59 protein-coding genes and 1 pseudogene (2 of these 60 running past the window's edge) are annotated in these 57,671 nt (G+C 46.6%); 36 read left to right on the forward strand and 24 right to left on the reverse strand.

What is annotated here, in order from left to right:
- The 3 genes from rhlB to H5647_RS06465 form a co-directional block, all read left to right on the forward strand.
- Positions 1-668: the 3' portion of an ATP-dependent RNA helicase RhlB gene (rhlB, locus tag H5647_RS06455; protein WP_082086970.1), read on the forward strand. 553 nt of this gene lie to the left of the window's left edge; 668 of the gene's 1,221 nt are visible here — the last part of the coding sequence; its start codon lies beyond the left edge, outside the window; its stop codon occupies positions 666-668.
- Between the two features lie 94 nt (positions 669-762).
- Positions 763-2,019 (forward strand): diguanylate cyclase, encoded by a 1,257-nt coding sequence (locus tag H5647_RS06460; RefSeq protein WP_045857244.1) that lies wholly within the window; start codon positions 763-765, stop codon positions 2,017-2,019.
- Positions 2,020-2,119: 100 nt separating this feature from the next.
- A complete protein-coding gene (locus tag H5647_RS06465) occupies positions 2,120-3,472 on the forward strand; it encodes a glycosyl hydrolase family 8 (protein ID WP_236074801.1) in 1,353 nt (450 codons plus the stop codon).
- Positions 3,473-3,533: 61 nt separating this feature from the next.
- Here H5647_RS06465 and cysZ read toward each other — a convergent pair whose 3' ends face one another.
- From cysZ to gatC, 5 genes are all read right to left on the reverse strand, one after another.
- Positions 3,534-4,307, reverse strand: coding sequence for a sulfate transporter CysZ (gene cysZ / locus H5647_RS06470; RefSeq protein ID WP_045857247.1), 774 nt, complete (start codon positions 4,305-4,307; stop codon positions 3,534-3,536).
- Positions 4,307-4,606 (reverse strand): PA4642 family protein, encoded by a 300-nt coding sequence (locus tag H5647_RS06475; RefSeq protein ID WP_045857249.1) that lies wholly within the window; start codon positions 4,604-4,606, stop codon positions 4,307-4,309. The genes cysZ and H5647_RS06475 overlap by 1 nt, the downstream gene beginning before the upstream one ends.
- Before the next feature lie 202 nt (positions 4,607-4,808).
- Positions 4,809-6,257, reverse strand: a complete 1,449-nt coding sequence (gatB, locus tag H5647_RS06480) for an Asp-tRNA(Asn)/Glu-tRNA(Gln) amidotransferase subunit GatB (protein ID WP_045857251.1) — start codon at positions 6,255-6,257, stop codon at positions 4,809-4,811.
- A gap of 12 nt (positions 6,258-6,269) precedes the next feature.
- Positions 6,270-7,724, reverse strand: a complete 1,455-nt coding sequence (gene gatA, locus H5647_RS06485; protein ID WP_045857254.1) for an Asp-tRNA(Asn)/Glu-tRNA(Gln) amidotransferase subunit GatA — start codon at positions 7,722-7,724, stop codon at positions 6,270-6,272.
- Positions 7,725-7,799: 75 nt separating this feature from the next.
- Positions 7,800-8,081: an Asp-tRNA(Asn)/Glu-tRNA(Gln) amidotransferase subunit GatC gene (gene gatC, locus H5647_RS06490; protein WP_045857256.1), complete on the reverse strand. Its 282-nt coding sequence runs from the start codon at positions 8,079-8,081 to the stop codon at positions 7,800-7,802.
- A gap of 233 nt (positions 8,082-8,314) precedes the next feature.
- Between gatC and H5647_RS06495 the strand changes: the two genes are divergently transcribed.
- From H5647_RS06495 to H5647_RS06575, 17 genes are all read left to right on the forward strand, one after another.
- The gene (locus H5647_RS06495; protein WP_045857257.1) at positions 8,315-9,346 is read left to right on the forward strand and encodes a rod shape-determining protein; all 1,032 of its coding nucleotides are present in this window, start codon (positions 8,315-8,317) and stop codon (positions 9,344-9,346) included.
- Between the two features lie 148 nt (positions 9,347-9,494).
- Positions 9,495-10,325 (forward strand): rod shape-determining protein MreC, encoded by an 831-nt coding sequence (gene mreC / locus H5647_RS06500; protein ID WP_408034023.1) that lies wholly within the window; start codon positions 9,495-9,497, stop codon positions 10,323-10,325.
- A complete protein-coding gene (gene mreD, locus H5647_RS06505) occupies positions 10,325-10,813 on the forward strand; it encodes a rod shape-determining protein MreD (protein WP_045857261.1) in 489 nt (162 codons plus the stop codon). The genes mreC and mreD overlap by 1 nt, the downstream gene beginning before the upstream one ends.
- Before the next feature lie 89 nt (positions 10,814-10,902).
- Positions 10,903-11,526, forward strand: coding sequence for a Maf family protein (locus H5647_RS06510; RefSeq protein WP_045861151.1), 624 nt, complete (start codon positions 10,903-10,905; stop codon positions 11,524-11,526).
- Between the two features lie 8 nt (positions 11,527-11,534).
- Positions 11,535-13,016 (forward strand): ribonuclease G, encoded by a 1,482-nt coding sequence (gene rng, locus H5647_RS06515; protein WP_045857263.1) that lies wholly within the window; start codon positions 11,535-11,537, stop codon positions 13,014-13,016.
- A 28-nt stretch (positions 13,017-13,044) separates the two neighbouring features.
- Positions 13,045-17,280 carry a YhdP family phospholipid transporter gene (locus H5647_RS06520; protein WP_052691906.1) on the forward strand — a complete coding sequence of 1,412 codons (4,236 nt, stop codon included), beginning with the start codon at positions 13,045-13,047 and terminating at the stop codon, positions 17,278-17,280.
- 8 nt (positions 17,281-17,288) lie between these two features.
- Positions 17,289-18,203, forward strand: coding sequence for a carbon-nitrogen hydrolase family protein (locus H5647_RS06525; protein WP_082086972.1), 915 nt, complete (start codon positions 17,289-17,291; stop codon positions 18,201-18,203).
- Positions 18,204-18,828: 625 nt separating this feature from the next.
- On the forward strand, positions 18,829-19,152 hold the full coding sequence (locus tag H5647_RS06530) for a hypothetical protein (protein WP_045856755.1): 324 nt from the start codon (positions 18,829-18,831) through the stop codon (positions 19,150-19,152).
- A 143-nt stretch (positions 19,153-19,295) separates the two neighbouring features.
- Complete coding sequence (locus tag H5647_RS06535) at positions 19,296-19,640, forward strand: hypothetical protein (RefSeq protein ID WP_045857265.1); 345 nt, start codon at positions 19,296-19,298, stop codon at positions 19,638-19,640.
- 96 nt (positions 19,641-19,736) lie between these two features.
- The gene (locus tag H5647_RS06540; RefSeq protein ID WP_162926303.1) at positions 19,737-20,126 is read left to right on the forward strand and encodes a hypothetical protein; all 390 of its coding nucleotides are present in this window, start codon (positions 19,737-19,739) and stop codon (positions 20,124-20,126) included.
- A gap of 129 nt (positions 20,127-20,255) precedes the next feature.
- Complete coding sequence (locus tag H5647_RS06545) at positions 20,256-20,678, forward strand: hypothetical protein (RefSeq protein ID WP_045857268.1); 423 nt, start codon at positions 20,256-20,258, stop codon at positions 20,676-20,678.
- A 484-nt stretch (positions 20,679-21,162) separates the two neighbouring features.
- Positions 21,163-21,405 (forward strand): hypothetical protein, encoded by a 243-nt coding sequence (locus H5647_RS06550; RefSeq protein WP_045857270.1) that lies wholly within the window; start codon positions 21,163-21,165, stop codon positions 21,403-21,405.
- Between the two features lie 141 nt (positions 21,406-21,546).
- The gene (locus H5647_RS06555; RefSeq protein WP_162926304.1) at positions 21,547-22,059 is read left to right on the forward strand and encodes a YcxB family protein; all 513 of its coding nucleotides are present in this window, start codon (positions 21,547-21,549) and stop codon (positions 22,057-22,059) included.
- Positions 22,060-22,112: 53 nt separating this feature from the next.
- Positions 22,113-22,556 carry a hypothetical protein gene (locus H5647_RS06560; protein ID WP_045858663.1) on the forward strand — a complete coding sequence of 148 codons (444 nt, stop codon included), beginning with the start codon at positions 22,113-22,115 and terminating at the stop codon, positions 22,554-22,556.
- A 93-nt stretch (positions 22,557-22,649) separates the two neighbouring features.
- Positions 22,650-23,183: a hypothetical protein gene (locus H5647_RS06565; protein ID WP_045857277.1), complete on the forward strand. Its 534-nt coding sequence runs from the start codon at positions 22,650-22,652 to the stop codon at positions 23,181-23,183.
- Between the two features lie 127 nt (positions 23,184-23,310).
- A complete protein-coding gene (locus H5647_RS06570; RefSeq protein ID WP_162926306.1) occupies positions 23,311-23,598 on the forward strand; it encodes a hypothetical protein in 288 nt (95 codons plus the stop codon).
- Between the two features lie 215 nt (positions 23,599-23,813).
- Positions 23,814-24,326, forward strand: a complete 513-nt coding sequence (locus tag H5647_RS06575) for a hypothetical protein (RefSeq protein WP_052691907.1) — start codon at positions 23,814-23,816, stop codon at positions 24,324-24,326.
- A gap of 361 nt (positions 24,327-24,687) precedes the next feature.
- Here the strand turns inward: H5647_RS06575 and H5647_RS06580 are convergent, their stop codons facing one another.
- A complete protein-coding gene (locus H5647_RS06580; RefSeq protein WP_045857281.1) occupies positions 24,688-25,656 on the reverse strand; it encodes a transposase in 969 nt (322 codons plus the stop codon).
- Between the two features lie 351 nt (positions 25,657-26,007).
- Between H5647_RS06580 and H5647_RS06585 the strand changes: the two genes are divergently transcribed.
- The 3 genes from H5647_RS06585 to H5647_RS06595 all read left to right on the forward strand — a co-directional run bounded on the left by H5647_RS06585 (position 26,008) and on the right by H5647_RS06595 (position 27,476).
- On the forward strand, positions 26,008-26,361 hold the full coding sequence (locus H5647_RS06585) for a hypothetical protein (RefSeq protein WP_162926308.1): 354 nt from the start codon (positions 26,008-26,010) through the stop codon (positions 26,359-26,361).
- A gap of 81 nt (positions 26,362-26,442) precedes the next feature.
- A complete protein-coding gene (locus tag H5647_RS06590; RefSeq protein WP_045857285.1) occupies positions 26,443-26,799 on the forward strand; it encodes a tlde1 domain-containing protein in 357 nt (118 codons plus the stop codon).
- Positions 26,787-27,476 (forward strand): hypothetical protein, encoded by a 690-nt coding sequence (locus tag H5647_RS06595; RefSeq protein WP_162926309.1) that lies wholly within the window; start codon positions 26,787-26,789, stop codon positions 27,474-27,476. Before H5647_RS06590 ends, H5647_RS06595 begins: the two co-directional genes overlap by 13 nt.
- 50 nt (positions 27,477-27,526) lie before the next feature.
- On the opposite strand, the gene H5647_RS06600 is transcribed toward H5647_RS06595, so the two are convergent.
- Positions 27,527-27,895, reverse strand: coding sequence for a helix-turn-helix domain-containing protein (locus tag H5647_RS06600; RefSeq protein WP_052691908.1), 369 nt, complete (start codon positions 27,893-27,895; stop codon positions 27,527-27,529).
- 114 nt (positions 27,896-28,009) lie between these two features.
- Between H5647_RS06600 and H5647_RS06605 the strand changes: the two genes are divergently transcribed.
- Complete coding sequence (locus H5647_RS06605) at positions 28,010-28,216, forward strand: CHC2 zinc finger domain-containing protein (RefSeq protein WP_045857289.1); 207 nt, start codon at positions 28,010-28,012, stop codon at positions 28,214-28,216.
- Between the two features lie 166 nt (positions 28,217-28,382).
- Here H5647_RS06605 and H5647_RS06610 read toward each other — a convergent pair whose 3' ends face one another.
- On the reverse strand, positions 28,383-29,351 hold the full coding sequence (locus H5647_RS06610) for a transposase (RefSeq protein ID WP_045857281.1): 969 nt from the start codon (positions 29,349-29,351) through the stop codon (positions 28,383-28,385).
- A 170-nt stretch (positions 29,352-29,521) separates the two neighbouring features.
- Between H5647_RS06610 and H5647_RS06615 the strand changes: the two genes are divergently transcribed.
- Positions 29,522-29,944, forward strand: a complete 423-nt coding sequence (locus H5647_RS06615) for a lipocalin family protein (RefSeq protein WP_045857291.1) — start codon at positions 29,522-29,524, stop codon at positions 29,942-29,944.
- A gap of 202 nt (positions 29,945-30,146) precedes the next feature.
- Here the strand turns inward: H5647_RS06615 and yjgA are convergent, their stop codons facing one another.
- The 12 genes from yjgA to H5647_RS06675 all read right to left on the reverse strand — a co-directional run bounded on the left by yjgA (position 30,147) and on the right by H5647_RS06675 (position 40,370).
- Positions 30,147-30,653 carry a ribosome biogenesis factor YjgA gene (yjgA, locus tag H5647_RS06620; RefSeq protein ID WP_045857293.1) on the reverse strand — a complete coding sequence of 169 codons (507 nt, stop codon included), beginning with the start codon at positions 30,651-30,653 and terminating at the stop codon, positions 30,147-30,149.
- A 44-nt stretch (positions 30,654-30,697) separates the two neighbouring features.
- Positions 30,698-32,062, reverse strand: a complete 1,365-nt coding sequence (gene mgtE, locus H5647_RS06625; protein WP_045857295.1) for a magnesium transporter — start codon at positions 32,060-32,062, stop codon at positions 30,698-30,700.
- A gap of 105 nt (positions 32,063-32,167) precedes the next feature.
- A complete protein-coding gene (locus tag H5647_RS06630) occupies positions 32,168-32,437 on the reverse strand; it encodes an HPr family phosphocarrier protein (protein WP_045857296.1) in 270 nt (89 codons plus the stop codon).
- Positions 32,438-32,503: 66 nt separating this feature from the next.
- Positions 32,504-33,376 (reverse strand): RNase adapter RapZ, encoded by an 873-nt coding sequence (rapZ, locus tag H5647_RS06635; RefSeq protein WP_045857298.1) that lies wholly within the window; start codon positions 33,374-33,376, stop codon positions 32,504-32,506.
- A 92-nt stretch (positions 33,377-33,468) separates the two neighbouring features.
- Positions 33,469-33,921, reverse strand: coding sequence for a PTS sugar transporter subunit IIA (locus H5647_RS06640; protein WP_045857301.1), 453 nt, complete (start codon positions 33,919-33,921; stop codon positions 33,469-33,471).
- A gap of 183 nt (positions 33,922-34,104) precedes the next feature.
- Entirely contained in the window at positions 34,105-35,637 is a 1,533-nt protein-coding gene (locus tag H5647_RS06645; RefSeq protein ID WP_045857303.1) for an RNA polymerase factor sigma-54, read from the reverse strand.
- Positions 35,638-35,847: 210 nt separating this feature from the next.
- Positions 35,848-36,573 (reverse strand): LPS export ABC transporter ATP-binding protein, encoded by a 726-nt coding sequence (lptB, locus tag H5647_RS06650; protein WP_045857305.1) that lies wholly within the window; start codon positions 36,571-36,573, stop codon positions 35,848-35,850.
- Between the two features lie 19 nt (positions 36,574-36,592).
- Entirely contained in the window at positions 36,593-37,162 is a 570-nt protein-coding gene (gene lptA / locus H5647_RS06655; protein WP_052691909.1) for a lipopolysaccharide transport periplasmic protein LptA, read from the reverse strand.
- Positions 37,159-37,815, reverse strand: coding sequence for an LPS export ABC transporter periplasmic protein LptC (lptC, locus tag H5647_RS06660; protein ID WP_236074802.1), 657 nt, complete (start codon positions 37,813-37,815; stop codon positions 37,159-37,161). Before lptC ends, lptA begins: the two co-directional genes overlap by 4 nt.
- 6 nt (positions 37,816-37,821) lie before the next feature.
- A complete protein-coding gene (locus H5647_RS06665; protein WP_045857307.1) occupies positions 37,822-38,370 on the reverse strand; it encodes a KdsC family phosphatase in 549 nt (182 codons plus the stop codon).
- Between the two features lie 12 nt (positions 38,371-38,382).
- Positions 38,383-39,351 carry a KpsF/GutQ family sugar-phosphate isomerase gene (locus H5647_RS06670; RefSeq protein WP_045857309.1) on the reverse strand — a complete coding sequence of 323 codons (969 nt, stop codon included), beginning with the start codon at positions 39,349-39,351 and terminating at the stop codon, positions 38,383-38,385.
- Positions 39,352-39,371: 20 nt separating this feature from the next.
- Complete coding sequence (locus H5647_RS06675) at positions 39,372-40,370, reverse strand: calcium/sodium antiporter (protein ID WP_045857311.1); 999 nt, start codon at positions 40,368-40,370, stop codon at positions 39,372-39,374.
- Positions 40,371-40,656: 286 nt separating this feature from the next.
- On the opposite strand from H5647_RS06675, the gene H5647_RS06680 reads away from it, so the two are divergent.
- The 7 genes from H5647_RS06680 (at position 40,657) to H5647_RS06710 (ending at position 46,371) form a co-directional block, all read left to right on the forward strand.
- Positions 40,657-41,322, forward strand: coding sequence for an MlaC/ttg2D family ABC transporter substrate-binding protein (locus H5647_RS06680; protein ID WP_052691910.1), 666 nt, complete (start codon positions 40,657-40,659; stop codon positions 41,320-41,322).
- A 144-nt stretch (positions 41,323-41,466) separates the two neighbouring features.
- On the forward strand, positions 41,467-41,709 hold the full coding sequence (locus tag H5647_RS06685) for a BolA family protein (protein ID WP_045861159.1): 243 nt from the start codon (positions 41,467-41,469) through the stop codon (positions 41,707-41,709).
- 49 nt (positions 41,710-41,758) lie between these two features.
- Complete coding sequence (gene murA / locus H5647_RS06690) at positions 41,759-43,021, forward strand: UDP-N-acetylglucosamine 1-carboxyvinyltransferase (protein WP_045857313.1); 1,263 nt, start codon at positions 41,759-41,761, stop codon at positions 43,019-43,021.
- Between the two features lie 69 nt (positions 43,022-43,090).
- Complete coding sequence (hisG, locus tag H5647_RS06695) at positions 43,091-43,732, forward strand: ATP phosphoribosyltransferase (protein ID WP_045857314.1); 642 nt, start codon at positions 43,091-43,093, stop codon at positions 43,730-43,732.
- A gap of 26 nt (positions 43,733-43,758) precedes the next feature.
- Positions 43,759-45,057, forward strand: a complete 1,299-nt coding sequence (hisD, locus tag H5647_RS06700) for a histidinol dehydrogenase (protein ID WP_045857316.1) — start codon at positions 43,759-43,761, stop codon at positions 45,055-45,057.
- A 79-nt stretch (positions 45,058-45,136) separates the two neighbouring features.
- Positions 45,137-45,661 (forward strand): disulfide bond formation protein B, encoded by a 525-nt coding sequence (locus H5647_RS06705; RefSeq protein WP_045857318.1) that lies wholly within the window; start codon positions 45,137-45,139, stop codon positions 45,659-45,661.
- Complete coding sequence (locus H5647_RS06710) at positions 45,661-46,371, forward strand: DNA alkylation repair protein (RefSeq protein WP_045857320.1); 711 nt, start codon at positions 45,661-45,663, stop codon at positions 46,369-46,371. Before H5647_RS06705 ends, H5647_RS06710 begins: the two co-directional genes overlap by 1 nt.
- On the opposite strand, the gene H5647_RS06715 is transcribed toward H5647_RS06710, so the two are convergent.
- A complete protein-coding gene (locus tag H5647_RS06715) occupies positions 46,368-48,719 on the reverse strand; it encodes a carbohydrate binding family 9 domain-containing protein (RefSeq protein WP_045857322.1) in 2,352 nt (783 codons plus the stop codon). The genes H5647_RS06710 and H5647_RS06715 overlap by 4 nt on opposite strands.
- Before the next feature lie 128 nt (positions 48,720-48,847).
- Positions 48,848-49,789 carry a DMT family transporter gene (locus H5647_RS06720; protein WP_236074804.1) on the reverse strand — a complete coding sequence of 314 codons (942 nt, stop codon included), beginning with the start codon at positions 49,787-49,789 and terminating at the stop codon, positions 48,848-48,850.
- Between the two features lie 347 nt (positions 49,790-50,136).
- Here H5647_RS06720 and H5647_RS06725 point away from each other — a divergent pair.
- The 4 genes and pseudogenes from H5647_RS06725 to H5647_RS06740 all read left to right on the forward strand — a co-directional run.
- Positions 50,137-50,751 (forward strand): annotated as a pseudogene (locus H5647_RS06725) (fumarate reductase cytochrome b subunit); the annotation flags it as partial.
- 147 nt (positions 50,752-50,898) lie between these two features.
- Entirely contained in the window at positions 50,899-52,905 is a 2,007-nt protein-coding gene (locus H5647_RS06730; RefSeq protein WP_045857324.1) for a fumarate reductase flavoprotein subunit, read from the forward strand.
- Positions 52,906-52,917: 12 nt separating this feature from the next.
- Positions 52,918-53,682 carry a fumarate reductase iron-sulfur subunit gene (locus tag H5647_RS06735; RefSeq protein WP_045857326.1) on the forward strand — a complete coding sequence of 255 codons (765 nt, stop codon included), beginning with the start codon at positions 52,918-52,920 and terminating at the stop codon, positions 53,680-53,682.
- A 389-nt stretch (positions 53,683-54,071) separates the two neighbouring features.
- The gene (locus tag H5647_RS06740) at positions 54,072-54,914 is read left to right on the forward strand and encodes a type 2 periplasmic-binding domain-containing protein (RefSeq protein ID WP_052691911.1); all 843 of its coding nucleotides are present in this window, start codon (positions 54,072-54,074) and stop codon (positions 54,912-54,914) included.
- Positions 54,915-55,471: 557 nt separating this feature from the next.
- On the opposite strand, the gene H5647_RS06745 is transcribed toward H5647_RS06740, so the two are convergent.
- Positions 55,472-56,413, reverse strand: coding sequence for a hypothetical protein (locus H5647_RS06745; protein WP_045857328.1), 942 nt, complete (start codon positions 56,411-56,413; stop codon positions 55,472-55,474).
- 575 nt (positions 56,414-56,988) lie between these two features.
- Positions 56,989-57,671, reverse strand: the 3' portion of a protein-coding gene (locus H5647_RS06750) for a S1C family serine protease (RefSeq protein WP_045857329.1). It continues 481 nt past the right edge of the window; only the last 683 of its 1,164 coding nucleotides appear in the window; the start codon falls outside the window, past its right edge — the gene reads right to left on this strand; it ends in the stop codon at positions 56,989-56,991.

Genomic DNA, 57,671 nt, shown 5'->3' on the forward strand with positions numbered 1-57,671 from the left:
GCATGCTGGATATGGGTTTTATCCCGCAGGTGAAGCGTATCGTCCGCATGGCACCCGAAAAAACACACCGTCAAACTCTCTTGTTCTCGGCAACCTTCTCTAACGATGTTTTGCGATTGGCCGAACAATGGATGTTTGAGCGAACAACGGTTGAAATTGAACCCGATTCTGTGGCCACCGATACGGTTGAACAGATTGTGTATATGGTGGCGAGCGAAGAAAAATTACCCTTGTTGACCAATCTAATTGCACAGCCAGACGTGCAAAATTTGATGATATTTGCGAACAGACGCGATCAATGCCGTGTATTGCATGAGCGTTTGCGTAATAAAGGCTTTAAAGTGGGTTTGCTATCCGGTGATATTCCGCAGGGCAAGCGAGTAAGAACTCTGGAAGAGTTCAAAAACGGCCGTTTACAGGCGCTCGTTGCAACCGATGTAGCGGGTCGAGGTATTCATATTGACGGCGTAAGTCATGTGGTTAACTACACCTTGCCAGATGAGCCTGAAGACTACGTACACCGTATTGGCCGAACGGGTCGCGCTGGTAACTCTGGAAAATCGATCAGTTTTGCCTGTGAAGACGATTCTTTCCGGTTACCGGCCATTGAAGAGCTTATAGGGCGAAAGCTGAAGTGCGTGCTCCCTCCTGAAGAGTTGCTCGACTAACGCTTATTCGTCGTTCGATACAGGTTTCATTGGCTACACTTTGGAGGTGTTTACCGTCACTAGCGGTAGGAGCCTCTATGTTGGTTGAAAGCTTATGAAAACCATTCTCGTCGTTGAAGATAGCGCTATTGTTATGAAGGTGCTGCGTCACGTGCTTGCACGTAGTGCCCAAATTAATCCCATCTACGCCAAAACGTTCGCTGAAGCTAAACAAATAGTCGCTCGCGGCGACCATGTTTTTTTTGCCGCACTCGTTGACCTAACCCTTCCAGATGCACCCGACGGCGAAGTGGTCGATTATACGCTTGGCCTCAAATTGCCCACTATCGTACTTACCGGCAGCTTCGATAATCAGCGCAGGGAAAAGCTGTTAGCGAAAGGTATCGTTGATTACGTAACGAAAGAAGGCCGTTTTTCCTATCAATACGCGTTGGGCGTACTGCATAGGCTGATAAAAAATCAGCAAGTGAAGGTGCTCGTAGTCGAAGATTCCTCCACTCAGCGGAAATTCATCAGCACTCTCCTGAAACTGCACCTATATGACGTTATTGATGCCGACGATGGTGTAAATGCCATCAAGGCCTTGCTCGCCAACCCAGATATTAAGATATTAATTACCGATTACAATATGCCACGGATGGATGGGTTTGAACTCGTTAAAACCATTCGTGGCAAATATGAAAAAACGGATTTGGTTATTATAGGCTTGTCCTCCGACGAAGATGGCTCGTTGTCGGCTCGCTTTATTAAAAACGGCGCAAACGATTTTTTGCGCAAGCCTTTTAATCATGAAGAGTTTTTCTGCCGCATTAATCATAATGTTGAATTTATTGAGTTGATAGAGCAAGTACGCGACGCGGCAAATCGAGATGACCTAACGGGTTGTTATAATCGAAAATATTTTTTTGAGCAGGGCTCGAGTATTCGCGATAGATCGGCCCAAAATGAGTCGCCATTATCAGTAGCGGTAATCGATTTGGATAATTTTAAATCGATAAACGACCGTTACGGCCACGAAATTGGTAACTTTGTTATACAGCGCGTAGCGGATAGCTTAAGCACCTCATTTGACCGTTTTTTGCTCGCGCGTGCGGGAGGGCAGGAATTCTTCGCGTTATTACCCGGCTTGAACAATGAAAAAGCGGTCGCTTTTGTGGATAGAATTCGCGAGATTGTCGCGTCTAGCCCTCAGCGCCTAGGAGCCGAAGAGGCCAGTATTACCTTTAGCGCTGGTGTTAGCAGTCTTCTTGGCGACAGTATTGATGATATGCTATTTAGTGCAGGCGCCTGCTTGCACCGAGCAAAAGATACCGGTGGCGATATTGTCATCGGCGATGATGACAGCGAATAACCGACGTTACTCCGCGAATTACCTTTCCCCGAGTGTCCGCTCACGGTGCCCTTTTGTAGGGCCAACCCTTATCGCGATCGAAACGAAGTAGAAGGTACCCATGAATTATCAACGAATGAATAATGGCATTCGCCACGCACTGACGACGCTCGTCATTATTGTAATCGCTGGCGTTTTACTTGGCTGCGAAGCGCAGACTTCCGAGCAACATTCTGCTGTATTAACGCCACCAGAAAGCCTCGAACAGGGTAGTGCGCTTACTGGGCAATACCGCAATCTATTTATTGAGGCTGGCTATACACAAGACGACGTGCAAGCGCGCCTGCAGGCAACGTTTGACCAGCTTTTTTACGGCGACCCCCAAAATGAGAGGGTTTATTATACGGCGGGTAACAATAGTGATGGCGCATTGGCGTACATACTGGATGTAAACAGCGAAGATGTGCGTTCAGAAGGGATGTCTTACGGCATGATGATCGCGTTACAGCTGAATAAAAAAGCCGAATTTGATGCGATCTGGAACTGGTCCATGACGCACATGTATCAGTCGAACCCCAAGCACCCTGCGTTTGGGTATTTTGCGTGGTCCGTGAAGCCGGATGGCCAAGCCCTTGACGAAATGCCTGCACCAGATGGCGAAGAGTATTTTATTACCGCGCTATATTTTGCCGCACAACGCTGGGGTAATGGCGAGGGGCTTTATCATTACAGCCAGTGGGCCAATCAAATATTGACAGATATTCGCCATAGGCAAACGATTACCGGCATGACGAACCGTGGGGAAATGACAGCAGGAAACCTGTTTGATGAAACGGCCTCAATGGTGCGTTTTACGCCGGACATTGTGAATGCAGCCCATACGGATGCGTCCTACCATCTTCCTGCCTTTTATGAGGTGTGGGCTCGCGTTGGCCCCGAGAGTGACCGACCGTTTTGGGCGAATGCTGCACAGGTAAGCCGACACTATTTTGTATTGGCTGCTCATCCGCGCACGGCTTTAACACCAGACTACGGCAATTTTGATGGCTCAGCGTGGGCTGCACCATGGCGAAGCGATTCTCAAGATTTTCGTTACGATGCGTGGCGCACGGCAATGAACTGGTCAATGGATTGGGCGTGGTGGTCGGCGGATAGCCGTCAGCCTGCGCTTAGCGATCGATTACAGGCGTTTTTTGAATCGGAAGGAATGGACACCTACGAAAGCCTCTATACGCTCGACGGCAAAAAGTTAGGGGGTGGCCAGACAACGGCACTGGTGGCAATGAACGCTACTGCGGGGCTAGCGGCTACAGTGTCGGAGAGAAAGCTCAAATTTGTGGAAGCTTTGTGGGAGCGCGACGTTCCAACGGGCCGTTATCGTTATTACGATGGCATGCTCTACATGATGGCGCTATTACATTGCAGTGGTGAATACAAAGCGTGGTTGCCACCCACTGCAGTGGAACCCCTGTAAATGTCGCTGCGTGGGTGAGCCATATGAATGGCGTTAAACCGAGGTTATGCACGGGGTGACGCTATTCGCAGGCCTGATCGTTAAGTTCATTCAGCCAAAAAATGGTGCCTCCAGTAACGGCAGCGGGCATCGCAAAAATATTCACTAACGGGATAAGGCTGCAGGCGGTGATCATGCCACCAAAACCGAAGCTGCTATACATCGAATCGCTTAAACGGTTTCGTACACGCGTAAACGAGCAGCGATGGTTGTCGGCGGGGTAGTCCGCATACTGAATAGTCATACACCAAGCGCTCCATGCAAGGCCTATTAGTGGAGCGAGTAGACCACCGAACGGTATTACCAGGCCAATTAATAGCATGATGAGCATTACGAGAATGCCGCGAATAATAAAATAGAGCAGCTTTTTGATTTCGCGTTTAAAGACTCTTGGAATCATGGTGGCGAGCGATTCGGGTTCTGGTTTTTCGCCTGTTAGCAGGTGCTCTGCTTTTTCGGCCAGTAGCCCGTAAAAGGGAGCCGCAATAATGTTGGTGATAATATTAAAGCTATAGGCGTAAATGATAAGAATAAGTACAACGAGAATAATGCCGAGTAATTTCAGTAGAAAGTCGACGGCGGGGCGCAGCCAGTCTGCTACATCGAAGTACATGCCGTTGGTAAACATATCCAGGTAGGATATGAGTGCGCTGGTTAAAAATATAAAGAGAAAAATATTGACCAGCAGCGGCACTAAAATATAAGCACGCAGCTGGGGGTGCCAGAGCAGGCGCACACCCTGAAAGAAGTAATGTGCACCGGTGAGTAGATTGTTTTTAGGTAAGGGTGCAATCATTAAAACTTGGCGCCAGCAGATTCTAAGGCTTTAATATAAGCATCGCTCAAGCGGTGGTCACTTGCTATTTGTAGCAGTGTTTTTCCTTCAGGGTTTTTAGCGTTAATGTTGCGGCCGTCCTCAATAAAAAAGGTTAAAAAGGTCGCAAAGTTATCGGCTTTCATGCCGCGGTAGGCTCGCTCAAGCGCTGTAAAATCGGTATCAATACCTTCATAGCTTTCTACGTGTAAAAAACTGCGTACGCGGTCGTCGTCAAATACTTCGCCCAATACTTTTTGTTTGTCTTTTTTTAATGACATTGTCTTTCCTGCTCAATAAGGTTCTATTAATATTTCGATCGTCTAGCGCTTACTGCGTTGAGTAAGGTTAGATACACAGTGCCATGATTGGCGTTCTATACTCTTTGCGTAACCGATTGGCACGGTTGAATGTTAGGCCTTATTTTGACGTTAACGATTCAATCGTACCAGCCGGCTAATCGGCTCACACTGTGTCAGCCGATTAGCTATTGTCTAGTTTTTGTTTCAAAATTGTATTTAACTGCTGCGGATTTGCTTGCCCCTTGGAGACCTTCATTATTTGTCCCACAAAAAAGCCGAGCATTTTGGGGCGTTTAGCCTCATCGGCCTTGCGGTAGTTGTCTACTTGCGCCGCATTACTGGCTATAACATCGTCAACCATTTTTTCCAGCGCGCCAGTATCAGACACTTGCTTTAAGCCTTTTGCGTCAATAATAGTGTCGGCGTCACCTTCACCGTTCCACATGGCGTCAAAGACTTGTTTGGCAATTTTGTTGGAAATGGTTTGATCTTTAATCCGCGTAATTAGGCCGCCTAAGTGTTCACCCGAGACCTTGCAGGCCGTAATGGGTATATCGTCGGCATTTAAACGTGCGGACACTTCGCCCATTGTCCAGTTTGCTGCCAGCTTTGCATCGCCACAGGCATTGGTTGCCGCTTCAAAGAACGCTGAAATATTGGCGTCGCCGCTCAAACTGCCAGCGTCGTAACCGGAAAGACCAAAAGTGGCTTCGTAACGCTTTTGGCGCGCATCGGGCAACTCGGGCAGCGTGGCGCGAATGGCTTCGATATAGTCGTCATCGATAATAACGGGTAATAAGTCAGGGCAAGGGAAGTAACGATAATCGTTGGCTTCTTCTTTCGAGCGCATGCCGCGGGCAGTATGCGTATCACCATCATAAAGACGGGTTTCTTGGGTTATGGTGCCACCGTCTTCGAGTACTTCTATCTGACGCTCGACTTCTTGGTGGATACAGCGTTCCATAAACCGGTAAGAGTTGAGGTTTTTGGTTTCTGTGCGCGTTCCTAGCGTTTTTTGCCCCTTGGGGCGTACCGAAATATTGACATCGAAACGCATGGAGCCCTGGCTCATTTCACCATCACAAATACCCAAAGAAGTGACGATTGAATGCAGTTTTCTCGCAAAAGCCACGGCCTCTTCTGAGTTACACATGTCGGGCTCCGTAACCACTTCGATAAGCGGTGTACCGGCGCGGTTTAAGTCGATACCGCTCATACCATGAAAATCTTCATGTAAAGATTTACCGGCATCTTCTTCTAAGTGTGCGTGATGAATGCGTACACGTTTTTCTCTTCCGCCCTCAAGCTGTAAATCCATGTGGCCGGGCCCCACAATAGGTTCGTCCAACTGCGTGGTTTGATAGCCTTTAGGTAAGTCGGGGTAAAAGTAGTTTTTGCGTTCGAATACGGAACGCTTACCTATTTCGGCGTTCACGGCCAGGCCAAACATAGTGGCGTAGCGAAACGCTTGCTCGTTTGGTGTTGGTAGAGTGCCGGGCATGGCCAAGTCGATTGCGCATGCTTGCGTGTTGGGCTCAGCACCGAAGGCGATGCTGGAACCAGAAAATATTTTGCTGTTGGTGGCCAGTTGTACGTGTACCTCCAACCCTATAACCGTTTCCCATTCCATATTGATTACTCCTTACGTGATGGAAGCCGGAGCAGCGGTGTGGAAGTCCGTTGCTTGCTGGTATTGATGCGCGAGGTTTAATAACTTGCCTTCGGCAAAATAATTGCCGATTAGCTGCAAGCCTACGGGCTTGTTATCGACGAGACCGCACGGAATGGACATGCCCGGAAGCCCGGCAAGATTGGTCGCAATGGTGTAGATGTCTTCTAGGTACATCGCAACGGGGTCGTCACCCTTTTCGCCGAATTCGAACGCAGGAGACGGTGAAGTTGGCCCCATAATGACATCGACCTCCTTAAACGCGTTAACAAAATCTTGTTTGATCAAGCGACGAACTTGTTGGGCTTTACCGTAATAAGCATCGTAATAGCCGGCCGACAAACAGTAGGCGCCCACTAAAATACGACGCTTAACTTCATCTCCAAAGCCTTCTCCGCGTGAGCGTGTGTAGAGGTCTTCTAAGTTTTTTGGGTTATCACAGCGATGGCCGTAACGTACACCATCGAAGCGCGATAAATTCGCGGAACATTCGGCAGGAGCAATAACGTAATACGCCGGTACCGCTAAATGTGAATGAGGTAACGAGATTGATTTGATTGTGGCGCCGGCCTTTTCATACTCTTTAATGGCCGCTTCTACGGCTGATTGTGTGCCGGGGTTTAGGCCTTCGCCGAAATATTCTTGGGGTACACCAATGGTAACGCCTTCTAGCGAGTCGTTGAGGGTTGCGGTGTAATCACTTAAGGGCTCATCGACACAGGTGGAATCTTTGCTGTCGAAGCTGGCCATTACATTGAGCATTATGGCTGCGTCTTCAGCCGTACGTGTCATGACGCCGGCTTGATCCAAACTCGAAGCAAAGGCAATCATGCCCCAGCGAGAGACACGCCCGTAGGTGGGTTTAATACCCGTAATGCCGCACAACGCCGCGGGCTGGCGAATAGAGCCGCCTGTATCGGTTGCGGTAGCGGCAGGCGCCATGCGTGCGGCCACTGCAGCGGCGGAACCACCCGACGAGCCGCCGGGTACACAGCTCGTGTTCCACGGGTTTTTCACTGGCCCAAAATAGCTGGTCTCATTGGATGAGCCCATTGCGAACTCATCCATATTGGTTTTGCCTAGCATCACGGCACCGGCGTCTAGATAGTTTTGGACGACGGTAGCATTGTAGGGCGGTACAAAATTATCGAGCATCTTCGAGCCGCAGGTTGTTTTAACGCCGTCGGTGCAGAAAATGTCTTTGTGGGCGAAAGGCACACCGCATAATGGATGGGCGTCACCTTCGGCCAGTCGAAGATCGGCGGCTTTAGCGCTAGCGATAGCCTGCGCTTCTGTCACGGTTATAAAGCTGTTATAGGCCGTATCGAGCGATTTGATACGCTCCAGATAGTGACGGGTAATGTCTTCACTCGAAAATGTTTTCGCGCGTAAACCGCGAATGATTTCGGCAATGGTCAGGTTATGCATTACGTGATCCTGATATGAGTCCTGGTAAAGGAATGTGGGGCTGCAAGTGGTGTATTGGTTATAGCGCTGTTGCGTTTATTCGATGACTTTGGGCACAAGATAAAGGCCGTTTTCAGTCGCGGGCGCAATGGCTTGAAACTGTCCTCGCTGATTCGGCTCGGTGACCTTATCGGCACGTAACCGTTGGGTGGCATCTAAAGGGTGGGCCATAGGCGTGGTGCCGTCTGTATCTGCCGCTTGTAATTGATCAACTAGCGCAAGTACTTCCGTAATGCTTTTGGCTGTTTCTTCAATAGTTTCTTCGCTTATTTTTAAGCGGGCCAAGTTGGCCAATTTTTCAATTTCTGAAGGGTTCACGCTAAGCTCCTGAAAGCGTTGGGGAGGTAATTACACTAAACGCGTAACGTTACCATATTTGCGCCTTGCCCAAAATCCCCGGCGTTGATAGAGTGCCCACAATCTAAGGATTTGTCGGTTGTTGTGTGCATTTTTAGGGCTGTTAGCCGACGACAATCCAATCGGATGAAAAAAACAGAATTTTCTAGCCAGCGTAAATTCACTCTGGCCGAAAAAACAAGGTTTTAAAAAATATGTTTAAGCGTTTACGCGGTCTTTTTTCCAACGATTTATCTATTGATTTAGGTACAGCAAACACTCTTATTTATGTTCGTGAACGCGGTATTGTGCTCGACGAGCCTTCCGTTGTTGCCATTCGTAATCAAAACGGGCAGAAATCGGTTGAGGCGGTGGGCATGGCAGCCAAGCGTATGCTTGGTCGCACACCGGGTAACATTACGGCTATTCGCCCCTTAAAAGACGGCGTAATCGCAGATTTTCAGGTAACGGAAAAAATGTTGCAGCACTTCATCAAAAAAGTGCACGAGAATAGCTGGTTTCAGCCAAGCCCTCGTGTATTGGTTTGCGTACCGTGTTTGTCTACCGAGGTGGAGAAACGGGCTATCCGTGAATCGGTGCTGGGCGCAGGTGCACGTGAAGTACGATTGATTGAAGAGCCTATGGCTGCGGCCATAGGCGCGGGTTTGAGCGTATCTGAAGCGACAGGTTCCATGGTGGTGGATATTGGTGGTGGTACGACTGAAATCGCTATTATTTCGCTTAACGGTGTCGTGTTGTCTGACTCTGTACGTGTTGGCGGTGATCGTTTCGACGAAGCGATTGTTAATTTCGTACGCCGTAAATACGGTAGTGTTATTGGCGACGCGACGGCCGAACGCATTAAGAAAGAAATTGGCTGTGCTTATGCGGGCAGTGAAGTATTGGAAATCGATGTGCGTGGCCGCAATCTTGCTGAAGGCGTACCCAAGAGTTTCACCCTCAATAGCGATGAAGTGTTGGAGGCGTTACAAGAGCCGCTTTCGGGGATCGTCCAGTCGGTTAAAAGTGCTCTGGAGCAATCGCCGCCTGAGCTAGCGTCGGATATTGCCGAAAGTGGCTTGGTGTTAACCGGTGGTGGCGCTTTGTTGCGCGATCTCGATCGATTGTTGAGTGAGGAAACCGGTTTGCCGGTTGTGGTCGCAGAAGACCCATTGACCTGTGTTGCCCGTGGTGGTGGCCGTGCAATGGAACTAATGGATCAAGACTCCGTCGATTTAGTCTATTAAGGCGCGCACCTGTAGGATGACGTAATATGAGCAAACGTTACGTTTCTCTCTAGCGCGCAATTCATATCAGCTCCGCTTTAGCGGTGCCGATATGAAATTAAACCATTAACGGCGCAACAACTATACAACGGAGCCCGCCATCAAACCGCTGTTTCGCCAAGGTCCCTCTCTCTCTGTTCGTGTCGTGGTGCTAATCATCGCGTCTCTCGGGCTCGCTTATACCTACCTTTATACCGATTGGTTTGAATCGATTGAAAACCACGCTACGGATTTTTCCGCGCCCTTGTATTGGGTGTCAGATTTGCCCGCTCGCGCGAGTGACTGGGCCGATAATCGTGTAATGTCGCGCGGGCGTCTCCAGCAGGAAAATGATGCTTTACGTACGGAGCTACTGGTTCATAAACGTAAACTTCAGCAAATGGCGTCGTTATCCGCCGAAAACACGCGACTTCGTCAACTGCTGAATTCGGCTGATATGCTTGAAGATCGGGTGATTATCGCCGAGCTTATTGGCGTTGCACCCGACCCCACCATCCACAAAGTGATTATTAATAAGGGCCGTAACGACGGCGTGTATGTCGGTCAGGCTATGGTTGATGCTTCAGGGCTAATGGGGCAGGTTGTGAGTGTGGGAATGGGCAGCAGCCATGTATTACTCATTACCGACACCACGCATGCTTTACCTGTTCAGATTAATCGCAATGGTGTTCGGTTAGTGGCCGAAGGTATCGGGAGCTTGTATCAACTAGCGATACGGCACGTGTCAAATACGGTGGATATTCAAGCCGGCGACCTATTGGTCAGCTCCGGCCTAGGGCAGCGTTTTCCTATTGGTTACCCAGTTGCCGAAGTTGTCGAAGTACGCTTTGATCCTGGTAAGCCTTTTGCGCAAGTTATTGCACGGCCTATGGCCGAAATGAATAAGAGCCGGCATGTGTTACTGGTGTTTGACCAGCCGCCTTCGGAAGTGGTGCCTTAGTGGTTGTAGAGCGCGGGCGCCCGGTTGTATTGATTGTTATTAGCCTTTTGTGTGGGCTGCTTATTGCCGTATTCCCGCTCTCCCAAGAAGCGGCTTACCTCCGTCCCGAAATCGTGTGCATGTTGGTCGTTTATTGGGTGATGCACTCACCGCAGCATATTGGGATGCTCTTCGCCTGGAGCGCCGGTCTTGTTCAAGATGTTGTCGAGGTCACGGTTTGGGGAGCGCATGCGCTGGCCCTCACTGTCCTGGCTTACATTTGTTTACTGTCTTACCAGCGAATCCGTAATTATTCAGTTTGGCATCAGTCGCTGTGGATTTTTGTATTGGTCGGTACACACCAAGTCGTTGTGAACTGGATACAAGGCCTTGCAGGTTACCGTTCTCCGGCACAATTATTGATATTGCCCACCGTTATGAGTGCGCTGTGCTGGCCTTTACTTGTTTTTGTGATTCAGCGAATTCGCCAGCGTTATCGACTTGCTTGAGTGGTAAACTTCCCGCCTTACTTTTTTTATCCGTAACCATTCACTCGGTGAATTAAAACCTACTATTAACAAAAGCGAAGGGGTTGTTGTTGAATTCTCAAGACCGTGTTGTACCACATCTTATCCTTGCCTCTCGTTCTCCTCGGCGGCGCGAACTGTTAGAGCAAATTGGCGTCCAATATCAATGCATAGTAGCCGATGTACCCGAGACGCGTGAGCCGGACGAAAACCCAACGGATTACGTTCATAGGCTTGCCGAAACAAAAGCCCTTGCAGGCTATAAAGTTCACGGCGAAATGAAACCGAGCTGCAGGGTGCCGGTTCTTGGTGCAGATACTATTGTCGTTTGTGCGGGCGCAGTACTCGAAAAACCCAATAACAAGGCCGAGGCTGTGGCCATGTTAATGGCCATAAGTGAAACATCCCATGAAGTGATGACTGCTGTATCGGTATGCTTGGGTGATACTATAGAAACGGTCATTAATACCACGCGGGTATATTGTCGTAACATCACCCTCCGTGAGGCGCAGGCTTATTGGCAAACAGGTGAACCCGCCGATAAAGCCGGTGGGTATGGCATTCAAGGTCTAGCCGCTATTTTTATAGAGCGAATAGACGGTAGCTATTCAGGTGTGATGGGGCTGCCATTGTTCGAAACGGCCGCGTTACTTAATCGGTTTAATGTGCCTATAGGGCAAGCAACGAATCAATAGATGACCGTATGAGTGAAGAAATCCTAGTCAATTTTGGCCCTACTGAAACCCGCGCAGCGCTTGTTGAAAATGGTGTTCTGCAAGAGGTGTTCGTAGAGCGCGCGCGCACAAAAGGGTTTGTTGGTAATATTTATAAGGGCAAAGTCGTGCGTGTATTGCCCGGTATGCAGGCCGCCTTCGTCGATATAGGTCAGGCTAAGGCGGGGTTTATTCACGTATCGGATATTCCCGCGTTAAATGAAAACGGCATTGAAGAGCGTGGCAACGCCGAGGCTGATATACGCGATCATTTACGTGAAGGCCAAGATTTACTGGTGCAAGTAGCCAAAGATCCTATTAGCACCAAAGGCGCTCGCTTAACGTCACAGCTTTCCGTCTCAGCGCGTTATTTAGTGTACATGCCGAACAGTGATCACATTGGCGTTTCTAACCGTATTGAAGATGAAACTGAGCGCGAGCGGCTAAAAGGTTTAGTCGGAAAGTTAGCGGAGGAATACTCCGATCAATATCCCGGTGGTGGTTTTATTATTAGAACCGTTGCAGAGGGTGCATCTGAGGAGGATCTCCGAGCCGATATCCCGTTTATTTTTCGTCTTTGGCATGATCTGGCCGACCGAATTAAAAATGCCGCCGCACCGGATATTATCTACGAAGATCTTCCGCTCTATATGCGCACTATTCGCGACCTCATGCGCTCCAATATAGAAAAAATACGCATTGATTCACGCGAATCCTTCGCCAAGATGGAGAAATTTGCGGAGCATTATGCGCCTGAAATAGGCGGCAGAATTGAGCATTACCCTGGTGAACGGCCGCTGTTTGATTTATACGGCGTAGAAGAAGAAATTCAGCGGGCCCTCGATAACAGGGTTGTTCTGAAGTCTGGCGGTTATTTGATCGTTGAGCAAACAGAAGCCATGAGTACAATAGACGTGAACACTGGCGCGTTTGTAGGCCATCGGAATTTAGAAGAAACCATATTTAAGACGAATTTAGAAGCGGCTGCGGCTATAGCGCGGCAGTTACGGCTACGCAACTTAGGCGGTATTATTATTATCGATTTTATCGATATGAAAGATGTTGAACATCAGCGCCAAGTCTTGCGCACACTCGAAAAAGCGTTAGAAAAGGACCGAGCAAAAACCAGTATCACCGGCGTGTCGGAATTGGGTTTAGTTGAAATGACGCGCAAGCGAACACGGGAATCCTTAGGGCAAGTGTTGTGTGAGGCCTGTCCTATTTGTAACGGACGAGGGTCGTTAAAATCCGCTGAAACCGTGTGCTATGAGATTTTTCGGGAAATTTTACGCGAAGCGCGCACCTACGATAATGAACGTTTCTTAGTGCTAGTGTCGCAAGCGGTGATTGATCGCTTGCTCGATGAAGACTCGGATAACGTGGCCGATTTAGAAGCGTTTATTGGAAGGCCTATAAAATTCCAAGTGGAATCGCTTTATAACCAAGAACAGTACGACATTATTCTAGTGTAATAATGGCTGGGCGAGACAAACTACAGCAATGATCAGCCAAAGAACCACTCAGCGTATCGCGCGACGAATATGGGGAACATTGTTCACCCTAGTGATAGCGCTTGCCGTTTTTGTGCAGCTTGGCCGCGAAGCCTTCCCACTGCTTAATGACTACCGCGATGACATTACGGCGCATCTAGGTAAGCGTTTGGGTGTGAATATACAGGTTGGAAAGCTAGCCGCCGCATGGACAGGGTTGCGGCCCGAAATTGAACTGTACGATGTTGTTGTAACCAGCGAACAACACGAACCCATTTTTAAAATTGCGCAGGCAACCGTGCAACTTAGCCTAGTCGATTCCCTTCTCCAATTTAATTTACGCTGGCGACAATTGGCGTTTCATCAGCTTGAAACAACATTATTACAAGATAATCTTGGCCAATGGCAGATTAAAAATGCGCCGGTGCGTAAACGCACCGAAACGCAATTTACAATAGACGACCCTCTGGATATTTTTCTGTTTGGTCGTCGTGTTGAAATGGACGGTGTTACGTTTAACTTGGAATTTCGTACGGGCCATTCATCGGCCCTTAGTATTCCTTCCATTACACTCGAAAATGATCGTAATTTTCACCGTGCGAGTGTCTCCGCTAGTGTCCTAGGTGCGGAAGGGGAAGAGCGACAACATTTGACCTTAATCATGGAAGGAACAGGCGACCCTAGGGACCCTGAAAACTTTGATTCTTCGGGTTATCTAGCGCTTCACCAATTCCCAATGGAAAAAGTAGTGGCGGCTTTTGCAGGAGGCCACTGGCAAGCACAAGACAAACATGACTGGGCAGAAGGTCACCGCCTCGATTTAGAATTGTGGTATCGCGGTACAAGCCAAAAAGGCATGACCTTTCGCGGTAAAATACGCTCCGATGGTTTGCCGCTGGAGGTGCCCGACAGTGTTGTATTGCCTGAGCAGCTATCGGCGGATGTCACGGGGCATTGGCATGCACGTGAAGGCTGGGAAATGGTATTGCAGCAGTTTGCCTTGCAGTGGCCGGACTTCAGTTCTCCGCCTATGAATATTCAAGTAAGTGGTGGCGTTGACCAAAAGGTGTCGTTAGGTATCGATCACCTTGAGGTAGAGCCTTGGCATCAATTGGCTCAGCAAGTGGGTTACGTTCAGGGGAAAGCGCATAAAGTTTTGTCGGCTTTGCAGCCAGCGGGCACGCTTAACAATCTTGCGATAACCATGCTACCGGCCGAGGAAGGTTACTTTCGGCTCAATGCCGCGCTGGAAAACGTTAGCTTGAAAAGTTATCGCGGTTCACCAGTAGTAGAGAATCTCGATGGGTTTGTTTCGGCAAGTGCATTCGACGGCACAGTGGATATTCGCAGCCAAAATGGCTTTAGTATTGGTTTTCCGCGTATCTATGCTAAGCCGCAGAGTTTTGAGCGTGCGAAGGCGCGTGTTGGATGGACAATTGATCGAGAAACCAAAACGGCCTACGTGCATTCGGGCGTGATCGAATTAGTAGACGGCGATCAGGTTGCCAACGGTTTATTGCATTTGATTTTGCCGACCGTTCGCGATGGTCGCGAGCCTCACATGACGTTAGCGGTAGGCATGGATAAAGGACCGCTTAGCCTCCACAAAAAATTTGTCCCTAAGGTGTTGCCGTCCAGTTTACGTCGTTGGTTAAACGCCAGTATTGGTGAAGGCTCAATGACCAACCTGGGTTTTATCTATCACGGTTCTATCGCGAAAAAACCGAAAATAAAGGCTTCTATCCAACTTAGGGCTGACATCCATAAAGCACAGTTAACCTTTGACCCCCATTGGCCAACGCTCAATGAAGCTGACGGGCTGTTAACACTACATAACGGCCAATTAGATGTGCGTCTTAATCACGCGACCATACAGAATAATCGCGTTGACGATGCCGTTGTTCTAATGCGGCCCAACCCCGATGATGAGGGCATGATGCTTTCTATTACCGGAAAACTTTCTGGGCGCACAGCCGATGCCATGGCGTTACTACACAATAGCCCCGTGCGTAACGTATTAGGTGAAACCTTAGGCTCATGGACATACGGCGGCAATATTAAAGCCGGTATCGACCTTAGTATTCCACTAAAAGCCGGTGCTAAGGGGCTTCGCCAACGTGTAAATGTTGATTTTGAACGCGCTAGTATCAACCTGCAGGGCATCGACCTTGCCATAGATTCCGTAGGAGGGCGTCTGGTTTATCGTTCAGACGAAGGCCTTGTTGCGGATAAACTTAGTGGACGAATCTGGGGGCAGCCTTTTAATGCTTCGATAAAAAGCCCAGCAGTGAAATCACTGATCGATGGGAGCCCAACGGTAGAGGTTGTAAGGGATACGGAAATTCATTTTTCTGGCCCTGTCGCGATGTCGGCGTTGCGTCAATGGACGCATCGACCAGAACTTGGCTTTATGAAGGGAACGACCTCCATCGAGGGGGTTATAATCTTACCGGCAAAAGATACCACGGAACACTTTCTACAGATTGAAGCAAAATCTGCGCTAAGCGGTGTTGAATTCCGCCTACCGACACCCTTTAATAAATCGGTACTAGAAACTAAACCTTTCTCTTTTAATTTAAAATTATACGATGGCTATCAGCGTTACCAATTCGATTACGCGGAAATAGCGCGCTTACGTTTACAGTCGGGCGATGGCATTGAGAGCAGTGGGCAACTTAGTCTTGAAGCAGCAGAAAAACCCTTACAGCCTGGTTTTTTTGATGTTAATGGTAAAATGGACTTACTGGATTTAGAAGTATGGGATGAAGTGTATGATCGCTACTTATCCTATGGTAAGGAAATGTTCGAAAAAAATGGAATCGATGAAAATGATGCTAACTTGCCGATTCGCTTAGATCTAGCCGTTGGTGCTGTGAGTATGGGGCAAGCGAGTATCAACGATATGCACATTAACGGCCTTGGCAATACAGAGCAGTGGGCCTTACGTATTCAAAGCGAGATGACATCAGGCAACGTGATTGTGAAAGGTCAAGATGATCAGAAGCACCTTTCACTTGATCTAGATTATTTGAAATTTGATTTTCCAGAGCATTCCGCAAGCCTTTCGGTTGAGTCCGATGGCGCAGGCACAACGCCGGAAATAACGGCTGAAGAAGCCTGGTCGTTGGCAACCGTTGATCTTAGCAAAATCACGTTTCCGGTTAATTTTTCGGTTAAAGATCTTCGTTTTTCAAATGAGCCTTATGGGCGTTGGGCGTTCGACCTTAAACCCCTTGCCGATGGAATATCGTTAACAAATATCCAAGCTCTTATACGCGGCGTGGCGATTGGTGACGTTATACAAACAAAAAAACCAACGCCGAAAACGGCAAGTCAAACCAATCGAAATGTACGTGCCGGGACTAATGTCACACGCGTAAACGCTCCAAAATTAAGCCGCCGCCAGACTTTTATCCAATCGGTTAATACTGCGCCGCATGCGGAATTTATTTGGCGTCAATCTGGCGGTGTTAACCATAGCTATTTTAATGGCACTTTAATGGCGAGCAATGTGGGCACCGTCTTGGAGGCTTGGGGTGTTGAAAAAATATTAGAAAGCCGACAAAGCATCGTAAGTGCAGAGGTTGCATGGCAAGGCGCACCTGATGAAATCAACTTGGATATTGTCAGCGGCGAAGTTATTTTCGATTTAGAAGACGGTTCGTTTATTCGGGGTAGTAATGAAAGTGACAACGGGCTGTTACGGCTCATTGCATTATTTAATTTTGATACACTTGCAAGACGGCTAAAATTAGATTTTAGTGATCTCGCCAAAGAAGGTTTCGGCTTTGAATCAGTTCATGGCGAATTCGATTTTGAAAATGGGTGGATCTATATCAATGAACCAATGGTCGTCGATTCCACCTCGTCAAAACTGCAAGTGGCAGGTACATTAGATGTCATCAACGAAAAAATCGATGCAGAGCTTGTCGCAACTTTACCGGTCGCGGGCGATATTACAATAGCCGCAGCGTTGGTAGCGGGGTTACCGGCTGCGGTTGGTGTCTTCCTGATCAGTAAAATGTTTGAAGAGCAAGTGGATAAAGCCTCCAGTTTAAGTTACGAAATTTCCGGTGAGTGGGAAGACCCGAAGTTAAAGTTTAGGCAAATATTTGACGACACGGCCGCAACCGCCAAGGGACGAAAAGTGAAGTCGCTAGAGCGAGAAAGGTCAAGAGGGCCAAATGATCGTCCGCCTGCTGCAGACAATTACAGCACGCCAGAGCCCACACCATTGCCGGAATAGTATTCACTATGAATAATGCCTCGAGTTTACGGGTTGCGGCTATACAAATGGTGAGCCATGTCCCTCAGTCAGAGGTGAAGTTGCCGCACGCAATAGCGCATAATATTAATACCGTGTCTCGGCTCGTTGCAGAGGCGGCTACTGCTGGAACACAGTTAATAATCTTACCCGAAAATTGCCTTACGTTTGGTTGTAAAAAAATATTTACGTTAGAAGAGCAGGCGCACTGGCTGAATACTATGAGTGTGCTCGCAGCGCGTAATAATCTTTGGTTAATAGCGGGTAGCCTGCCGTTACATTCTTTTGAATATACTGAGGGCGATAGTGTTGCGGCTATTCAATGGCGGCAGCCACAGAAAAACGAAAAGCCCTTTGCTGCCAGTGTTGTTTTTAATGGTGCAGGAAAGCTCGTAGGCGTATATCGAAAAATGCATTTATTCGATGTAAATGTACAGGATAAAACCGGTACTTATCGTGAATCGGATTCCTTTCAGCCCGGTATGCAACCGGAAGTGATCGCAACGCCATGGGGTATTATGGGCCTTGCCGTTTGTTACGACTTACGCTTTCCTGAATATTTTCGGCGGCTGCGCGAGCTTGGAGCCGAATTTATCGTGGTGCCCTCAGCATTTACCTATAGCACTGGCGCGGCGCATTGGGAGATATTGATTCGAGCCAGAGCCATAGAAACGCAGTGTTTTGTCATAGGTGTAAATCAAGGCGGTACACATGACGAGAAACGGCAGACATGGGGGGATTCTATGATAGTAGACCCGTGGGGCGTTGTCGTAACGCGAGCAGGTAAAGTATTGCCGGTAGACGACTCTCAGCTAGGCGAATGTATTGTAATAGCCGATATTAGGGTGAACGATGTACAGAGCATAAGGGAGCGTATGCCATTATTGGACCATCGGCGAATATAATGAGCGTGCGCTCTTCATTGGTAGCGCATACTTTAATCCGCGCAGCTAAATTAATTAAGAGAGTTAATAAAAAAACGTTAGTGGCGAGCCCTCAACATAACTAACAGTATGATCGGTAGACACGCCTAATCCCGTTTCCCCACAATGCCTTTTAAAGATACATAACGGTATCCCCTCTTACTACTACTCAGGAATTGCCTTCCACCGTTTTACCTAGCCTCCAGCCTGAGCATGCAGCGACGACACTAAAACGTTTCTAATAAATGTGCAGGGTAAATCTCTCGGGGTTAATTGACAGGTAGAGTATGGAAAGCTTCCTGTGGAAAAATAATCGGACACCCATGTTAACGCCGAGTTAAAACTAAGACGCCTAATAAAAGAACATAACGGGCAATGGGGTCGCAGTCAAAAAGTGTGGTATTTACCACATAAGGTGGTGCGTAAACTTGGTTTAGAGCGCAAAGTGGTATTAGACTTAAACGCGCCCTCAATTCACGAACTTTGACGTCGTACTGACATATATCCACGCTGTATAAATACTATTGCTATATGCCTAGATTTAGGTATATAAGTATAAGTGTTGTGGAAATGCGTCTTAACGACGTTGAATAAACTGTTAAGTGGCATGAGCATCGAAGAGATTAAAACTGAAAATATAAATGCTATCGTGGAAGTTGGCCTTCATGAATCTTGCATGAGAGATCGTGACGGCTACTATTCTGGTGTTCGGCCAAATCATTGGATGCCTGGACGTGACTATTGCTTTATGGGTCAGCTGGACTTCATTAATACTGATCTTTTAAAACCAGGAGATACTTGCAGAGCAAATGGAAGATTTATAATTGCATCACAGGATGTTCCCGAATTTAAGCCTGGTTATTGTTGGCATATTTGTGAGGCAAACAAAATAATGGGCTATGGTAGGGTCGTTGAAATCACAGGCACTTAACAAAGCAAATCAGCATCAGTCGCTGCGCTCCTTGGACAGCCTTGCCGTCGCTTTTTTTATGCATGGCTTCGCCATTTTCGCACAAAAAAATCAACAACAAGTCTGCCGCTGTTTGCGGCGTTATGAGGCTACAAGGAGTTAGAGTGAAATATATTATATTATTTTTTATATTGTTTTCATTGCCTGCTCTTTCAGATGAAATTTGCAAGAGTATTGATTCTAAAATAGAGCCAGATTTTCGTTGGCAGGAATCCGATTTCACTAAAGTGGCATCACAAAAAGCCATAGCCGAGTTGTCTGAAGCAATTGAAAAGAACGAAATTATGGCCACCTTTCAACTACCAAATAACCTGTCTCTAATCGAAGGCTATATCTTAAAGCAAGAAGCTATTCGCGCATTGAGTGGAGATGCTGTACATGAAGGTTTGGTTGAGTACTATGTTACTAATTTTTGTGAGTTCCTAGCTCGCACTCCGATATATGATTAAGCTCATAACAAGGCCATTAAAAATCGCGCTTTCAGCGCTGGACTCGCAACAAGTTGCTCGCCTTTTATGGCGGCGTTAGAATTCTAGGGAGAGTTCGTGAAATATTTCGTGTTTTTTTTATTTTCTATTTCAGTAAGTGCTTTTTCTTGTGAAATGGAAATTTCTATTGAGACTGAATGGCAGTATGGGAAAAAGCCTACCGCTTCAGATGTAGGTTACCTCCTGATTAAGGCACCTATCAAATACAATGGTTGGAGCCTTGGAGGGTTACAGCTTAATAAAGGCGATATCAGGCTTCCCATAAAAGAGTATTTATCTGAAAAAGAATTTCCCGGTTTAGCGGTTTATGACATTGCTGTTACAACTGCTTTTATTGAGGGGGCCAAATTCTCTGTGCACTACACTCCAGATCCTGTCGTAGATGAAAAAGGTGTGGTTTCAGGAATGCTTTGTTTGCATGTTCAGGATGTAACGATTGAATTCTAACAAACCAATTAACGCCCGCCAGCAAGCTGGCTGGACCTCCACTGCGTGGCTTGCTTATGTGCTTTAATAGCACAACGCAATCCACTCCGTTCCGGCCCGTTATTGGGGCGTTAGCTGTAAGGCATAGAAATGAAGAGTATCGCTATATTATTTGTATTGTTATTTTCATGCTCGTCTTTAGCTGAAGATTTACGGGTTTGCCCAAAGCAGGAGCCATTCCCTGCACACTCGGAAAAGCCTGAACTCTCCGAAGATGATTATGAGTACGAGAAGCATATTTATGAGCTTAAGTATGACGAAATTAATGATATCTCATATAAAAAATACCAAGCAGCATTTGAGTATCTAGAAAATGACTTGCCTAGACAATTAAAGGTTTATGGTGATTTCACTAATTCATCTGAGTTGTCAGGAAACTTCCGTTACCATACTTCAGCGATTAATGCCTATACGCTTAGGAAGCGAGCACTTGTGGAATTCTACCAATACGGTAAGGGTGAAAAGATCAATGAATTTTGTAAGTATCTATCAACACTGGAGTATCACCCATAAATACAGCTAACAAGGCGTGCCAGCTGACATTTTGGTCGGCGCTTCGTTTTGTGTATGGCTACGCCATTTTACACAAAACTACACACCAACCAAAATGCAGCTGCACTTGGCGTTACAGGCTGTTTCAATTTAATTTGTAATGGTTTTAAAAACTCTGCCACTAGCAGAGAAATAGCATCAAGGAATGTGCTGGGTTTCTATCCCTTCAGTTCGTTCCGGTGCCACTAAATAATAAGCAGTATCGGCAGCCAAACCCGTTCAATGTAAGCTGCCAATAAGTGAGTGCAAGGAATCTTCAAATTCGGTATTCTTGCCCTTTGATAATTAACCAACGGCTTCGCATAGTGCTTCGTAGCAGGTAATCATGCAGCTGTTGTAACAAGTAAATCAATTTGACCTACGTAAACTGTCGTCTTTTTTGCGGGGCAAAAAAACCGCCAATTTACTGCGGCAAATTATTTAGGCGTTATGTGGAATATGTCGTATGAAGGAAAAATATCTTGTTTATCATGATTACGGAAAAGGATCGGTTTGGTTCTACTTATATTCAGGGTCGATAGAGGATATAGAAAAAATATACCCCGAGTTAAAGCTTGCAAAGGAAGAGCCTATTTGGTTTACCGATGAAATTAGAAAAAACTTAGAGGAAAAACTAACTTGTGATATTGACGACAGTTCCCATGAGATGTTGCAAGCATTACTAAAAGACCGTGTTATAAATGGGTAATGAACTTTCAAAATCACATAACAAGTTTGTCCATTTGACGTTTTGGTCTACGCTCCGTTTTGGGGTGGCTATGCCACTTTACCCCAAAACTCCACTACAACCAAAAAGCAAATGACAAAGGCGTTACATTTCGGAATGCGCATGGAACTAGAGATTGAATATGAGCTGTCTGACTGGAAGGATTTTCAATCCTTTTTGGAAACAGCGATTTGTAAAGAGTCTAAACAGTGGTGGGAAAGCATGTGGATCAACCTAATCATCTGGTTTGTGGTTGCCTTTGTGTTCTTCGCCTTTTTTCAAAGTAATGTAGATTTTAGCTGGCCTACTGCCGGAATTGTATCTTTTGGATTGTTACTCTGTTTTGCATTAATGCTATTAAGTGGAGTAAAGGCTAAGCGCGCTTGTCAGCCTAGTGAGGGTGGTGCGTTCTTGAGTAAGCACAAATTTGTAATTAGTGATGATGGGATCATAACTATTGGATCTGCTTATGAAGCGAATCATAAATGGAGTATGGTCAGGCGCGTTGAAAATACGGAAAAGGCAATTTACCTCTTCATAGATAGTATAAATGCTCTAGTTTTTCCCTTGTCAAAAATCTCTAATCCAGAGGGCTTAATGGCATTAATAAATAAAAATGTAACAAAGCAATCTTAGGGACAACCTACGCGTTGCTTCGGTTGCCCCAAATTGCGGCGTTACAAGGCAAAATGAATCGAGCATCGTTGTATCCAATCAGTGGGTTTTTAATAGCCCCGCCTATAGGTGCACTAATATGGGTTGTGCTATATGGCGGTATTGGTGAAATTTTTGGTGGGATATCTGCTTGGGCAGTTATTGTAAGTTGGGTTATTTCCGCAATTGTTGGTATACCTATATATTTACTTCTTAAAGCTAAAGGTTGTATTAACTTTCGTTCTTTAACTTTAGGCGGTGCATTAATTTCAGCCGCTCCTTGGCTACTATTTAGTTTTCCGGGCGGCACGACTCGTAGTGTTGTGGGGCAAACAATAATCATTGAAAATGGCAGCTACACTACAGCAGGCCTTTTGTACCAATTAAAGTTTCTGCTGGGTTTTGGCTTTTGTGGTGCAGTTTCAGGCTTAGTCTTTTGGCTCATAGTACGGCAGCTTGTAACAAGGCCATCAAATTGACGGCTTTTCCGTCGCTTTTTTTGTGGCTTAACGCTACGCTGCCACAAAACAATCAACTACAAAGCCGCAATTTATGGCGGCGTTAGGTTCAACATGAATAAAATCGTACTAATTTTTCTTGTTCTCTCTGTCTGTTCTTATGCAGACGAACCACCAGATTGGGAAGAGTTTATTGTTCAGTCTGAAAATAAGAAATGGAGTGCGGTAGTTCTCCGGCAAGGAGAGTCAAAAGAACCGTGGGAAGATAATTGGGTTCTAAACGTATACGAAGGCTTTTACGTCTCAAGCCCTGCTCCGAATATACTTCCTACTTGGTCTAGCTCGTATAATCCAAGTGGGTATTCTGGAGGGTATCTGTCAAACGATGGTTCTGCTTTTTCATATGTGGAATTTTGGTACTACCCGAACCATCCGGTGGTGCAGATTTATAGGCAAGAATGTAACATTCAAAAGAATGGTTCGTACTTTAAAGTTGGGAGTAAGCTACAGCAAACTGCATCTCATCAGCTTTGGTTAAAAGAAGGTGGTAATGTAAAGTACTATACCACCGAGGGAAAATTGTTTTTACAGCTTGAAACTGTGAAGGGGTTACGTAGAGTAAAGGCAGTTTGCAATGAAAAAACCTAACAAATTTGTCAACAGGACATTTTTTGCTACGCTCCGTTTTGCGGTGGCTTCGCCACTTTACCGCAAAACTACACTACACAAAAAATGCCCGTTACAAAAGCGTTAGAAATCACAGGATTGTATGAATATGGAAAATTCAAATCAGACAGATTTAACTAGGCCGCCTTGGTCTGGGCAGTCTGTAAAAAAGTGGATTAGAGTCTTGGCTTGGGTGTGGGTAGTTCTATTAGTGCTGTTTACTCCGTTAGCATTCTGGCTTGCGATTCAAGATGGTATTGTTAAAGAGAATATTCCAGGTGTGCTGGCTGCGATTGCTGGTGAGTTATACATGACAGTTCTATTTGCCCATGTCGCATTCAGGGGGCGTGCACCCGTTGGCTGGTTTCCTTGGGATCGCTCAAGTATCAAGGGGTAATAAACTAGCGCTTGGTATGTGGTTAAATGCCCTTGTGTTTACTTATGAGAATAATAGGGCCCCATTCTAACAAGGCAAACCAGTATCAGTCGCTGCGCTCCTTGGACAGACTTGCCGTCGCTTTCTTTGTGCATGGCTTCGCCATTTGCGCACAAAAAAATCAACAACAAGTCTGCCGCTGTTTGCGGCGTTAGAAGCTCAAGTTAATTCGACCTATGATGAATGTTAAAGTTAGTTCCCCCCAAAAGATTGATAGCCATCTTAGAGATATTATTAAGTATCTCGAACTAGATGAGAGTAAGGCCGTTTGGATGGAGGTAAATAAATCCAATTCATTTGTTCCAGAACCTACTTTCTGTCATCTTAATGTCATGGTGAAAATGGGATATGAGATGGGGATTCCGCAGTTTGGATGGATGCTCGCACAGGATAAGAGTATGAATTTCTCTGAAGCCCAATTTCATTGCGTGTGGAAGTCTCCCGAAGGAGATCTTCAAGATATAACACCAAGATTAGACAATGAAAAAAGGGTGCTTTTTATCCCTGATGATAAAAGAGCAATTGGTTTGTGTTACTACGAAAATAAGCCTGCTATAAATACATTTGATAATGTTAGAGTGTTGGGTAATCAATATCTAACTGATCTTCGGAGAATTAAAATTGTTCCAGAAACAGATATGTTTGAAAAATATGGTATCGAATTCTTCTGGAAAGCTTCTAACAAATAAAGCCAGCAGGACGCCGCAAGCGGCGCCTCTGCTTTAGGCGTTAGCACTCAATACATACAGTCTGGATGCTTATGAAAAAGTTATATGTTCGGCCTGACCGAAAGTATGTATGCAACTATATCTATAATGATGAGATAGCTTATTCATCCGAACCGTATTTCGATGCTGATAAATAAAGAGGACACCCGCTCTTAAAAAAGTTATTTTTTTAGTGATGCTAAATAATTTATTTTTCCGGTTTAATTATGATCGGAGTTAAAAAATGCTGTTTGGCGGGGAAGTCTTCGTAATCTCCAGTTTTCAGGCGTAGAGCGCCCTAAACCGTCCATTTGATTGTTTTGGGAGGGGTTACTTAAGAGCGTTAAGCGATATTTCGTTCATTTCTTTGGTAATAAAACCGACTATAAAAAATCGCTTCGAATTTTTCGGTGTTTTCCAGCCATTCGTCAGGGTCTATTGCTAAGCGTTGTAGAATCGGCAATATTGTATTGGGGATAGCCCCGCGTTTATCTTGGCGTTGAATTCTGCCAGTGGTGTCTACCAAGGTCAGGTAATCATTATGGCCGAACAGTATGCCGTCTTGGCCGCCTTGCTTAATGTTCCCTTCAAACACGGCGAGTGCCTTTATAGGAAAGCGTTGCAGGTAATAAGGGTTAAGGTCGGGATTATTCACTAGAGCGCGTTCACGATTAAAGGTGGGTTTAATTCGTTCTTTAATACTTGTATGTTTGGAACCTTCGGGAGTTTTTGCCATTTGTGCTCGAATGGGATTTAAATCCACATAGGCCATAGCGGTGAGTAAGGCTTCTTCGGTGAGTAAAGGCTGTGATTTATACCTTCCTTCCCAGAATCGCCCCGTACAGCTTTCTTCTGTATTGGCCTGTCGTGCAATCACCTGATTCAGTTGCTGCATAAATTCGCTAATGCTGGCTAAGCGAAGCCGCCAATCGTCGACAATTTCACTCAGCACCTTCATTTCAGCTTTTTCCATTAGCTCACCTTTTTGGTATTTCTGAACTAAAAAGGGGCCTTTGTGTAGGCATAGCCAGCGCTGGATAACGTCGTCAAAGCTCCAGCGCTTTGTGGGTTCTGGGTCAATTTTCACAACGATGTGGTAATGGTTACTCATTACGGCGTAGCTGCAGATGTCGATTGAAAAGAGGGTGGCGAGTAGTCGAATACGGTCTTCAATCCATTGGCGGCGATGCTCAAAGCATTGGCCGGTACGGTCGTCGGTTCCGCATAAAAAGGTGCGCCGTACGCAGCGTGACATGATGTGGTAGTAGGGTGTGTCGGAAATCGATATTTGTTGGGCGCGAGGTGTTGTCATAAGGAAATCCGTTTCTGTATGAATATACAGTCCCAATGCTAGCCTTGGTTGGTTATGATGTCAATTGAAAAGTGGGTGTCCTTGGATGTACGAGTGCAGGTAATTGGCGAACTCCTGCGTGAAGCTGGTAAATATTCTCTATGTAGCTCCATGAATTCTTGTGATTTAATGCAGTACTATAATCGAGGTGAGCAACCTCCTCCTCTATGGCCTCCGACTTTGCCTGACGTCATTATCCCGAACCCATCAGTAAAAACAGATTCAATAATCTTTAAGGACTGAGTTATGTTCCGCTTTTTTCAATTGTTATTTTGTTTGCTTTTTTCGGTGTCATGTTTTTCGGAAAGTTTATTGAAAGAGGACCTCGTAGGTTCTTGGATTCCCTCCGGTGAAATGCCAAGGCAAGAAGGAGTACGGAATTATGAACTAGTAGTAAATGAAGATATGAGTGCTAGTTACATTTCGACGGATGCATATAAAGGAAAGGATAAATTCCGTTTGAATTGCAAATACAAACCTAGCACATCGCAGGATTCAATCTTTATTTACTATTGTTACTTAAAAGAGCTGCATCTAATAACCTTGGCTTTAGGGGGCTGGCAGTCGGAATCTGGAGAGCTTCTCTTTGGTTATGAGTACTGGTTAGGTTCTCCAAGGCCAGGACAGATTCATGGTGGTTTACCAGTTAGTTTGTCAAAAAAGTAGTTTGCACAAAAGACGCAGGAGCAGCTAGAAAATGGCTATGCACGGGTTTTAGCTACAACCGAGAATATTGAAGATGGGTTGGTGTGGAATACTGAATTTGGGCGTTGGGAGCACTATAGGGATGGAGAGCTTTTTCAGTCAGGTAAGGGGTATTCTGGGGGCGGAAACGGGGAAAATGCTTTTGCGTATAACAACCCGAGAGCAGATGTTTTAAAAGATATCGGGCCCGCTCCTGCCGGTACATACATTGCTGAAAGGCGCACTTCCGACGGTTGGATTCGCTTATGGCCTGCACCCGATAACCAGATGTATGGGCGAGATGATATTTTTATACATGGAGATGCTGGTTTCTTCGGTGATGCTTCACGGGGATGTTTGATTATTCAGCAAAGTCAGAGGAAGTATATACGTACTGGAACCATGGTGTGGATAAAATGATTTTGAAATGTAAGGGTTTTGTAAAATTACTTGCGCTTTCAATTAGTTTAGTTGTTTGTTTTCCGGGTTTTGGCGACGAGCAAGACTTAAACTATCTGGGTGTGATATTGAATAAAGAATTACGGCTTTTCCCTAAGAATATTGGTGGTGTTGATGTTTCGGATTTTCTAATAGATGGAATGACCGGGAAGTTATGTCTTGTAGATGAAGGGAAGGTCGTCGTTTTTTTGATTGACGGTAACCCCGAAAAGAAAACTTATTCTGTTAGAGGAGTAAAAAACCTTCCAAAAACTGACAATGTCGTTGATTGTTTTGTTAGTGCTGAGGAGTTGCATAGCATCGAAGGCATTTCTTTTGGGGAAAGGGTCAACTCTGTTGTTAGCAGGTTTATGGGAGCTGGTTTCGTTCTATCAAAGAAATCTGATGAGAGAACTATTTACCTGTATAAAACAATAGCAGGCCAAGCAAGCTGCCATTATTTTAACGATCCGTTTGAGGGCGAATATTCGGTGTATGGTGAACCGAAAAGCCTAGTATCTTATGTGCTTAAAAGTGACTCGGAGAGTAAAGTTGTAGCGGTGGAGATGTACGCATCTCGCGATATAGAGCCCATGTCAGGAACATGCCCAGAAAAGAATGACGAAAAGAATATAAAAGGGACATCCACAAATTATTAAGCCTTGACTATTTTTCTCAAAGCCCAGCCCGAAAGCTGGGCTTTTTGGTTTTAGCGAGCAAGGCTCTTAACCATTTGTTTGGTTTGGTGCTTCACCAACATTCCTTCGATCATTTCCCGGATAACGTGTTTCTCGTCAGAGTCGAGCCGGTTAACCCCTTCGAGTAGCAGGGTTAGGCTGTCATCGGGTTTGCGTTCATCTACTTCAAAAATTAGCTCGTCAGAAGTAACACTAAGCGCAATAGCGATCTTTTTAATGACATCGAGAGTGGGTTGGGATGTACCACTTTCATAGCGATAAACTTGGGTTTTGGTGATCTCAATCAGATCGGCCAACGCCTCTTGAGTAAGTCCTCGTTGCTTGCGCAAAGCAATCAATCGATCAGAGAACGGCATAGTTCTGAAAACCTTATATGTCATATTCAACATGCCGAGTGTACCTCCCGTATAAATTTAAGCTTGCTTGAGTATACATATATGTATAGCATAAAGAAAGTTTATGTGTATTGACAGGTTTTTGGGGGAGGCAAGCAAATGGCACGATTCTCAGACGAGGTAATCAACCGGATTAAAAGCGAGGTCTCGCTGATCCGCTTGGTGGAAACCAGTGGCGTGGCGCTGAAACCCCACGGCAAAGACAAGATAGGCCGTTGCCCCTTCCACGATGATAAAACCCCGTCGTTAGTCGTTAGCCCAGAATCCAACCTGTGGAACCAAAATAAAGAGGACACCCGCTCTTAAAAAAGTTATTTTTTTAGTGATGCTAAATAATTTATTTTTCCGGTTTAGTTATGATCGGAGTTAAAAAATGCTGTTTGGCGGGGAAGTCTTCGTAATCTCCAGTTTTCAGGCGTAGAGCGCCCTAAACCGTCCATTTGATTGTTTTGGGAGGGGTTACTTAAGAGCGTTAAGCGATATTTCGTTCATTTCTTTGGTAATAAAACCGACTATAAAAAATCGCTTCGAATTTTTCGGTGTTTTCCAGCCATTCGTCAGGGTCTATTGCTAAGCGTTGTAGAATCGGCAATATTGTATTGGGGATAGCCCCGCGTTTATCTTGGCGTTGAATTCTGCCAGTGGTGTCTACCAAGGTCAGGTAATCATTATGGCCGAACAGTATGCCGTCTTGGCCGCCTTGCTTAATGTTCCCTTCAAACACGGCGAGTGCCTTTATAGGAAAGCGTTGCAGGTAGTAAGGGTTAAGGTCGGGATTATTCACTAGAGCGCGTTCACGATTAAAGGTGGGTTTAATTCGTTCTTTAATACTTGTATGTTTGGAACCTTCGGGAGTTTTTGCCATCTGTGCTCGAATGGGATTTAAATCCACATAGGCCATAGCGGTGAGTAAGGCTTCTTCGGTGAGTAAAGGCTGTGATTTATACCTTCCTTCCCAGAATCGCCCCGTACAGCTTTCTTCTGTATTGGCCTGTCGTGCAATCACCTGATTCAGTTGCTGCATAAATTCGCTAATGCTGGCTAAGCGAAGCCGCCAATCGTCGACAATTTCACTCAGCACCTTCATTTCAGCTTTTTCCATTAGCTCACCTTTTTGGTATTTCTGAACTAAAAAGGGGCCTTTGTGTAGGCATAGCCAGCGCTGGATAACGTCGTCAAAGCTCCAGCGCTTTGTGGGTTCTGGGTCAATTTTCACAACGATGTGGTAATGGTTACTCATTACGGCGTAGCTGCAGATGTCGATTGAAAAGAGGGTGGCGAGTAGTCGAATACGGTCTTCAATCCATTGGCGGCGATGCTCAAAGCATTGGCCGGTACGGTCGTCGGTTCCGCATAAAAAGGTGCGCCGTACGCAGCGTGACATGATGTGGTAGTAGGGTGTGTCGGAAATCGATATTTGTTGGGCGCGAGGTGTTGTCATAAGGAAATCCGTTTCTGTATGAATATACAGTCCCAATGCTAGCCTTGGTTGGTTATGATGTCAATTGAAAAGTGGGTGTCCTTGGATGTACTTAAATTTATGGCGAAAAGACTGCCATAAATCAATCAGCTCCAAAACTGCCTCTAAGCGGGGCGTTAGGCGTAAATTTTATGAAATTATTATCCGTTATATTTTTGGCAATCTTTGTTAGTACACACGCTTCGGCAGAAGAAAAGTTGGATTGTGAAAACTTAGTCGGCACTTGGGTTGGTAGTAGTTTTGAGTACAACATAGAATCCCAGAAAACGTTTCAATCCACTTTTAATAAAGATGGAACATTTGAAATGGTATTTAACTTTGCCAATGGAGTTTCAGATGAATCACAGAAGGAGTCTGGGTTGTGGGAATGTGATGGGAGATATGTTGTAGTGCATACACTGATCGTTTCTGAAAGTGAAGTTGAATATGTAGATTTGTATGAATATTTAGAGTTAACATCGTCTTATCGTAAATACAGAGCTGTTCTGGCTAATTGTGACGATGTTGTTGGGGATTGTAATGGGAAACTGTATGAGTCAGTGAAAATTCATTAGCCTAACCAAACAAATAATCGGACAGCCACGTTAAGAGAAAAACAATCAGTTTAGTCGTGGTTTTTATTAAACTCACTAAATAATCGGACACCCATGTTAGGAAAAATATAATCAATTCAGTGCGCTAGGTTTGTGTCGGTTTTTTCAGTCTCGCTTTAACGGTCGCTAAAGCGAGAGGTTGTGGACCGCTGGCGAGATATGGCTAGTCAAAACATTCGCGAATAAATTTAAACAGTTTTCTAGCGCTGGCAGGCGGTTTGTTTAGAGAGGTTTCTTTTTGGCTGGCGCGAATTAGCTGCCGTAATTGTTGTCGGTCACACTCTGGGAATTGCTGGATAAATTCAGGTAGGGCATTGTTGTCTTTTAGTAACAGATCGCGCCACTGTTCCATTTGATGATGCTGGCGTACGTTTTGATGTTGGCCGTCCATTAGGTTTTCGTACGCCGTTTGAATGGCGTCGCCATCTTCCTTGCGCATGAGTTTACCTATAAATTTTAGATGACGTTTACGACCACTATTTTGAGTGATGTGAGGCGCTTCTTCTATGGAGCTGCGCAGCGTGTCGCTCATTGGAATTTTCGCTTGTTGGGCAGGCGTAAGTTCAGTGAGTTTTACACCAAGGTCATGCAGGGCTTGCATGTCTCTTTTTACGGCGCTTTTACTTTTCTCAAAGTCTTCGTCTGGATACTCGTCGTGTTTTTCGGTCATGTTAGTTCACAGTGGGGTTTGTAATAGGTGTTGTAAGCAGGGCATTAGCCATAGAAATAGGTTGCTAGGCCCAAAAATGAGAAAAATCCAACCACGTCGGTGACGGTCGTGAGTGTTACTCCGCCCGCTAATGCAGGATCAATGTTCATGGATTTTAGTGCTGCCGGTAAGAGTGCACCTGCCAGTGCGGCAGTAATTAAATTTATGATCATGGCAGAGCCCAATATGAGTGCGATAGTCATATCGTTAAACCACCAAGCTGCGAGTGCGGCCATTACTGTAGCCCAGAGTAGGCCATTGATAAGGCCTACGCGCACCTCTCGAGACAGTAGCCATCCTAAGTTGCTTGAGCCAATGTGGCCTAACGCCATACCGCGAATCACGACAGTTAGGGTTTGAGAGCCGGCAACGCCGCCCATGCTGGCGACTATCGGCATTAAGATAGCGAGCGCCACTACTTTTTCGATGGTTGCGTCGAATAAACTTATGACAGTGGAGGCGAGTATGGCGGTTAGAAGATTGACGCCGAGCCAGATTGCCCGCCTTGGTGCAGAACGCCGAACGGTAGCGAAGGTGTCTTCATCTTCATCGAGGCCAGCGAGACTCATTAAGGAGTGATCTGCGTCTTCACGAATAACATCGACAACGTCATCGATGGTTATTCGCCCAAGTAATTTGCCGTTTTCGTCTACAACAGGCGCCGATACCCAATCGTGCAGTTCGAACAATTTGGCTACGTCTCTATCGGGCAGGGTGGCCGGTATGGCGTTGGTGTCGGTCACCATGACTTCTCTCACCGTGACGTTCGGATCGGTGGTCAGTAGTTTGGCGAGCGGCAGTATGCCGAGGTAGTCATCTTTGCGATTGACGACGATTAGGCTATCGGTAGAGGGCGGAAGCTCGGTATGACGGCGCAGGTAACGTAGAACAACATCTAAGGTAAATCGCGGACGTACCGTAATCGTATCGGTATTGGTAAGGCCGCCAGCAGTCGCTTCATCGTAGGCAATAACGGCTTCAACGCGGCTTCTGTCTTGGTCGGTCATGGCCTCCAATACTTCTTGAATCACCTGCTCGGGCAATTGCTGGAGGATGTCTACTATGTCATCGGTATCGAGGCCTTCTGTTAGTTCGACAAGCTCTTCGGTGTCCATTTCTTGAAGAAATAGGCTTTGAACGTCATCTGAAAGCTCTTCGAGAACTTCACCGGAAACATCTTTATCGATTAAGTCCCATAGCAGCGTACGCGATTGTGGCGGTGACGATTCTATAAGGTGCGCAATTTCCGGTGGACGCAAACCGTTAAGCATGCGGCGAACCTGTCGGAAGGTTCCGCTATCGAGCAACGCTTGCACTTTGCTGAGGTGCAAATGCGATGGGTTGTCGATTTGTTCGGCGGCCTGAGGCATAAAATCATCCGATTGCGGTGCAGCTATAGGTGGATTGCGCTATTGGGCAGAAATTGTAGCCTTTTCAAAGGCTTCCGCAAATCAATTAATTCCATTGTGAGCAGTTTATTCGGCTTCGTCGAAGCGGTTGTTGATTAAATTTGTGACTGCGGCCATTGCGGCTTCTTCGTCTTCACCTTCGGTGCGAAGCTGTATTTCAGTGCCCTTGGAGGCGGCGAGTAGCATCAGCGACATGATGCTTTTTGCGTCAGTAGATTTGCCGTTGGCGGTGACCTCTGTACGTGCGGAGAAGCGGTTAGCGATATTGGCAAGCTTGGTGGCTGCACGCGCGTGTAGCCCAAGCTTGTTGATTATCTGTAGGTGCTTTTCCTGCATGGGCGCTTCGCTAATGTGGCTGGTGAAGAGTTTATCGGTTGCTGCGTGAGTGTCTGGCGTACGCTGCTAATGGCCGGGTTTGTTCTCGAGTTGTCTGTGACGCGTTTGAACATTTTTATAGTCGTCTTTTAACGCTTTCGCTAGCCTCTCGCACATATAAACCGAGCGATGCCAGCCACCGGTACAGCCAATGGCAAAGGTTAAATAGCTCCGGTTGTTGGCTTCAAAGCGAGGTGTCCATTTGCGTACGAACGTTAATATGTCGTTAAACATTTCTTCGACTTCTGTTTCGCCATTAAGGTAATCAATCACTTTTGGTTCTAGCCCGCTGTGCTCACGTAGCTGCGTGCTCCAATAGGGGTTCGGTAGGCACCGAACGTCAAAAATAAAATCAACATCAACCGGTACGCCATATTTGTAGCCGAATGATTTGAACATAAGCGCTGTACCTTTGCTTTCTTCGCCTACAACAAGGTGTTTGATTGCGCTACGCAATTCATGGAGGCTAAGGCTTGAGGTGTCGATAGTGACATCTGCGGCAGCGGCCATGGGTTGTAGAATCGTTTTCTCCCGCGCGATGGCTTCGTTGAGGCCAATATATTCGTCGGAAAGGGGATGGCGACGTCGGGTTTCACTAAAGCGTTTTAATAGTACTTCGCGAGAACTGTCTAAAAAGACCACTTGATAGTCGTCACGTTTAATAGGGGCGCTTTGTATAAGTTCGGATAACTTGCTGAGGTCACTGTAAATATTGCGAGCGTCTATGCCAATCGCAAAGCGCTGTGCATTGGCTTCGCGAGTGGAGCTTATTTGTTCTATGAGCGCGGGTAAAAGGTTTACAGGCAGGTTGTCTATACAGGTGAAACCTTCATCTTCCAGTAGGTGGAGAGCGGAGGTTTTACCTGAGCCTGATCGACCACTGATGATAAGCAAGTGCATGTGCGGGTATCGCCTTATCTAGTGGGTTATGAACATGATAAGAAAGGGCTATGGGACATTAGTCTTTATTGACTATAGCCAATTTTTTGATATCAGTTTACACCAGCTGCAATACGAAATAGTTCGTGATTGTTGGGACAAGCTCTCAACTCTTCGACATAGCTGGGGTTTTGTAACGCTTCCGCTAGTGTTGCGAGGGCCTGCAGGTGGCTGTCTTCTGCGTCTTCTGGCACTAGCATGGCAAACACTAGATCGATGGGTTCGCCATCAACGGCATCGAAATCTATTGGGGTGTCGAGTGTTAGGCAGGCGCATAGCGTTTCGCCCTTAGTGGCAAAGCGGCAGTGTGGAATGGCGATGCCTTGGCCTATACCGGTTGAGCCCAAGCGTTCGCGCCCCACAAGGTTTTGAAACAGTGCGGTGGCGTCACCTTCGGGCAATGAGTCTGCAAAAATGGTCGCCAAGCTTTCAAGGAGGCGTTTTTTGCTGGCGCCGGTGATATGGGCTTTGCAGCGGTCTTCAGTAAGAATGGAAGAAATTTGCATGAGGTTAAGTTGTTACTAATCCTTTCGGTGGCCTGTGGCTGGGTTAAAAGGCCTATAAAGAGCGGTGCTCTTATGTGTTATTACCCAGCGATTTGGCGCGCATTCTACCAGTATTGTTGCGTGATCCAAGTGTGGAATAGGAATGTAGTTAAAAAAAGTTTCTATTAAGAAAGATAGCGTGTTTTAAACTAGTCGTTTACGTTCGTTTGAGGGAGGGATATGCAGCGATTCTCGGTATTTGGCGATGGTTCTACGCGCCACTTTGATACCTTGTTCGGCGAGTAAGCCGGTAATTTTTGAGTCGCTGAGCGGCTTGCGTTGGTTTTCGGCGGCAACGAGCTTTTTAATGATCGCGCGAATGGCGGTAGATGAGCATTCTCCACCTGTGTCTGTGGCCACGTGGCTCGAAAAGAAGTATTTCAGTTCGAATATACCTTGAGGGGTATGCATATACTTTTGAGTGGTGACACGGGAAATGGTCGACTCGTGCATTTCGACTATTTCTGCGACATCGTGCAACACCATGGGCTTCATGGCTTCTGGCCCATAGTCTAAAAAGCCTTGTTGTTTTTCAACGATACACGTGGAGACCTTTAATAGCGTTTCATTACGGCTTTGTAGGCTTTTGAGAAACCAGCGAGCTTCTTGAAGGTTGTCGCGCAAGAAGGTGTTATCGGAGCTGGAATCTGCTCGTTTCACTAGTGAGGCGTAGCCTGAGTTTATCCGCAGCTTTGGCGCGATATCGGGATTTAATTGGACTTGCCAGCGATTGTTAACTTTGGCAACAAAAACATCGGGTACAACATATTCTGTTTCGTCTGCCCCTATGGATTCGCCGGGGCGAGGGTTCAGGCTCTGAATAACACTGATAACCGATTGGAGCTCGGGCTCCTTTATACGCAGTTTACGCATGAGTTGCTTGAAGTCACGGCTACCCAGTACGTCGAGATAGTCGCGTACTAAGGTTTTGGCTTGCGCTAGGTTGGGGGTATCGTCACTGAGTTGATTCAGCTGAATAAGTAAGCATTCACGTACGTCCTGGCTCAGAACGCCTGGCGGGTCAAACTGCTGTATACGGTGCAGTACGGCGAGAACTTCGTCCATTTCAAGTTCTTCGTGTTGAACCTGTAAACCTGAAAAAATCTCGTCTAATGACAGGCCCAGTATGCCGTTGGGAGCGACGGCGTCTATAAGGGTTTCCGCAATTTCGTTGTCGAGCGCAGACATCGGCGTTAAATTAAGTTGCCAGCTGAGGTGGTCTTGCAGGCTTTCTGAGGTGCCGCGACGAGATTCAAAGTCGTAGTCATCGCCTTCGGGTTTTGAGAGGCCAGAGCCACTTGAAGACGGTTCGTATATGTCGTCCCAACTCGTGTCTACGGCAAGGTCGGTAGGAATGTTGTCGTCATTCCAGTCGCTATCGGGCTGGTCGGGAGCTTCGTTGCTCGTATCACTCGTACTGCTCGTGTTTTCACTACCGTTTAAGGCAGGGTTTTCGCTTTCTTGAGCGGGCGGTTCGCTCTGCTGGGTATTTTCAGTATTGGCGGGAGCGGGTTCATCTATGTCGTCAGATGTTTCGAGCATTGGATTGGAATCCAGTGCTTCTTGAATTTCGGCTTGCAAATCCAGAGTCGAGAGTTGCAGGAGGCGTATTGCCTGTTGCAACTGAGGAGTCATGGTGAGTTGTTGGCCCAGCTTAAGCTGGAGGGTTTGCTTCATAAGGCGATGGCTGATGTCACGACGAGAGTTTGATCAGGCGCCAACCCAAAAGCGGGTGAAAACTAAGCTTGGGGTTGGGGCGTTATGTGTGTAAATCGCCTTTAGTTTAGTCGCGCTGGCGGCCACAAGCAATGCTTTTAAGTGCTTTTGTTAGCAAAGAATGTGCCGCTGTGGCGCAACTTTTTTGTGAGTTGTCAAGCATGAATTGTGTCAAAGAGTAAAGTGTTTGCCAAGGTATACTTCGCGCACTTTTTGGTTATTAAGAACATCATTGGAGGCGCCTTCGGCGATGATATGCCCTTCCGATACGATATAGGCTTTCTCGCAGATATCGAGTGTTTCGCGCACATTGTGGTCCGTTATTAAAACACCGATACCGCGTTGTTTTAAGTGTTGAACAATTTCTTTGATGTCGCTAACTGAAATAGGGTCAACGCCCGCGAAGGGTTCGTCCAGCAATATAAATTGTGGCTCTGTGGCGAGTGCGCGCGCTATTTCAACTCGCCGCCTCTCTCCGCCCGAGAGCGCCATCCCCAAGCTATCGCGAATATGCTGTATGTGAAACTCGTTTAAGAGTTTTTCCATGGCTGCGGTGCGGTCTTTTCGGCGTAAGTCTTTGCGCGTTTCTAGAATGGCCATAATGTTGTCGGCAACGGTTAGCTTGCGAAAAACCGACGCTTCTTGTGGCAAGTAACCCAAACCTTCCCGTGCTCGTTCGTGCATGGAGTAGTGAGTAACATCTTTTTCGCCAATGGAGATTGAGCCTCGATCGGCCTTTACTATGCCCGCAATCATGTAGAAACAGGTGGTTTTACCTGCGCCATTGGGGCCAAGGAGCCCAACAATTTGGCCGTCGTCAACTGAAATGGACACGTCGATAACGACTTTGCGGCCTTTATAGCTTTTTGCCAAATGTTGTGCAGAGAGTGTAGGCATGGGGTTTGTTGGGTGCTCGTTAGGGTTCGACCAGTTCTTCAGTCGATAAGGCTTTAGGGGGGATGACCATTCGTACGCGACGATCGCTGGTGGTCGAGTTTGTATTGCCACCGGCTTTAACCACGGCTTTTTTGACATCGTATTCAATGCGGTTGCCGCTCAAACTTGTCCCTTCTTGTTTAAAGGCCGCATTGTCGATTAGAAATAAGGTCTCGTCGGTAATGCGATACTCTAAACGGTTCGCTTGAGCGGTGACCGGTTCCTGGCCTATGTTGGGTATTTGGCTGAGACGCGCGGGTGAACCGGTAGCCACAACGTGTGAGTAGCTATCGTTTCGGCCGTGTATTACTACGCGTTCAGCGGTGATTTTCATGCTGCCCTGCACAACTATAACGCGACCAGCATAGGTGGTTGTGCCGCTTTGGTCGTCAAGTTCGGCTCTGTCGGCAGATATGTTTAAATCTTGGAAGCGGTCGTCGGGCAAGCCGATAACGTGAACGCTTGCCATGGCTAGGAGGGCACAGCCAAGGTGTCGCAATAGCGAGAGTAGACGGCGAGCGGAATGAATGAAATTAACGTGCAATGTCATGGTGTTTCTTCGCTTGCGCCTGGGTTTCTATGGATTGCGGTAACGCGTTGATGCAGCTGGATTTTACGCGTTTGAAAGTCGGCCGTCATGCCGACTGCATTAATTTCGCCGTAAGGAGACGTTATTTTAACAGGCTCGTCGGTGCGCGCGACTTTTTCTATCGCATTAATACTAAGCGCGTTAGTGCTTAGTTCGGTCATAAAACTGTAGTGGGTAGTTGTATTGAGCGTTGCGTGACTGGGTGGTGCTGTTTGCCAAATGCGTACATTGTTCCAAAGGGTGATTTCTTGTGTGGTACGGATAAGTTTGCCGTCCTCGGCTTCTAGGTGCCAGGGTGACTGCTGTTCGAAAATTGTAAAATGTGGGCTGCTAATTAACGTGTACTCTTCTACGTCATCGTTTTTGTGGGTGGTTTCGGTACGATAGTGTTCTAAGCGTGAGGCCGTAAAAGAGTAGTCGATATTACCGCTGTCGTCGTAGTGCTGAGTAGCGGCATCTTTTGCCACAGCGTAAGGGAAGTGTTGTTGATTATCATCTTGCCATTTGGGGGGCGTGAGTATTTCGTCGGATGAATCCCACAGCATGACGATCACGCTAATGCCTAGGCAAATAAGCAGAAGGTAGAGCCTGTTTTTGGCGATTGCTTTAGCCATAATGAATTAAGTGTCGGTGCGTGTGTATTCATCGAGGGCGCTTTGATAAGTGTCTTGCGCCTTCATAATTAAATCGCATGCTTCGCGAACGGCGCCTTCGCCACCTTTTCGAGAACTCTTCCAGTGAGCGTGATCAACAACGGCGGGATGCGCATTCTGGACGGTTAAGGCTAAGCCAATGCGACACATAACGGTGAGGTCGGGGTAGTCGTCGCCCATAAACGCTATCTGATTGAGTTGATATTGATGTTCTGTGAGCAGCTCTTGCAGAGCGACAAACTTATCTTCGCGGCCTTGTTTTAGTATGGTTAGGCCTAAGTCTTCGGCACGTTTGGCGACTAAGCTGCTGGTACGGCCGGTAATTATGCCCACTTCAACGCCCGAACGGCGCAATAGTTTTATACCTTGGCCATCGAGCGTGTTGAAGGCTTTCATTTCATACCCTTCATTGCTGAAATACAGTTTGCCGTCGGTAAGTACGCCATCAACATCTAATAGTAGTAGTTTAATGTCGCGACATTTATGTTCGATGTGATCGAGAGATAAGTGCTTCATAAAAAAGTGTATTTATACCAATCCTGCTTGCAGCATGTCGTGCATGTGCAATATGCCTATAGGTTTCTGGTTGTCGGCGACAACCAGCGCTGTAATCTTGTATTTTTCCATGATGTTAAAGGCTTCTGCCGCGAGGGCGGTAGGGGCAACTGTTAAGGGGTTGAGGCTCATTACCTCATCAATGGTAGAGGTTTTAACATCGATATTGTTATCAAGGCAGCGGCGCAAATCGCCGTCAGTGAATACGCCGACAAGAGTGCCGGCTGCGTCGATAATTGTCGTCATGCCAAAGCTCTTTTTGCTCATCTCTGACAATGCTTCGAGCAGGCTAGTGCCGTTTGCAACGCACGGCACGGCATCACCGCGGTGCATTATATCGCTTACACGTAATAATAGTTTTCGGCCTAGCGCGCCGCCGGGGTGTGAGAAGGCGAAGTCTTCGGCGGTAAAGCCGCGAGCTTCGAGTAGTGCGACGGCTAAAGCGTCACCCATAACAAGGCTAACGGTGGTGCTAGAAGTAGGGGCTAGGTCGAGTGGGCAGGCTTCGGTTTCCACCTGAATATCAAGGTAGATGTCAGCGGCCTCGCCTAGCGGACTTGTGGGCTTACCGGTCATGGCTATGAGAGGAATACCCATGCGCTTTATCATCGGGAGCAGGGTCATAAGTTCGGGCGATGAGCCCGAGTTCGATATGGCGATAAAGACGTCGTCTCGCGTGACCATACCTAAGTCGCCGTGGCTGGCTTCACCCGGGTGAACGAACAATGCCGGTGTGCCAGTGCTCGCCAGTGTGGCGGCAATTTTCTTGGCAATATGACCCGATTTACCCATGCCCGAGACGACTACGCGACCACGGCATTTTAATAAAATATTACAGGCCTGTTCGAAAGTCTCGTTGATACGATTATGCAGTTGAGCAACCGCGTCGCACTCCATTTTAATTGTGCGTTGCGCAGAGTGAATAAAATCGAAGCTACTCATAATTAACAAGGAAGCCTTTTTTAAGACGTGGTCGTTTGGAAAAGTACAACATAATAACCGATGTAACCACATAGAAGGGTAACGCCGACCCAGCGACCAATGGCTGCGTCTTTTGTTTTTCGGTTAAACCATAATGTTTTTACAATGAGCAGAGCGAGAAGTAAGGTAAGCCCGAGCATAACGAGATAATCGCGGCTAAAAACAGAATTCTCCATTGTGGTGGTGGATACGATGCCGGGGATGGCCATTACGGCCATTAAATTAAACATGTTTGAGCCTATGATATTACCTAAGGCGATATCATGATGGCCTTTTAAGGCGCTGATCATTGTGGCGGCAAGTTCGGGCAAACTAGTGCCAATGGCGATAACGGTTAGGCCGATAATTAAGGGGCTTACGCCAGCCAGTTCGGCGGCAGACCGTGCGCCCCATACCAGCACTTCCGAGCTTACCATTAGCATGACCAAACCAATAACAAACCACATTATGGCGTGGTTGCGTGGCATATCGGCCATTTCTTCCTCTTCTGCAATTTCGGTAGCGGTAAATTCTCGTTGTTTTACGCGCACCAAATAAAGAAGTGCTGGCGCAATCATGCCAAGCAGTATTACACCTTCTACCCACGTTAACGTAGCATCGAACAGAAAGTACCCCGAAAGACCGGTTATCAACAATAATATAGGGAGTTCGTGGTGAAGTATGTGCCGTTGAACGGGAATAGTTGCCACAATGGTGGTAGCGGCAAGCACTAAGCCAATGTTGGCAATGTTTGAACCCAGTGCGTTGCCCACCGCCAAGTCGCCGGCACCTTTCAGTGATGCACTAATGGACACCATTATTTCAGGGGCGGAAGTGCCGAATGAGACAATGGTGAGGCCAATAATGAGTGGCGCAACGCCAAGTGATCGAGCAATAGACGCCGCTCCACCGACAAAACGATCGGCACTCCAGATAAGGCCTACGAACCCGATCAGAATGGCAATAGTCACCTGAGCGATAAACGGTATAGATTCCAGCATAGAGCGTGTGTCTCGATTTTTTAAAGTGTGCAACCGTCAAAAACAGCTGTTGCCGAACCAGCTCATTCTTTAAAATGACGTTTTTTAGGCCTTGCTAGGCACCGCTGGCACTTGAGTTTTGACGAAAGGCCGCAATCTTATAGCGGCCGCTTGCCTATGCGCAACGTCAATCAGCTTATATTCAGTTTTCTCCCCTTATTATGGGGATCTGTGAACTTGCACGCGAACCTTCGCTCCAAGTTTTTTGTTGTAAGCATTATGTATTCCGTTTTTAAGGAGGGAGTTCGTGAATTCACCTGTTGTTAGTATCCCCAATCCACGCGGTTCTATGTCGTTATTTTCAACCGTTTTGGTTTTTGCCGTTTGTTTGATGGCACCTTTGTTGGGGCATGCTCAGCCAAATAACGATAGCCTGTTGAGTGAACCGAGTAAGGTTGTTGAGACGCTTACACGTCAGTTATTAGATGTGGCGCGTAATGGTCAAACCCAATTAAAAGAAAACCCTGAAGATTTTTATACCGACATCGAGTCGGTATTAGAGCCTATGGTGAGCTTTCGTTACATTGCAAAAAACGTCATGGGGCCGGCCTATTGGAATCAAGCCGATGACGCACAAAAGCAAGCCTTCTTGACTGTTTTTAAGCGTAGTTTGGTTGAAACCTACGTAAAAGGTATGTCGCAAAATCTAGACTACGATATAGCGCTCTTACCGGATAAAAGTACGGTTGACTCGAGGGTTGCGAAAATTGTTCAAAAAATTACCAGCCCAGAAGACGCTACGTTGATCGTTTATTCGTTAGGTTTAGGGACGTCGGGTCAGTGGAAAGTGCTCAATGTTGTGTTAGATGGTGTTAATTTAGGTAGTACATTTCGTGGGCAATTTGCGCAAGCTATGAAAGATAATGGCGGCAACCTTGATGCTTCTATTGCTGGATGGGCAGGTAAAAGCTAAAGCTTCGAGAAAGTACATGACTAGATTCCAGTAAAGCGGGTGCTATGCACCCGCTTTTTGATTAAAATGGCGGCCCTTTGAACGGTGTTGGATAAAATCAGCGCCGTTGTAGTCACAGATGTTCACTTCCTAAAGGCCCCGTTCATGCAGCCAGATGAAATCAAATCCGTATTGGAATCTTCTATAGAGCAAGCGCAAGTGGAGGTTTCCAGTGATGGTAGCCACGTTAGCGTTGTTATCATAAGCCCCGCTTTCGAAGGCTTAACCCCCGTCAAAAAACAACAGCTCGTATACTCTGTACTGCAAGACGCTATTGCCAGTGGCGCCATTCATGCTGTGCAGATGAAAACTTACACGCCCGCTCAATGGGCGGCGCAGAACGCTTGATCTAACCTTCGCACGCGTTTTGAGGTGCAACAGTCGGTAGTAATATTGTATGGATAAACTGATTATTCAAGGCGGCCCAAAGATCTGTGGAGAGATACGTATCTCCGGTTCTAAAAATTCGGGTTTGCCTATTCTAGCGGCGACGTTGTTGGCGAATGGGCCAATGAATATCTGCAATTTACCTCATTTAAACGATATCACCACTATGTTGGCGCTTTTACGCTGCATGGGGGTCGGCATTACGATAAATGAAAATATGGCGGTAGAAGTTGACCCTACCACCCTAACGGACCATGAGGCGCCTTATGAACTGGTTAAAACCATGCGCGCGTCTATTTTGGTTTTAGGGCCTACCTTGGCCAAATTTGGTAAGGCCGATGTATCTTTCCCCGGTGGCTGTGCCATTGGTAGTCGTCCCGTGGATATACATTTGCGTGGTTTAGAAGCGATGGGCGCGGAAATTGAAGTGGACGGTGGTTATATTCGTGCACGTGCACCCAATGGTTTGAAGGGTACGCACTTTGTAATGGATGTGGTTACCGTTGGCGGCACAGAAAATTTACTTATGGCTGCGACTTTGGCTGAAGGTACCACCATTCTAGAAAATGCTGCCCGAGAGCCGGAAGTTGTCGACTTAGCAGAATGCTTGGTGGCAATGGGCGCAAAAATTACCGGTATTGGTTCGAACCGTTTAGAAATTGAAGGTGTTAAAGCGTTAAACGGCTGTACTTATACCGTTATGCCAGATCGGATTGAAACGGGGACCTATCTCGTTGCCGCAGCGGCCACGGGTGGTTCGATTAAATTGCGTGATACTCGAGCCGATATTCTCACCGCGGTTATACATAAGCTGGAAGAAGCCGGTGCTGAAATTTCGGTTGAAGGCGATACTATTTCGCTTGAAATGCATGGCAAACGGCCAAAAGCGGTGAACTTACGAACAGCTCCGTACCCGGCGTTTCCAACCGATATGCAAGCGCAGTTTACGGCCATGAACGCTGTTGCGATTGGGACATCGGCTGTTACTGAAACAATTTTCGAGAACCGCTTGATCCAAGTCCATGAGTTAAACCGCATGGGTGCCAACATAACGCTCGAAGGCAATACGGCTTTAATTACCGGTGTTGAACGTTTAACCGGTGCTCCTGTAATGGCCACGGATTTACGCGCATCGGCTAGTTTGGTTATTGCGGCCATGACCGCTGAAGGTGAAACCTTAGTGGATCGAATTTACCATATCGATCGTGGCTATGAATGTATTGAAGAAAAACTTCAGCAGTTGGGCGTGAATATTCGTCGCGTTCCGGGTTAAGCGCACACGCGCTCATTAGCCGTAAAATTGTAAACTTATCGAGCGTTTGCTCATAAAAGGAACAGACTTATGTCGCCACTAACAATCGCTCTAACCAAAGGGCGTATATTGAAGGAAACCTTGCCGTTATTGGCCGCCGCAGGGATCGAGCCTTTAGAAGATATCGAAAAAAGCCGTAAGCTTACGTTTGAAACAAGTTCGCAAAATGTTCGGTTGCTAATTTTGCGCGGCATAGATGTGCCGACTTATGTTGAATTTGGAGCTGCAGATGTAGGGGTTTCGGGTAAAGATACGTTAATAGAGCATAACAGTAAGAGCTATTACGAGCCGCTGGATTTGCACATTGCAACGTGCAAAATGATGACTGCCGGTATTAAAGGTGAATCGTTGAAGCCGGGCCGTATTCGTGTGGCTACCAAGTACGTTAATGTTGCAAAGCGCTACTATGCCGAGCAGGGCAGGCAAGCGGAGATTATTAAGCTTTATGGGGCGATGGAATTAGCCCCTGTCATGAACTTATGTGATGAGATTGTTGATATCGTAGATACTGGCAATACCTTGCGGGCAAACGGATTGGAACCGCGCGATGAAATCTGTGATATTAGCTCACGTCTTATTGTTAATAAGGCGTCAATGAAAATGAAACACCGCGAAATTGAAGCGTTAATCGATGCGGTGGGCGCAGCGGTAAAAGAAACTCAACCTGCATAATAACTAGATATAACGAGAACATAGCAATGTTGATAAACCGATTAAATACAGCCGACAGCAATTTCACTCAGCGCATACGCGAGTTGTTGCGTTGGGAAGACGCTGTGAATAATGATGTAAACAATGTAGTGAGCGATATCCTAGCTCGCATTCGCACAGAAGGTGACGACGCCCTCGTTGAGTTTACGAATCGGTTTGATCATCGCAATGTTAAGAAAGCCTCTGAATTTATTATTGAAAGCCCGCAGTTAAAAGAAGCCTTGGAACGTATTCCGAAGGAGCAGGCTGATGCATTATGGCTGGCGGCAGAGCGTATTGAGCTATACCACTTACATCAAAAACAAGAGTCTTGGCAGTACACCGAAGATAACGGCACGGTACTGGGCCAAAAAGTAACGCCTTTAGACCGTGTTGGTTTGTATGCGCCAGGCGGTAAAGCCGCGTACCCGTCCTCCATCTTGATGGCGGCTCTACCCGCGAAAGTTGCCGGTGTTCCAGAAGTCGTTTTGGTAACGCCTACACCGAATGGTGATTATAACGATATTGTCTTGGCTGCTGCCGCGGTCGCAGGCGTTTCTCGTGTTGTGACCATTGGCGGTGCGCAGGCCATTGGAGCTTTGGCTTACGGAACGGCGACCATTCCGAAAGTGGATAAAATTGTTGGGCCGGGCAATATCTATGTTTCTACAGCAAAACGACAAGTTTTTGGTGCTGTTGATATCGATATGATTGCTGGTCCGTCTGAAATATTGATTGTATGTGACGGCCTTACCGATCCAGATTGGGTCGCGATGGATCTGTTTTCACAAGCCGAGCACGATGAAAATGCACAGGCGATATTGATCTGCCCAGATACTGACTATTTAAATCGTGTGGAAGCCAGTATTGAAAAATTACTTCCAACTTTATCGCGCGCCGATATTGCAAGCGTGTCATTGAAAAATCGCGGCGCGTTAATCGAAGTGAAAGATATGGCGGAAGCCGTTCAGCTGGCGAACTATATTGCGCCCGAACATTTGGAATTGTCGGTAGAAAACCCAGAAACTTTGGTCGACGATATTCGTCATGCTGGCGCTATTTTTATGGGTCGTCATACCTCTGAATCTCTTGGGGATTATTGCGCAGGGCCGAATCATGTACTGCCCACTTCAGGTACCGCACGTTTTTCGTCGCCCCTAGGCGTTTATGACTACGTTAAACGCTCTTCCATTATTCACTGCTCAGAGCAGGGTGCATCGGAGCTGGGCAAGATCGCCTCGATATTGGCGCGCAGTGAGCGATTAGAAGCGCACGCACGATCAGCTGAGTACCGCATTAAAAAGTAAGCGAAGACGGCAGTGCATTAATCCGCCCTTAGGTTTATACAGGTTTCTTCTTTCTAATTTTATTTGGGGGTGTCCGTTTATGAGTAAGGTTCTACCGTTTCTTTTTGCACTTGGAGAAAAATGGCAAGCGTGGCTCGCCATATTCATGGTATGTGTTGGTCTTGAGGCTGGCGCTATCTATTTTCAAGAAGTACTCATGTACTACCCCTGTGAACTGTGTATTTACACGCGCGTATGGATGACGGCCATGGCTTTGTTCGCGCTAGTGGCCATTCCTTTGCGCCATAACGTATGGGCGAGACGCGCCTGTATTGTCATTCAGTTGGTTTTAACGTTTGGTTTGATTCGGGTAGTGTGGAAGCTGCTGGGTATTGAATACGGATGGGGGCCTGATGGCGCGTGTAGTTTATACGCAAATTTCCCTCAGTGGGCACCGTTAGACGAGTGGCTGCCGGTTCTATTCAAAGTACAAGATTCGTGTGCCGCTACGCCTAAAGTGCTGTTTAGCCTGTCCATGGCAGATGGCTTGGCAGTGGTGTCGAGTGGTGTGTTTCTAGCGCTAGCCTTTGCTCTGTGGGGAAGTTTTCGGCCCGTGAAAATGTAATGTCTGCGGTAAGTATTCAGCAACGCTTACGTTCTTTGGCAAGCCCTACTATAGCCGAACACTCTTTGCGGTTTTTTAAAACTGGCAAAGGAGAGTATGGCGAGGGCGATCAATTTCTTGGCCTTCGTGTTCCAGCGCTGCGAGCAGAAGTTAAACGGAGCCATGACGAGCCTCTCGGTGAGATCCAAAAAATACTGCATTCGCCTTATCATGAAGAGCGTTTGTTTGCATTGTATGTGCTGGTAAAAAAATTTGGTTTAGCCAGAAAAGATAAAGAGGCTCAACGCAAAATTTATCAGCTCTACCTTGAGAGCACTCTTTATATTAATAATTGGGATTTAGTGGACAGTAGCGCATACCAGATAATTGGTGGCTACTTGCTCGATAAAAGCCGTAAACCTCTGTATCGGCTGGCGAAATCAGACGGGTGGTGGGAGCGCAGAATTTCAATGATTGCGTGCTTTCAGTTTATACGTCATAACGACTTAGATGATGCGCTTGAACTGTCGAAGCAGTTTTTACTTGATGAACACGACTTAATGCATAAAGCGGTAGGCTGGATGTTGAGAGAGGTGGGAAAGCGCGACGAATCGCGCGAACTACAGTTTCTCGACCAGTATTATACCGTTATGCCACGGACTATGCTGCGTTATGCCATAGAGAAGTTTTCGCCAGAGGTGCGTGCGAGTTTTCTATCGGGTACGCGTTAGCTTTGCCATGCAAAACTAACTTTAGCGAAAACAGAACGTGAATCTTTTTCTATCCCTTCTAGAGTGTCATCCTGAAACCCTCTATCAGCAAAACCTAAATAGAAAAGGCTTTGAGCGTTAAGCTTGTATGAGTACATGATTTGGCTAGAAAAAAGCTTATCAACGGCATTTACATTGTTGTCGTCATCAGAATCAAAGTTGGCTTGGTATAGCGCCGCATTACGTTGGATGTCGGTGTACTGCATGACCAACTTTAGTTGGTTGCGAATATCAAACTGATAGCTAAGGCGCAAATCGGTTTGATTGGCTGAATACAGTTTTCCGCCGTCCAGCTGTTGTAATGAGTCTGTTCGAATTGCCGTAGGATTAGCCGCTGTATCTATGGTGCTGTAGTTATGCGCGAGCCTCGCATTTAAGTGGTTGCTCAGCTGAAAATTGAGTGTAATGTTGGCCCTTGTAGTTGTGCCCGGCTGACTATTAGTATAGTCGATTGTGTCACCGTAAAGTGCAAACATTTGAAGCTGTAGGTTTGAAAGTGGTCGAAAGCTGAGGTAAGCCTCTAAGAGTGCTTCATCGAAATAGTCCCCGCCAGAATTAAAATCCCCTTCGTAGAACTTCTCCGCCGCAATCGCACCGAGCCGAGCGTATGATTGCAGGGTTCCATTGATAGCGGCAAATAGTTTAAGCTGATTTTTTAAGCGCTTATCATTTTGATCATGCACATAATCCCAGTCAAACCAAAGGTAGGAGCGAGTGATAGCACTATTGGTATCGCCGTAATATTTGCGTTCGCCTTCAAGTGAAATCATTTTGTAATCGGCAGAGCTATTAAAACCCATGTCGGCTCGAAAGCCCGAGCCCACGTTTTTGTAGTTGGCTTCTAACCGATAATCTCGCGTATCTCGGATAAAGTCTAACGCAACTGCATGGCCTTGTTGTTGCTCCTCTAAATTGAATTCGTGTTGCAGGCTAAGTGGGTTCGCGCTGTCTGAAAAGGCTGTTTGATAGCGGATTTTGTCTTTTTCACCCAGCCAAATATGGCCGTCGATGGAAGCAACGATATTGCGATAGTCCTCGGCCTGCCGTGTGGTTATTAATGCGCCGAATTGATTGCGTGCACCTATGTCCATCCGGTAACGCGCAATACCTATATTGCTGCCAATCGGTGTATCGTTATCTTCGTCGATCGGGTCTTCTATTACATATTCTGCAACATCTGAACTTTGATTGCCGGGTAGTAAAAAGGTCGTTGCGTTATCGTCGGCCATCAAAATGCCGTAGGCATGCGGGCCGCTCTTCCCCGTGAGTTTTACGCCAATATCCGGTTCGGCAATGTTGCGTGTGTGCACGAGATTAAAATTTCGGGTGGTGAAGTAATCCGAGCCGTCTAGAAAGAAAGGCCTGCGTTCTGGTAAAAACAGAGAGTAGGTATTGTTGACATTAAGTTGTGCGGCATCGGCTTCAATCTGTGAAAAATCTGGGTTTATAGTGGCGTTTACGACGGCGTTCTCGGTTATGCCCCAGCGTAAATCAAGTCCTGGTTGGGAATCTGTATCGCCTTTGTCCCAATCACCAGGTACGTCGTCGCGCGTGTTATTTTTGCTGAGCGTGAGTGTTGGTGTAAGTTGAAAATTATTGCCGGGTTTTACATTCGTAAAGCCCGAGACTTTATGGTATTGGCAAAGGTTACAGCTAATATTGGGGTCGCGTTGTATGTGTGTAAGCCAACGCGTTATGTCGCGTGGGTAAGCTCGGAAAATACCTACGCCCCAAGTAAGTTCCCCAGTACTGTTGGGAAACCGGAGTGCGCGAAAAGGAATACTGATCTCTGCTGTCCAGCCGTCGTCGGTAATCTTTGCCGCGCTATACCAAATGCCGTTCCATGCGGTAGTGGCCCTCCAGCCATTGGTGTCATCCACTCGGCCGTCTTGCTGAACGCCAAAGGGGTTGACATAAAACTCATAGCCATTGCGCTCACCATCAAACGTGTCGAGCACAATTCCCACCATATCATCGCCCCATATGGCATCTCGATCCGAGAGGTGAGCACGGATATTTTCAGGGTTAGGGTCATATGCGTGTATGGCGAGATGTAAACTTTCGCCATCTTCATATAGATAAGCAGAGGTTTTGATATCGGTAGGAATACCTTCGCCTGGATTGTTTTCAAACGCTAAGTCAAAAGGTGTGGCTTGTTGCCAAACCTGTTCGTCTAGAACACCATCTAATGTGGGGGCTATGGCTATATGGGTAAGAGCTAATCTGTTTTGTGAATAAGCCGATGGAGAAAACAATAAAAAAAGAGAGGAAACAAAAATACAAAGAGACGAGGGCAAAAATTGAAACATGTTGCGAGAAAACTCCACTAGCACCAATACATATAATAAGCAGAATTTTTTGAGCTTATCGATCGGCCGTTATTCTACAGCACTTTGGTCAAAGTAAAGTTTTAGTGAAAAATATTTGAACGACAAAATTAAGCGGCTTTTTTCTGGAACGATTCGTAAGTTGCTACAGTCAAGACAATTGCGCCGCCGACAGCGATGTGGGGGGTTAAGGTTTCCCCAATCATCATCCAGGCGAACAGAGATGCGAGCAACGGTTGTAGGCAGCTTATAAGTGCCACGGTTTTTGCGCTTAATAGTTTTAAGCTAACGCTTAATAGTGTGTGGGCGCCGGCTGTACAAAAAATGCCGAGCAGCGCTAATAACCACCAGTTATGTAAATCGAGGGTTGCGACGGTAGGCCAATCCGTAAAGCCAACAAAAATGAGTGCTGTAGCAATGGTTTGGTGCAGCATTAAGTGGCTACTGGGAACGTGATGAGCTAAATATTTCTGGCTTGTATTGCGCAACGAAAAGAGTAAAGCAGAGGTTATTCCCCAAAACACGCCTTCTCGTATGTTGCCGCTAACGAGAGACTCTTCGCCAGAGACCATGGTAACAACACCGATAAAAACAATAATTGCGGCCGCTATATCAATGCCTTTAGGCGATGAGTGTCGAAAAAAAGGCTCGATCAAAACGGTTAAAACGGGGTAACTGAAGAGCGCAATAATGCCAACAGCAACAGACGAGACCTGCATAGCATGAAAAAATGTTACCCAATGAAGACCAAGAATAACCCCCAACCCGTAAACGATAATACTTGTTTTTATAGTGGGCAATGTTAATGAGTGACGGCGAATGAGTAGTAAGCAGGCAATACCCAGTGCGGCGATAACGCTACGAAGGTGCGTAATAGAGGTAGAGTCGAGTTGAATAGATTTAGCAAATAGCCCATTTAAGCTCAACAAGAAAACAGAGGTATACAGCGAAGCGAAACCCGACGAAAGAAAACGACTGGAAGTGGAGCTGATAGGGGTCGACAACGTGAGCGTCTCGAAAGTGACTGTGGCGTGTAGTGTACCGACAAACACCAATACCTACGATAGCCTATCCATGCCGTGCAAGTGATCGAGAACAATTTTTATGTAGATGTTTAGAGCTGTCCACGCTTGCGGCGTATAAGTTGGTCTATTAATGAACGGTTACCCTTTTTTAAAATGTGGTTATTGTTTGTTTTACGGCGAGGTCATTTTAGTCTACGTTATGTTTCATAACCCATAATGATGCATTCATGCGGCTCCATTTGATGTAAAGCATAATGGTAGACTGTTGCTGATGGTGTAATACGTTTGAGTTAATTCTATTGTCACAAAGGAGGTATTTTCGGATGTCATCAGTAGTAGAGCGTGCCGTAAAGCCTAATCGCTGGCCAGCCATCATGGATATAGTGCAGGGTGGTACGGGTTTATTCTTAGTGCTCTTTATGTGGACGCACATGTTTATGGTGTCCAGTATTCTTATCAGTAAAGACGCTATGTATTGGGTCGCTCGTATGTTCGAGGCTGAACCAATTTTTGGAAAACCCTACCCTGTACTGGTTAGCGGTTTCGCCGTTTTTATTCTAGGGTTGATTATTGTGCATGCCTTTTTGGCTTTGCGACGTTTTCCTAATAGTGCGGGCCAATACCGCACGCTTCATACTCATATTAGTGGCTTAAAGCATAGCGATACTACACTGTGGTATGTGCAGGTGATTACAGGTTTTGCGCTGTTTTTTATGGCCTCCGTGCACTTGTACCAGTTGATCTCTCATCCCTCCGATATTGGCCCCTATGCGTCGTCCGACCGCGTATGGACCGGCATGATGTGGCCGCTGTATTTGGTGTTGCTGTTTGTGGTCGAACTCCACGCAGGCATAGGTATTTATCGTTTAGTAGTGAAGTGGGGGCTATTCCTAGGTAATAACCCCAAGCGTAACCGCCGTCGCTTATATGTTATTAAATGGTTGCTCACAGCGTTTTTCCTTGTGCTCGGTATTGCTACCTTAGCGGCTTATATGAAGACCGGGTATGAGCATGCGGACCGGGCAGGCGAACGATACGTGCCGAGCCATTTAGAACAAACGGGCGCATCGCCTCACGGCCACTAACACTCAACGCCAACCGACCCGAATTTTGAATTTAAAAATCAGGACTCTGTAATGAAAACGATTTATACCGATGCTTTGGTAATAGGTGGTGGCCTTGCGGGCTTGCGAGCCGCGATAGGCGTTCGTCGTCAAGGCCATGATGTGATTGTACTCAGCTTAGTACCGCCCAAACGTTCTCACTCGGCGGCAGCCCAAGGCGGCATGCAAGCGAGTTTAGGTAATACACTAAAAGGTCAAGGTGATAACGAAGATATCCATTTCGCTGATACAGTAAAAGGCTCCGACTGGGGCTGTGATCAAGACGTTGCGCGCATGTTTGTCAACACTGCACCTAAAGCCATACGCGAACTTGCTGCGTGGGGTGTGCCGTGGGGGCGTGTTGAGCGTGGCGCGCACAACAGTGTTATAGATGGTAAAAATGTATCGCTTACCGAAAAAGACGAGGCTCATGGTCTAATTTCGGCCCGTAACTTTGGTGGCACACAAAAATGGCGAACGTGTTTTGTCAGTGACGGCACCGGCCACTCCATGCTCTATACCATGAGCAACCAAGCTGTTGCGGAAGATATTCCTGTGCACGAGCGCATGGAGGCTATCTCCTTAATTCATGATGGCGAGCGCTGCTATGGCGCTGTGGTACGCAATTTAATGACGGGCGAATTGCTCACCTATATAGCCAAAACCACCTGTATCGCCACTGGCGGTTACGGTCGCATTTATCGTGCAACCACTAATGCCGTCATTAATGAAGGTATGGGTACTGCCCTTGCGCTGGAAACCGGCGTGGCTACCCTCGGCAATATGGAAGCGGTACAGTTCCACCCCACCGGTATTTTTCCTGCGGGTATTTTGGTTACCGAAGGTTGCCGTGGTGATGGTGGCCTATTGTTGGATAAAGACCTACACCGCTTTATGCCTGACTACGAACCCGAGAAAAAAGAGCTTGCCTCGCGCGATGTGGTTAGCCGCTGGATGGAGCACCATATTCGCAGCGGCAAAGGTGTGCAAAGCCGTTTCGGTGAACACCTATGGTTAGATATTCGTTTGCTCGGTAAAAAACATATTGAAGGTAAGTTGCGCGAAGTAAAAGAAATTTGTGAATATTTTCTTGGCGTAAATCCCGTAACCGATTTAATTCCTGTGCGCCCATGTCAGCACTATTCAATGGGTGGCGTGCGCACCGATTACCGCGGAGAATCCCCCTCGCTTAAAGGGCTGTTTGCCGCAGGTGAAGCCGCGTGTTGGGATATGCACGGTTTTAACCGCCTTGGCGGTAACTCCGTAGCCGAAACTGTGGTCGCGGGCATGATTGTGGGCGAAAACATGGGCCAGTTTATTGGTGGTAGTGGAGCCGATATAAACGTATCTACGGCCCTAATTCGCGAGGCGTATAACAAGCAGGCTGAACGCTTAGCCGGTTATTGCAATAGCAACGGTGACGAAAACCCTTTCCACATTATGCGCGAAATGCAGGAGTTAATGAGTTCCAATGTGGCTATTTTCCGAGGCGGAGAAAAGTTACAAGAAGCGGTTGATCAATTAAAAGTGTTGGCTCAGCGCGCGAAAAATATAAAAGTGCACAGCAGTGCCCAAGGTGGCAGCCCTGAATTGGTTGCGGCCTACCGTGTAGAAAGCATGCTGCGCTTAAGCTTGTGTGTTGCGCAGGGCGCATTGGCGCGCGAAGAAAGTCGCGGCGCACACTACCGTGAAGATTTTAAATTACGTAACGATAAAGACTGGCTCTGCCGAACACTGGCGAGCTGGAAAAGCCCAGAAGACACCATGCCCACACTTAATTACGAGCCTTTAGACGTAACAACAATGGAAATGCCTCCGAATTGGCGCGGCTATGGGGCAAAGGACCGCATCGAACACCCCGATACGGAGCAACGTCAAGCCGTTGTGGATGCCGTAAAAGCCAAGCATGAAGGTGGTAATCGTTTTGACGCACAAAACGAACTCATGCCATTTGAGGAGAAGCTACCCGAAAATTTGCGTGGAAAAAATGCGCGTTTGGGTGAAAATGAAAACGGCCAGTTGGCGAACGCAGGTAAGTAAGAGGAAAATGACGTGAATACCATTCCTGTAAAACAAGTGGAAGCCGAACCTGGCGAATATAGAACTTTGAGCGTTAACGTGTTTCGCCATAACCCTATGGATGAAAATAGCGTGCCTCACTTCGAGACCTTTGAGGTGGAAGAAGCAGATTCCATGACTCTCTTTATTTTGCTTAACGAGATTCGCGAAAATCAAGACCCTAGCGTGCAATTCGATTTTGTTTGCCGCGCAGGTATCTGTGGCAGTTGTGCGATGCTTGTTAATGGTCGCCCCAAACTCGCGTGTCGAACGCTCACCAAAGATTTACCGGCAGTATTAAACCTTGCGCCTCTGCCCGGTTTTGAGTTGATCGGCGACCTTTCTGTGAATACCGGTAAGTGGATGCGTAATATGAGCGAACACTTAGAAACGTGGATTCACAATAAAGAGGAAGAACGTGATTTTTGCGAGATAGAAGAAAAAATGGAGCCGGAAGTTGCTGACAAAATTTACGAGCTGGAACGTTGCGTAGAATGCGGCTGCTGCATTGCCGCCTGCGGTACAGCGCAAATGCGAACCGATTTTGTAGGTGCCGTGGGAATCAATCAGTTGGCGCGTTTTAGAATAGACCCCCGTGACGATCGTACGGATGCCGATTACTACGAAGTGCTCGGTACTGAAGACGGTGTATTCGGCTGTATGACCCTGCTCGGCTGCGAGGATATGTGTCCGAAGGAGCTGCCGTTGGCTCAGCAAATTGCGTATATGCGTAGAAAAATGGCGTTGTCCGGCGTCTAGTCGTTCAAACCGTTTCTGACCTTAGCCTTCCAAGCCTTTAATAGACCTCAATGGACTATTAAAGGCTTGGTGTCTTGAAATTCTGTTATCCTCCTGAATCGACCCTAATCGCTGTTATAGTCCATTACTGTCTGTTCGAAAAGGCATTATAACGGATGGTATTCTCTTAAAAAACGCGCCTGAGCCAGAAGAGAAATCGTGAGCGAGTGAACGATTAATTCAAGCTTTTGACGTAGAGCCAGTAAACTGGTCTAGAATAGATTAATGGGGCTTTACTGCGGCTTTGCAATACAATACTGTATTGTCAGGCTGTCTATATCCTCTGTGTCTAGCGCAGATTATTGGCCATTGTTCCTCACTATTAAGCGTCCCTCTATTTTTGTAAAGCTATGAAAAAAGTAGTGTTTTCTTTTCTTTTCTCCGCTCTATTTATATTGGCGCCTATTGAGGTGTTGGCTGAAAAAGTTATAACGCACTGTATGCAGGGCGATAAAAGTTATACAGTCGATTTGCTGAAGCTAGCCCTTAATACACAAAAGTACGTATATGAATTAGAGCGTAACGATTGGTTTTGTTCTGAAAAGCGAAAGTTAAAATCTGTATTTGAACGTGACATTAAAATTATTTGGGCTGGCGCTAGCGTTGAGTTAGAAGAAAAGCTAATACCGGTACGTATTCCCATTTTTAAAGGTCTCACAAGTTATCGCGTGCTCCTCATTAGGAGAAGCGAGCAGGTAAAATTTTCGAAAATTCAGACATTAAGTGATTTTAAATTGTTGAGCCTTGGTCAAGCTGAAGATTGGGTCGACACAAAAATATTTCGAGCGTCTGGTATTCGAGTAGTAACATCTCACAGCTTCGAAGTATTGCCAAAAATGTTGTCTCATGGGCGCTTTGATGCTTTTCCTCGAGGAATACAGCAGGCATGGAATGACGCGCAACAGTTTTCTAATCTCGGCTTGGAAGTTGAGCAAGAATTGGCTTTTCATTACCGGTTGCCCTCCTATTTCTATTTATCTCCCGATAGCGCCGATCTCGCTAAAACATTAGAGAAGGGTTTGGAAGCGCTTATAGCCAGTGGTGAGTTCGATAGGTTTTTTTATTCTCACCCTCTTATTATTGAAGGTCTAAGAAATTTCAATATTAAACAGCGTAGAGTGTTTGAGTTGCCTAACCCCTTTCTACCTACAAAGGTTCCTACGGAACGCGAAGAATTATGGCTTAACTTTTAATAACACGTTTAGTTCTGGAGCGTGTGCCGGGTAACCGAAATCCCTCGTACTACTTTTACCCGTGGTGTGGTTGACCAGCGTAGGGTGCTGATACTCTAAAACTGATCGTATTCACACAATCTTAAGCGTTTGCCTTGTCTATTAACGTTTAACACTCCTTTTCGCCCAGCCGAGACGTGCCTATTTCTTGTTGTCGTCGGCGTCGATATTTTACGGGTTGATCGTTTGTTTGGCGCTAGTGTGGGCGTCTTAAGGGCCCGCCGTTGGCTCAGTAAATTGCGCGCATGCGTAGGCGTTTGGCTTTGGTAAAATAAGGGCGGTGCGGTGAACTTGGTTAGCCATAAATTGAATATGATGCGGCTTTATTATTTGCTCGCGTTCGGCAGGGAATTACAGTTTTACCGGTAGCATATTGACGGTAGGAGAAAGAAAAGCCTTTGCAAAATATACCTGATTAATCGTATCGCTAATGACCCTATTCTGAATAGGAATGGAATTTGAATAAGGTAGGACGTTTAGATGACGCTCAGCCGCGGTGCGGCTGAGCAAAAGGGTACTTACAATATTTTTTCGAGTTTAATCGCGGTTGGGCATCCTCCAGTATGGCGATAGCCTGCATACGGAGTGATTGTACAGTTAGAATTCATATTCGAACCTGTCCATGTCCAACTGGCAACAGGGCTTGGACCGCACAGAAAGCGTCTTTCTTTAGAGCCAGCGCTAACCCAAACACAGCCAGGCTCGATATAAGAGCCATATGGGCCAGTACTATACAAAAGCTGATCTGGTGTACTGGTATCGACTACCGGAGGAGTGCTTCCACCAGAGGAGGGTGCGCTGCCTAAGTCTAAGGTAAGGCTTTTTGTATCGCTGTAGCCGTCATTGTCGTTCACGGTTACCGTTCTAGTAAAATTTCCGTATGGTTGATTCACTGTTGAGTAAACTGCTATCCGGCCATTATCTTTAGTTGTCTGAGGGCTTCCACTCCATTGATAGTTAACGATATCTCCGTCTATATCGTAAGAGCCAACGGCTGAAAATTCGATAAACCAATGTGAATTGCTAGTTATTTGGTAAGGGGCTTTATAGTTAACAATGTTGGCCGTTGGAGTGTAATCGCACACTTCTATCGTTTGATGGCTAGTTCTCATATTTAGAGGAACGTCGCACGCGACAGTGATAGCGAGCCCTTGGTTGGAAAAGCCAATTAGCTCGGAAATAGTATAGTGAGAGCTACTGCTATTAAATACCGAGATGTGTTGAGAAATATAATGTTGTGGTGGTGCCGTTCCAATGCCTTGCCCGTTGCTGTAGCCGCAAATATTGTCATAAGAACATGTGGCAAGCTCTATGCCCCAGCATGAGGCCACTCCTGTGTATTCATAATATGTCGTTGTTTGGTCTACATTTCGACAATTTACTTCATCTCCACCAGCAAAAACACTGACGCTTAGCATCGATAAAATAAATACATAAACGTAAATTGATATTTTTTTCATTGAAAAATCCCGTTATATTTTAAGTGATTACCCCAATAGTTATATTGGCTCTAATTGTCATACCAATATGTTTTCAGTGTATTACAGCGTGTTGTTAATCCCTAAATGCATTGGTGCTTTTCAGTTGTAAGATATGTTTTTTTGTGAACTGTTAACGTGTTATGTAGGGTTGTTGCTTGCAGGTAAAAAATAGGCGTAGTTATTAAAGCGGTACTTTGAGGTTCGATATTTGGGTTGTTGCTTTTTAGGGCGTACTTTCGTTGCCGCTTATTTTTCGCAATGATTTTGATAAGAGGCAACCAAACATAGTCGTTTTTGTTCTGAAATCGACGGTGTGGCGTATCTCGCCTTGCAATAAAAAATTATGGAAAAAATTGTCGCGAATAATCTGCTTTCGGTTTACGCGTGATGTTTGCGTGCGAGTTATCTCCGCTGAAACGGAGAAAGGACGATGGGATAAGGTGGGTCGATGAGAGGGGGAGGGAAGGGGCGTTAGCGTTTAGCTGCAGTGAGTGGTAGAAAGGTGAATATTTTCATTCCAAGGGGGTGTTTCGATAAATATTGATTGGTTCGGTTCAGCTCGCAATAGGCTCTGACTCCAGTACGGCCTCAAACGTTTGCCGTTTTCCTTGTCGAATAACGTCTATGACTACTTCGTCACCCGGCCGAGACTCGCCTATTTCTTGTTGCCCCCAGCGTCCATCTCCTACCATTTGATTATTTATTCGCGTTATGACGTCGCCGGGCCGCAAGCCTGCTTTGTCGGCAGGGCCTCCAGTGTAAACGTGTGTCACAAGAACACCGTTGGTGGAGGTAAGGTTGAATGATTGGGCTAGCTGAGGAGACAGTGATTGTGCTTCGACCCCGAGCCAGCCTCGAACAATTCGACCAAATTCAACGATATCGTTGAGCGTTTGAATGGCTGTGTCGGCAGGAATAGCAAAACCAATGCCGCCCACAGAGCCGCTTTGGTCTAAGTTTGCGGTGTTAATACCTAATAAGTTGCCATGCGCATCGATGAGGGCTCCACCCGAGTTGCCGGGGTTAATAGCCGCATCGGTTTGAATAAAGTTTTCGAAGGCCGCAATGTTAAACCCACGCCTGCGTGTAGCGCTAACAATGCCTTGAGTGACGGTTTGACCCATGCCGAAGGCATTACCTATGGCTAATACGACATCCCCAACCATGGTGGTGTCTGGTGATCCTATGGGGATAGGGTTTAGGTTGTCTAAGTCAATTTTTAGGACGGCTAGATCGC

This window comes from Teredinibacter purpureus (genome assembly GCF_014217335.1).
Classification (GTDB): domain Bacteria; phylum Pseudomonadota; class Gammaproteobacteria; order Pseudomonadales; family Cellvibrionaceae; genus Teredinibacter; species Teredinibacter purpureus.

Bases quoted from the DNA above. Each gene is read 5' to 3' on its own strand.
- H5647_RS06675 (WP_045857311.1), bottom strand. From the start codon at position 40,370: ATGCTGGAATCTATACCGTTTATCGCTCAGGTGACTATTGCCATTCTG.
- mgtE (WP_045857295.1), bottom strand. From the start codon at position 32,062: ATGCCTCAGGCCGCCGAACAAATCGACAACCCATCGCATTTGCACCTC.
- H5647_RS06730 (WP_045857324.1), top strand. From the start codon at position 50,899: ATGAAAACGATTTATACCGATGCTTTGGTAATAGGTGGTGGCCTTGCG.
- H5647_RS06745 (WP_045857328.1), bottom strand. From the start codon at position 56,413: ATGAAAAAAATATCAATTTACGTTTATGTATTTATTTTATCGATGCTA.
- H5647_RS06575 (WP_052691907.1), top strand. From the start codon at position 23,814: ATGATGAATGTTAAAGTTAGTTCCCCCCAAAAGATTGATAGCCATCTT.
- H5647_RS06665 (WP_045857307.1), bottom strand. From the start codon at position 38,370: ATGAAGCACTTATCTCTCGATCACATCGAACATAAATGTCGCGACATT.
- lptA (WP_052691909.1), bottom strand. From the start codon at position 37,162: ATGACATTGCACGTTAATTTCATTCATTCCGCTCGCCGTCTACTCTCG.
- H5647_RS06715 (WP_045857322.1), bottom strand. From the start codon at position 48,719: ATGTTTCAATTTTTGCCCTCGTCTCTTTGTATTTTTGTTTCCTCTCTT.
- H5647_RS06605 (WP_045857289.1), top strand. From the start codon at position 28,010: ATGGCACGATTCTCAGACGAGGTAATCAACCGGATTAAAAGCGAGGTC.
- H5647_RS06460 (WP_045857244.1), top strand. From the start codon at position 763: ATGAAAACCATTCTCGTCGTTGAAGATAGCGCTATTGTTATGAAGGTG.
- rng (WP_045857263.1), top strand. From the start codon at position 11,535: ATGAGTGAAGAAATCCTAGTCAATTTTGGCCCTACTGAAACCCGCGCA.
- H5647_RS06495 (WP_045857257.1), top strand. From the start codon at position 8,315: ATGTTTAAGCGTTTACGCGGTCTTTTTTCCAACGATTTATCTATTGAT.
- H5647_RS06685 (WP_045861159.1), top strand. From the start codon at position 41,467: ATGCAGCCAGATGAAATCAAATCCGTATTGGAATCTTCTATAGAGCAA.
- H5647_RS06610 (WP_045857281.1), bottom strand. From the start codon at position 29,351: ATGACAACACCTCGCGCCCAACAAATATCGATTTCCGACACACCCTAC.
- H5647_RS06525 (WP_082086972.1), top strand. From the start codon at position 17,289: ATGAATAATGCCTCGAGTTTACGGGTTGCGGCTATACAAATGGTGAGC.
- H5647_RS06670 (WP_045857309.1), bottom strand. From the start codon at position 39,351: ATGAGTAGCTTCGATTTTATTCACTCTGCGCAACGCACAATTAAAATG.
- H5647_RS06550 (WP_045857270.1), top strand. From the start codon at position 21,163: ATGAAGGAAAAATATCTTGTTTATCATGATTACGGAAAAGGATCGGTT.
- H5647_RS06465 (WP_236074801.1), top strand. From the start codon at position 2,120: ATGAATTATCAACGAATGAATAATGGCATTCGCCACGCACTGACGACG.
- H5647_RS06475 (WP_045857249.1), bottom strand. From the start codon at position 4,606: ATGTCATTAAAAAAAGACAAACAAAAAGTATTGGGCGAAGTATTTGAC.
- H5647_RS06705 (WP_045857318.1), top strand. From the start codon at position 45,137: ATGAGTAAGGTTCTACCGTTTCTTTTTGCACTTGGAGAAAAATGGCAA.
- H5647_RS06560 (WP_045858663.1), top strand. From the start codon at position 22,113: ATGAATCGAGCATCGTTGTATCCAATCAGTGGGTTTTTAATAGCCCCG.
- H5647_RS06545 (WP_045857268.1), top strand. From the start codon at position 20,256: ATGAAGAGTATCGCTATATTATTTGTATTGTTATTTTCATGCTCGTCT.
- H5647_RS06740 (WP_052691911.1), top strand. From the start codon at position 54,072: ATGAAAAAAGTAGTGTTTTCTTTTCTTTTCTCCGCTCTATTTATATTG.
- H5647_RS06600 (WP_052691908.1), bottom strand. From the start codon at position 27,895: ATGACATATAAGGTTTTCAGAACTATGCCGTTCTCTGATCGATTGATT.
- yjgA (WP_045857293.1), bottom strand. From the start codon at position 30,653: ATGACCGAAAAACACGACGAGTATCCAGACGAAGACTTTGAGAAAAGT.
- H5647_RS06630 (WP_045857296.1), bottom strand. From the start codon at position 32,437: ATGCAGGAAAAGCACCTACAGATAATCAACAAGCTTGGGCTACACGCG.
- H5647_RS06615 (WP_045857291.1), top strand. From the start codon at position 29,522: ATGAAATTATTATCCGTTATATTTTTGGCAATCTTTGTTAGTACACAC.
- H5647_RS06580 (WP_045857281.1), bottom strand. From the start codon at position 25,656: ATGACAACACCTCGCGCCCAACAAATATCGATTTCCGACACACCCTAC.
- H5647_RS06645 (WP_045857303.1), bottom strand. From the start codon at position 35,637: ATGAAGCAAACCCTCCAGCTTAAGCTGGGCCAACAACTCACCATGACT.
- rapZ (WP_045857298.1), bottom strand. From the start codon at position 33,376: ATGCACTTGCTTATCATCAGTGGTCGATCAGGCTCAGGTAAAACCTCC.
- murA (WP_045857313.1), top strand. From the start codon at position 41,759: ATGGATAAACTGATTATTCAAGGCGGCCCAAAGATCTGTGGAGAGATA.
- H5647_RS06555 (WP_162926304.1), top strand. From the start codon at position 21,547: ATGGAACTAGAGATTGAATATGAGCTGTCTGACTGGAAGGATTTTCAA.
- H5647_RS06530 (WP_045856755.1), top strand. From the start codon at position 18,829: ATGAGCATCGAAGAGATTAAAACTGAAAATATAAATGCTATCGTGGAA.
- gatA (WP_045857254.1), bottom strand. From the start codon at position 7,724: ATGCATAACCTGACCATTGCCGAAATCATTCGCGGTTTACGCGCGAAA.
- lptC (WP_236074802.1), bottom strand. From the start codon at position 37,815: ATGGCTAAAGCAATCGCCAAAAACAGGCTCTACCTTCTGCTTATTTGC.
- hisD (WP_045857316.1), top strand. From the start codon at position 43,759: ATGTTGATAAACCGATTAAATACAGCCGACAGCAATTTCACTCAGCGC.
- H5647_RS06565 (WP_045857277.1), top strand. From the start codon at position 22,650: ATGAATAAAATCGTACTAATTTTTCTTGTTCTCTCTGTCTGTTCTTAT.
- H5647_RS06710 (WP_045857320.1), top strand. From the start codon at position 45,661: ATGTCTGCGGTAAGTATTCAGCAACGCTTACGTTCTTTGGCAAGCCCT.
- lptB (WP_045857305.1), bottom strand. From the start codon at position 36,573: ATGCCTACACTCTCTGCACAACATTTGGCAAAAAGCTATAAAGGCCGC.
- H5647_RS06640 (WP_045857301.1), bottom strand. From the start codon at position 33,921: ATGCAAATTTCTTCCATTCTTACTGAAGACCGCTGCAAAGCCCATATC.
- gatB (WP_045857251.1), bottom strand. From the start codon at position 6,257: ATGGAATGGGAAACGGTTATAGGGTTGGAGGTACACGTACAACTGGCC.
- H5647_RS06570 (WP_162926306.1), top strand. From the start codon at position 23,311: ATGGAAAATTCAAATCAGACAGATTTAACTAGGCCGCCTTGGTCTGGG.
- hisG (WP_045857314.1), top strand. From the start codon at position 43,091: ATGTCGCCACTAACAATCGCTCTAACCAAAGGGCGTATATTGAAGGAA.
- cysZ (WP_045857247.1), bottom strand. From the start codon at position 4,307: ATGATTGCACCCTTACCTAAAAACAATCTACTCACCGGTGCACATTAC.
- H5647_RS06520 (WP_052691906.1), top strand. From the start codon at position 13,045: ATGATCAGCCAAAGAACCACTCAGCGTATCGCGCGACGAATATGGGGA.